Here is a 47,695-nt window from a genome sequence, read left to right as displayed (position 1 = left end):
GGCCGGCCGCCCCGGGCGGGGCGACCGGCCGTCGAAGCGGTGGTGCGGGGCGCCTCAGGCACCGACCTCGAAGCGCGCGAAGCGCTTCACGGTGGTGCCGGCGGCGTCGAGGACGGCCTTGACCGTCTTCTTGCTCTCGGTGACCGACTCCTGCTCGAGCAGCACGATCTCCTTGAAGAAGCCGCCCAGGCGACCCTCGACGATCTTGGCGACGGCAGCCTCGGGCTTGCCCTCCTCGAGCGTCTTCTTGGTCAGGACGTCCTTCTCGGCAGCGACGACGTCGGCGGGGACCTCGTCGCGGGTGAGGTACTGCGGACGCAGCGCGGCGACCTGGCGGGCGGCGCCCTTGGCGGCCTCCTCGTCACCCTCGTACTCGACGAGCACGCCGATGGCGGGGGGCAGGTCGGCGGCACGCTTGTGCAGGTAGACCGCGACCGGGCCGTCGAAGTAGGCGACCTGGCCGAGCTCGATCTTCTCGCCGATGGTGATGGCCAGGCCCTCGACGACCTCGCCGACGGTCTTGCCGTCGAGCGGGAGCGCCTTGGCGGCCTCGGTGTCGGCGGCCTTGCCGGCGTCCACGGCCTCGGCGATCTTCTGCGCCGCGGCGATGAAGTCGTCGTTCTTGGCCACGAAGTCGGTCTCGGACTTGAGCTCGATGAGCGCGCCACCCACGTTGGCCACGAGGCCGGCGGAGGTCTCGCGCTCGGCGCCGCGCGCGGCGGCCTTGGCGGCACCCTTGACGCGGAGCAGCTCGACGGCCTTGTCGAAGTCGCCGTCGGTCTCGTCGAGCGCCTTCTTGCAGTCCATCATCCCGGCGCTGGTGAGCTCACGGAGCTTCTTCACGTCGGCGGCGGTGAAAGCCATGGATCCTCCCTCGGATCTGATCTGGTCGGGTGGGTGGGTGACCGGGCCGGATCAGGCCTCGGCGGCCTCGGTGGACTCGGCCTCGGCGGGGGCCTCAGCCGGCGCCTCGGCAGCGGGAGCCTCGGCGGAGGGGGCCTCAGCGCCCTCGGAGGAGGCACCGGTGGCCTCGGAGGCGGGGGCGTCGCTGGAGGCGTCACCACCGGTCGCGTCGACGGCGACCTTCTCGGCCTCGCCCTCGAGGAGCTCGCGCTCCCAGGCGGCGAGGGGCTCCTCGGCGGCACCCGAGGTGCTGCTGGCGCCCGAGCGGGCCAGGAGGCCCTCGGCGGCGGCGTCGGCGATCACGCGGGTCAGCAGGCCGACGGCGCGGATGGCGTCGTCGTTGCCCGGGATCGGGAAGTCGACGTCGTCGGGGTCGCAGTTGGAGTCGAGGATCGCGATGATCGGGATGCGCAGCTTGCGCGCCTCCTCGACGGCGAGGTGCTCCTTGTTCGTGTCGACGATCCACACGGCCGACGGGGTGCGCGCCATGTCGCGGATGCCGCCGAGGGTCTTGTCGAGCTTGTCGCGCTCCCGCTTCATCTGCAGGAGCTCCTTCTTGGTGCGACCCGAGCCGGCGACGTCGTCGAAGTCGATCTCGTCGAGCTCCTTGAGGCGGTTGATCCGCTGGTGCACGGTCGAGAAGTTGGTGAGCATGCCGCCCAGCCAGCGCTGGTTGACGTAGGGCATGCCCACGCGGGTGGCCTGCTCTGCGATGGCGCCCTGGGCCTGCTTCTTGGTGCCGACGAACATGATCGAGCCGCCCTTGGCCACGGTGTCCTTGACGAAGGCGTAGCTGCGGTCGATGTAGGCCAGCGACTGCTGCAGGTCGATGATGTAGATGCCGTTGCGGTCGGTGAGGATGAACCGCTTCATCTTCGGGTTCCAACGACGGGTCTGGTGTCCGAAGTGGACGCCGCTCTCAAGGAGCTGGCGCATGGTGACGACAGCCATGATGGTGTCTCCTGTGGTGGTTTCCAGTTGGGCCTGTCGTGCTGCGCGCGGCCCGACCCGCCGGCGCACCGGAGGGACTGGGGGCTGCGCCCACGCGCTGAGGACCTGGAGGTCCGGACGTGGCGTGCGGCACGAGCGAATTCCGGACCGAGACGGACCGGTGGGCCCAGCGTACGGCCCGGCGCCCCTCGCGTACCAATCCCGGTCGACCGGCGTCCACAGCCTGGTCGGCCGCACCTCGTCGTCCCCAGGCTCCCGGCACGGCCGGGCCGCCGACGGGCCGGACCGCGCAGGCTGCTGCTGTGCCCAGACCTCCCGCCACCGTTCCCGGCCGACGGGCCACTCGCCGATGCGCTGCGGCGCTGACCGTGCTGGCCGTCGCCGGCGCCACCGTGGTCCCGGGGCGTGCCGCAGCGGACACCGACCCCGTGGGTCGCTGGCCTCTGTCCCCCGCACCACGCGTGCTCCGCGGATTCGAGCCGCCTCCCGCGCCGTGGGCCGCCGGCCACCGCGGAGTCGACCTGGTCGGGCGGCCGGGCCAGGAGGTGACCGCTGCCCTCGCGGGGCGGGTGGTGGTGAGCGCGGTCATCGCCGGGCGCGGCGTCGTGGTCGTGGGCCACGGCGACACGCGCACGACCTACGAGCCGCTCGAGTCGCGCGTCGAGGTGGGCCGGACCGTGGAGGCGGGCGCCCGCCTCGGCCTCCTCTCCCCCGGCGGCTCCCACTGCGCGCCGGCGTCCTGCCTGCACTGGGGGTGGCGCCGCGGCGAGCGCGGCGACGGCGAGTACCTCGACCCGCTGCGGCTCGTCGGCCCGCGCCGGGTGCGGCTCCTCCCACTGGACGACGCCCTGCCAGTCGGCAGCGCGCCGGCTCACAACCGAGGGGCGAGCGCCGTAGGCGACCTCAGGCTCGCGGATGTGCCTGGCGGTAGGCGCGTCGCAGCCGTTCGGTGGTGACGTGGGTGTAGCGCTGGGTCGTGGCGAGCGAGGCGTGCCCGAGGATCTCCTGCACCGACCGGAGGTCCGCGCCGCCTTCGAGCAGGTGCGTGGCGGCGGTGTGGCGGAGTCCGTGCGGGCCGAGGTCGGGAGCGCCGGGCACGGCGGCGAGGCGGCGGTGCACGAGGGTGCGCACCGCGCGCTGGTCGATGCGGGCGCCGCGCGCTCCCAGGAACAGGGCAGGACCGGAGCCGAGGACCGCCAGCGCGGGGCGTCCCTCGCCGAGCCACCGGTCGAGCGCCCGGGCGGCCGGCCGGCCGAAGGGCACCGCGCGCTCCTTGCGCCCCTTGCCGAGCACCCTGATGACCCCACGGTCGTGATCGATGTCGTCGACGTCGAGACCGCACAGCTCACCGACCCGGATCCCGGTGGCGTACAGCAGCTCGAGGACGGCGACGTCGCGGTGCCCGATCGGCCCCTCCTCCTCCGCCGCGCGGGCGGCCTCGCGCACGAGATCGCGGGCGTCCTGCACCCGCAGCACCTCGGGCAGCGTGCGGTGGGGTCGCGGGGAGGCCAGCGACGAGCCGATGTCAGCCGGTATCCGGCCGGTGCGCGCCAACCAGGCGGTGAAGACCCTTGCGGCCGTGGCGCGTCGGGCGAGCGTGGTGCGGGAGAGGCCGAGGCTCTGCTGCGTGGCCAGCCAGCTGCGCAATCCGCGCAGGTCGAGGCCGTCGGCGTCGACGACGCCCCGTCGGCCGGCGTGATCGAGCAGGCTCTCGATGTCGCCGAGGTAGGCGCGCACGCTGTGGGCGCTGAGGTCCCGCTCGCTCACTAGGTGGCGCTCGTAGTCGGCCAGCAGTCGCGCGAACGCCTCCGACAGCGGCTCCTCCTCCACCGCTCGAGTGTCTCAGCCCAGGGCGCTCGGACGAAGGCGCCACCCCGCCGGGGTGCGCTCGGCCAGGTCGACGCCCGCGAGGCCGTCGAGCAGCGTCGCGACCTCCTCGGGCGCCAGGCCGGCCACCCGCGCCACCGACTCCACGGGCGCCGGTGCCGCCACCGGGAGGGCGTCGAGCACCTGGCGGGCGCGCACGCTGAGGCCGTCGCGCGCGTCGAGCGGCGCCCGCGGTTCGGCGACGACGTGGTGCCCCGCCTCGCTCACGAGCTCGAGCACGTCGTCGCCGCCGGTGACGAGCGTCGCCGCTCCACGACGGATCAGCTGGTGCACGCCCTGGGAGGCGGCACTGGTGAGAGCACCGGGCGTGCCCATGACGGGCCGATGCAGCCGTTCGGCCCAGTTGGCGGTGTTGAGGGCGCCGCTGCGCAGCGCCGCCTCCACGACCACCGTTCCACCGGTGAGCGCCGCGATCACCCGGTTGCGAGCCAGGAAGCGGATGCGGAAGGGCGAGGCTCCGGGAGGGGCCTCCGACACGAGGGCGTGGTGCTCGGCAAGGTGCTCGAGCATCGCGCGGTGCGCAGCCGGGTAGGCCCGGTCGACCCCGCACGCGAGGACGGCGAGGGTCGGGCCGTCCGCGCTCAGCGCGCCCCGGTGGGCCGCGTGGTCGATGCCGAAGGCGCCGCCGGAGACGACCGGCCGGCCCGCCCGGGCGAGGTCGGCGGCGATCCCCGCGGCGACGTGCTCGCCGTAAGTGGTCGCCGAGCGGGACCCCACAATCGCCACCGCCTCCGCGAGTCGATCGAGGCGCAGGGGGCCGCGCACCCACAACCCCACGGGCACCTCCCCCCGGTCCTGCAGCACGCCGGTGTCGGCGAGGTCGTCCAGACGGGTGGGCCATTCGGCGTCGCCGGGGATGACGAAGCGGATGCCGCGGCGCCGTGCCGCCTCCAGCACGGGAAGAGGCTCCACCTGGGCGAGCCGACCGGCTGCGGCCCCCAATTCGGGTCGCAGGTCGGGGTGGTGGACCAGCAGGTCGAGGAACTCCTGGGCACCCAACCGGCGCGTCAGGCCGAGGATGCGCGCGTCACCGGGCTCGGCGACGAGGCTGAGCGTGGCCCTGGCCAGTCGTTCGGGATCGACGGTCGCCGAGTCGGCGGTGCTCGGCGCGGCGATCGAGGGAGCCGCAGAGGGATCGGGGCCGCTCACGACGCGACCTCCCCCGCCACGGGTCGACGTCGCACCGTGGCGCTGTCGAGCGGCGTGCCGGAGCGCAGGCGGAGGGCGACCTCGACCGCCTCGACGCCGGGCGGGCGATCGACGGCGACGGCCCGGCCGGCGTCGACGGCGCGGAGGTCGGCGACCGTCCACGCGAGGCGCTGCACCCGCACGACACCGCGCGCGCTGAGGCGCCCGGCGCCGGCCGCGGCGTCGATCAGACGAGCCGCGCCGGGCTCGAGCGGCCAGTCGTGCTTGAGCCTCGGCCCCGGGACGTGGGCGTTCAGGCGCCAGCCGCACCCGTCGAAGCGTGCGGCCTGCCGCGCGCGAGCAGCCGCCACCCGCTCGCGCACCGCGGCGGAATCCTCCGCGGGTGCGAACGGATCGACGTCGGCCGGCGACATCGCGCGCACGTGGCGCACGATGTCGATGCGGTCGACGATCGGCCCCGACATCCGCGCCTCGTAGACCCGGCGCACACGGTCGAGGCAGCGGCACCGGTTCGTGCTGGCCTGCGCCGTCCAGTTGCCGCAGGGGCAGGGGTTGCTCGCGAGCACGACGAGGGCGCGGGCCGGCAGCGTGACCGACTCCTCGCGCCGGGCGATCGTGATCTCGCTGCTCTCCAGCGGCTGGCGCAGCGCCTCGATGAGGTCGGCGCGGAAGAGCGGGAACTCGTCCAGGAAGAGGACGCCGCAGTGCGCGAGACTCAGCTCGCCCGGCCTGACCCGACCGCTGCCCCCGCCGATGACGCTGACCTTGCTGGCGTCGTGGTGCGGCGCTGCGAACGGTGGACGACGCGCCAGCCCGGCCCCCGGCGCGACCGCGCCCGCCAGCGACTGCAGCGCGGTGAGCTCGAGGGCCTCCTCCAGAGCGAGGTCGGGCAGAAGGGTGGGCACCCGCTCGGCGAGGCTGGTCTTGCCGCAGCCCTTCGGCCCGGTCAGGAGGATGGCGTGTCCGCCCGCGGCGGCGACCTCGACCGCGTACTTCTCGTCGGCCATCCCCGCGAGATCGGCGAGGTCGACCTCGTCGAGGCGATCGGCGCCGCGCCACTGCACCAGCTGGGCCCCCGAGAGCTCGGCGACGGGTGGCGCGAGCGGAAGCTCGTCGGCCCCGGAGACGACGGCCGCCACCTGGGCGAGCGAACGCACGCCGATGACCTCGAGGTCGGGCACGAGCTGGGCCTCCTCGCACTGCGGCTCGGGGACGAAGATCCGGCGGATGCCTCGCTGCGCGGCCGCCAGCGCCATCGGGAGGACGCCGGGGGCGGGTCGCAGCCCTCCCGCGAGGGTCAGCTCGCCGATGAAGGCCGAACGCTCGAGCAGCGCTCGATCCACCTTCTTCAGCTGCTCGGTGGCCAGCAGCACGCCGATCGCCATGCTGAGGTCGAAGTGCGGCCCGCTCTTGGGAAGATCGGCGGGCGAGAGCAGGAAGGTGGTGCGCCGCGAGCTCGGCCACTGGAACTCGCTGTTCGTCACGGCCATGCGCACGCGGTCGAGGCCCTCGCGGATGGCGGCGTCGGCCCGGCCGACCACCACCATGCCGGGGGTGCCCTGCGACACGTCGGTCTGGATGTCGATGAGGTGCCCGAGCGCGCCGTCGAGGGCGACGCCGTGGGTGGTCGCGAAGCTCATCAGAGCAGCCCCGCCACGTGCTCGACCACGGCCGGCCCCCGACGCGGCCGGAGCACGGCCACCAGGTCGATCCGCACGCCGCTGGGACGCACACCGGACTGCTCGCACCAGAGCTCACCGAGCAGCTTCAGGCGCTCGAGCTTGGCGGGCGAGACGGCCTCGTGGGGCGACCCGGCGACCAGGCTGGTGCGGGTCTTGACCTCGCACACGACGAGGTCGTCGCCGTCGCGCAGCACGAGGTCGATCTCACCGCTCGCGCACCGCCAGTTGCGATCGAGCAGCACGAAGCCGCGGTCGAGCAGGTGGCGGAGGGCGACGTCCTCGCCGTAGGCGCCGAGCGCCTGGCGGGCATGGGCTGTGGTGACCATGGACCCACCCTCGCCGTCGCGGCGACACCGACCGCCCTGCGTACCCGGTCCCTGTGGAGGGGCGAGCGTCGTCCACAGCCGGACGCCACTGCACCGCGGGCTGGAGGGAGCGGAGGGGCTCGTGGGAGCCCGCCGGTCAGCCGACGAGTTTCGGGATGCCGCAGTCGGCCTTGGGGCGGGCGTAGACCTCGGCACCTGCGATGTTGATGCCGAGCGCCTTCAGCAGCGGTGACAGCACGCCGTAGTCGAGGGCCGTGAGGATCGGGTTGAGCACGACCGACACGAGCGGGGTCACGACGCCGTTGACGATGCCGCCGAGCAGCGTGTTGACCAGGAAACCGATCAGCGGCACGTTGGGCAGCACCGCCAGGTTCGAGTCGGGCGTCAGGTTCGGGATGCCCAGCGAACCGTCGCCGGTGCTGAAGGGTCCCGTGCCGGCGTAGTTCTCGTCGGTGACGGTGATCGAGCCCGCCTTCGTGTCACCGCCCTTGGGCGAGGTGTAGAAGCGCACGTAGCCGTTGATGACGTTGATGCCCGTGACCTTGACGCTGAGGGCGTTGAGATTGGTGGTGCTGCCGACCACGATGTCGAGGCTCAGCAGGCCGTTCGTCACCAGGAAGTCGAGCTTCTTGGTGGCACTCATGCACGTGACCTGGCTGAGGGCCGCCGCGCTCGGCGTGAGCCTCAGCTTGATCGAGATCGGCGCCGAGATGACGCCGACGCCGAGGTTCACGTTCGCGAGGTTGCCCGAGATGTCGAGGTCGACCTGCGAGGAGCGGCCCACCACCACGTTGGGACGACCGCACACCAGCGTGGGGCGCTGCGCGACGGTCAGCCTGGTCGTGAGCGAGCTCAACCCCGCCACGTTGACGTCGAGGTTCGGCACCGAGACGGCGTTCGTCCCGTTCGCCACGAAGGCCGTCGCAGTGACGAGGTCGAAGAGGTTCACCACAGCGTCGAGCCCGGCGGCCCCGGTGGTGTCGAGCCCGACGATGTCGGCGACCCGCACCACGACGTCCTTGGCTCCGACCGTGGCCAGACTGTTGAGCAGCGCGACCTGCGCGGCGTTGCCGCCCTGGGCGCCGATCACCTGGGCCAGCGCGAGGTAGAAGCGTCCGACCGTGACGCTCGAGCTCAGCAGCTGGTCGAAGCCTCCCGCCACGAGGTTCGTGCCGACGAGGTCGATGAGCTTGACGTCGATCCCCGCCAGGCCCTGGGCGTCGAGCACGGTGATCGGGATAGTGGTGCCCAGCGCGCTGAGCAGTGGGCCGAGGATGTAGCCGTCGCCGAGGTTGATCCGGGCGGCGTAGCTGCCCACGGAGTAGCAGGCGCCCATCGAGGCCTGGCTGATCGCCGTGCGAGCCGCGCCACCGCTCGACCTCCCGAGCACGCCGCCGAAGGCGAAGCCGACGTCGGTGCGCGCCACGACCTTCACCGCGGTCGGGACCCCCGAACCGGTCACGGGCGTGAACACGTTGTTCTCCAGGCGACCGAGGTCCCAGGTGAGTCGCGGCGTGGTGCCGACGCTGCCTGCATTGCGGGCCAGGCTCTTGGCCAGCTGGGCGTCCATCACCGAGGCCAGCGCGCTGCGGGTGCGGCCGTCGAGCTGGCGGGAGAGGTCGAGGGCCACCACGTCGGCGATCGCCTGCATGTCACGGCGCGCCGCGCGCTGCACCCCGAGGTCGACGGCGAAGGCCGCGCTGCCCACGAGCACCAGCGTCATCAGCAGGGCCACGATGACCGCGGCCGCGCCCCGCTCCCCCCGTGGACGACGCCCGCTCGCCGCGCCACGCAAGGCCGCGCGCCACCGCCGCCCCCTCGACGCCATCGTCAGCTCACCCGGGCGACGGAGCTGTACCGGAGCTGCTGCGGCAGCACGATGCCGATGCCCGGAACGGGCACCAGCGGGTTCGCGCGGTAGCTGTAGTTGAGCGTCACCGTCACGCAGCGGACGCTCGCAGCCTCGCCCGCACAGGTGGCCACGCCGATCGCGCACGAGCCCACCGTCGTGGCGCCCTTGACCAGGGCGGTGCCGCTGCAGGTGACGCCGTAGGAGTCGAGCGACTCGTTGACGGCCGCGCGCGCCTTGGTGACCCGGTCCGCGTCGGTCTGCGACACCGCGGCCGCGCGGGCGCCCTCGGCGGCGGCCTGGCTGATGCCCTGGCGGAAGCTGAGCATGTAGCCGTAGCCGATGATGCCGAAGACCAGCAGCAGGAGGATCGGGAGCACGAGGGCGAACTCGACCGCGGCCGCGCCGCGCTCCCCCGTGCGGGCGCGCGACAGCGTGCACGCACCCCTCCAGCGCACACGCTCCCGCATCGCCTCGACCTCCCGTTCGCCCTCCGCCGCGCCCGTGGGCGCCGCCGGCCCAAGGTAGCCGCGGATCCGGGTGCCGAGCAGCCGATCCGGGTGGACTCTGACCGCCCGGTCGCGCGGGCATAGCCCGTCGGGACCATCGTCCTCGGGACACCGCCGGGTCCAGGGTCGCGGACCGGCGTGGATCAGCCGACGAGTCGGGGGATTCCGCACACCGCCCCCACTCCGAAGACGTCGGCGCCGGCCAGCCGCAGTCCGATCATGCGCGCCACCGGCCCGATGAACTCCTGATTGATGTTGTCGATCAGCGGCTGGAGGGACTTCTCGAAGAAGCCCTTGCCGCTGGTGACGAGCTGGTTGACCACGAGGCTGGTGAGCGCGGTGACGGCTGAGGGCAGTGCCTCCTTGCCGCCGATCTTCACCGACGTCACCGTGCCGACCACCGTGCTCGGGTCGAGGTGGATCGTCGAGCCGGTCGACACCGGGGTGGTGTCGTTGGGGGGCACCGAGAGCGACGCCGTGCCGGAGCCGCCAGCGACACTCGCCCCGACCGAGAGCCGCACGTTCACCTCGACCGAGAGGTTCGAACCGAGGAGCAGGAGGTTGCCGAGCAAGCTGGTGATCACGTTCGTGAGGCCGAGTCCCAGCAGGTCGGTGAGCTTGAGATCGCCGCCCACGGTGACGTCGGCGTCGAGCCGGAAGCTCGCCGCGTTGGTGGTCACCGCCACGGAGAAGGTCGACGGATCCGCGGCGGTCTGGGCGCCGCACCGCACGGCCGGCGGAGCAACCAGCCGCCCGCGACCCGAGCCGGCGTCGATCACCAGCGAGCCGGTGCCCTTGGGTGTCTGCAGCGTGCCGAGACCGGCGAGGTTGATGCTCGGGAGGTTCGTGAACGCGATCCCCACGGTGCCGGCGAGCTGAGCGGTGTCGGCCTGCGCCACGTTGGGTGCGCCGCAGGCGAGCTCGGCGGCCGAGATCAGGTTGAGCCCTCCGGTGAAGGAGAAGCCCACACCGGGCACGTTGGACTGCAGCTTCGGGATGCCCACGAAGTACTGCCCGTCGGCCAGACGCGCCGAACCGACGATGTCGAGCGCGCTGAGCCCGACCTCGAGCGCCGCGCGGTCGGTCGGGGCCACGTTGAGCACGTTGCCCAGGCGGATCGCGCCGACGGCGAGAGCCGTGGAGGAGTTCGCGATCCGCGTGAGCGCCGTGATCGCCGCCGCGTTGCCTCCCTGCGCGCGCAGCGCCTCGGCCATGGCGAGCACGAGATCGGAGTAGCGGATCGTCCCACCCAGCAGGGCCTGGGGTGAGCCGATCGATGCGAGAGCGGTCAGCTGCGAGAGCCTCAGGTTCGCCGCGGCGAGCGCCTGGTAGGAGACGAGGTCGAGCGAGACGCCCAGCAGGTCGTTGAGCGGCGCGAGCACCGTGCTGTCACCGCTGCGCACCGCCGCGACGAACGTCCCCAGCCGGAAGCAGGCCGTCGAGGAGCTCTCCGCGGACGCCGTGCGCTGCGCCGCGCCGCTCGAGCGTCCGGTGACGCCGGCGAAGGCGAAGCCGACCGAGGCCCGCGCCTGGACGCGCACGGCACTCGGCACCCCGCTGGTCAGCACCTGGAAGCCGGTCGCGGTCGTCGTCCCGAGGTCGACGACGAGGGTGACGCCGCCGGTGCGCAGAACGTCGGCGTTGCGAGCGAGTGTGCGCTGCGAACTCGCGGCCACCACCGGCGTCAGCTGGGCCACCGTGCGGCCGTCGAGGTCGCGCGCCAGATCGAGGGCGACCACGTCGGCGACCGCCTGGAGGTCGGCGCGGGTGACGCGCTGCAGGCCCAGGTCGACCACGAAGGCCGAGGAGAGCATGAGGATCGACACGATGAGCGCGACCAGCAGGGTGACGGCGCCCCGTTCGCCCCGGCGTCGCCGTTGCACGGCACGGCGGAGAGCGCCGAGCGCGACGACGGCGGGCAGCCGTCGACGACACGCTGTCGTCGTGTCCGAGCGATCCACGAACGACCCTCCCCCCGGTGGTCGATGCACGGGCGAACCCGTGCTCCGGCCAGTCGGTCGGGGCGGATGGCTCCTGAGCACTACCGCGAGAGTCGGGACCCGGTCAGGGACCCGGGCGGGACCGTCCTGGGAGCCCGATCGGCCAGCGCGGCGAACCGGGCCCGTGGAGCGACGGGGTCAGGACTTCGGCAGCTCGAGGTCGGAGCCGGCGAGCTCCTCGACGTTGACGTCCTTGAAGGTGAGCACCTTGACGTTCTTGGCGAAGCGGGCCGGGCGGTACATGTCCCACACCCAGGCGTCGGCGATGGTCACCTCGAAGAAGACGTCGCCGTTCTCCGAGCGAGCCTTCACGTCCACGGAGTTGCACAGGTAGAAGCGCCGGTCGGTCTCGACGACGTACTTGAAGATGCCGACGACGTCGCGGTACTCGCGATAGAGGTTCAGCTCCTGCTCGGTCTCGTACTTCTCGAGCTCCTCGGCACTCACGACGCCGACTCTAGTCCCCCGGCGGCCAGCGCCGAGGCGGCGCCGTCGGGGACGACGCCCGGCAGGCGCCACGAGCGCCGGTGCTGCGCGCACGGGCCGAGGCTGCGCAGCGCCTCGAGGTGGTCGGGTGCCGCGTAGCCCTTGTTGACGTTCCACCCGTAGCCGGGGTGCTCGTCGTGCAGGGCGATCATCAGGGCGTCGCGCTCGGTCTTGGCCAGGATGCTGGCGGCGGCGACGCCGGAACAGCGCAGGTCCGCCTTGATCCGCGTGACGACCGGCGGCACCTGCGGCAGGAGGTCCGCGTGCGCCGCACCCTCCCCGGGCGCCTCGCCGTCCGCGCCCTCCGGGCCGACGCGATGGCGCAGGTAGTCGTGGTTGCCGTCAAGCAGCACGAGGTCGGGGCGGACGTCGAGCCCCGCGAGCGCCCGGTGCCCCGCCAGGCGCAGTGCCGCGACGATGCCGACGGCGTCGATCTCCGCAGCGGTGGCGTGCCCCACCGCGTGGGCCACGGCCCAGCGCCGCACCCGCGGAGCGAGCCGCACCCGGGCCTCGGGCGTGAGCAGCTTGGAGTCGCGGACCCCCGCGGGGGCCGTGGGCGTGTCGAGGCGCATGACGACCATGCCGATCGTCACCGGCCCGCTCAGCGCTCCGCGCCCGACCTCGTCGGCGCAGGCGAGGTGGACGACGCCCTCGCGCAGCAGCGACCGCTCGAAGCGCAGGCTCGGACGCGACCCACCCGCGGACGGACGGGCCGGGGCGCCCGGACGACGGGGAGCGGGAGCAGCCACCGACCTCAGCGCTCGGCGAGCTCGGCGGCGCGCTTGCGCAGGTCGGCCGGCGGGTCATCGGGCACGTCGGCGAAGGCGTCGGCGGTGCCGATCCAGCGCCAGCGGCTCTGCGGCCAGATCAGGGTGAACACCTTGCCGACCACCAGCGAGGTGTCGACCCAGGGGCTCTGGGTGCACGGATCCTCACCGGGGGCGCACAGGTGGGCCCGGGAGTCGGCGGAGTTGGCCCGGTTGTCGCCGAGCACGAACAGCTTGCCCTTCGGCACCGGCCCGATCGTCCACCGGCACGGCTTGCCGAGCGGCGACTCGTCGTCGGTGAGGAAGTCCTCCAGCGACGCGTTGCACTGGCCGGGGTCCTTCGCGAGGTACTGCGACTCGTCGATCGGCTTGCCGTTGACCATGATCCGGCCCTGGGAGTCGCAGCACGAGATGATGTCGCCCTCGGTTCCGATCACCCGCTTCACCAGGTGCCCGCCAGTCGGGTAGAGCCCGACCTTCGAGAGCAGGTTGGCCAGGCCGCGCGGGCCGGCGTCCTCGGCGCCGGTGAGCCAGTTGCCCGGGTCGGCGAAGACGATGACGTCGCCGCGGTCGGGGGATCCGCCGAACCAGTACGACGGCTTCTGCACGAGGATCCGGTCGTTCTGGACGAGGCCGGGCTCCATCGATTCGGACGGGATGTAGAAGGCCTGGACGAACAGCGCCTTGATCAGCACCGCCAGGCCGAGCGCCACGGCGACGAGCAGGATGCTCTCCTGCCACACCGGCAGGTGGCGCTTCTCCTCCGCGCCACCAGCGCTCGCGCCGGCGCCGGACTCGGTGGCAGCGCCCGCGGTGTGCTTGCCCCCGCCTCGCTCGCCCTCGCCTCCGACAGGGCCGGCAGGGACGTCGTCGGGCTGGTCGGTGCTCACGAGGGTCGAGTCTAAGCAGCCGCCGACCCGATCCCGTCACCCGCCACTCCCCGCGTCAACGGACGTGCCCAGTTGAACGCCACGGGGGCCCGACCGTGACGGTCGGGCCCCCGTGGAAAGCGCTGGAGCGGGAGCGATCAGAGCTCGCGACGCTCCTTGATCTTGGCGGCCTTGCCGCGCAGGTTGCGCAGGTAGTAGAGCTTCGCGCGGCGGACGTCACCGCGGGTGACGACCTCGATCTTCTCGAAGATGGGCGAGTGGAGCGGGAAGGTGCGCTCGACACCCACACCGAAGGACACCTTGCGCACCGTGAAGGTGCGGCCGATGCCCGAGCCGTGGACGCGGATGACGACGCCCTGGAAGACCTGGACGCGGGCGCGGTTGCCCTCGACGACCTTCACGTGGACCTTGACGGTGTCGCCGGCACGGAAGGCGGGGACGTCGTCACGCTTGGCGGCGTTGCCGAGCTCGGTGACGAGGGCGGGGCTGGGGTTGGTCATGGTTCTCCTCGCGAGTGCCACAGGTCAGCCGCGGACGTGGGTGGATGCGACGCGGTGCGCGGTCGACGGTTCCCCTGTGGCAGAAGCGTCCGCGAACACCGACCCGTGATCATCCCACAGCGGCGTGGCGCGATAGAAATCTGCGACCTCCCCGTCGGAGGAGGCTGATCTGCTCGGTCGGGCAGCCGGGCCGATCCACCCGGACCCACGACGCGCTGCGGTCGTTCCCACCGGGTCACGGTGTCACCTTGGTCACGCGGGTCCGCTGATCGATCATTTGACTCGGCTTTGTTCTGTTCTAACTAGGGCCGCACCGCGCTCCCTCACGACTCCCGCCCCGACGCGCGCGTCGCCCCGGCGACCCGCATCGCCCCGTGCCCGGTCGACCTGGTCGAGGGCGGACCCGAACGCAACGCCGGCGGTCTGCAGTCGCTCATCCCCTTCGCGCCCGCCTTCGGCCCCTTGTCCTCCGAGGCGTTCGCGGCGGCGGCCGCCTACCCGCCGGCGGTGCAGCTCATCGGGCCGATCCTCAGCCAGTACCCCCGCTACGAGCAGCAGCTGGCTCCGCTGGTGACCCCGCTGATCGCCGCCTCCGCCCAGGGCGGTACCACCCTGTGCGACCTGCTGAGCCCGCCCTGCGCGCCCTACCGCACCCAGGTCCTGGAGGCCGAGGCGGCGCTGGCCGCGGGCATCGCCCCGCTGACGCAGCAGCTGGTCAACACCCCGGTGGGCGGTTGCGTGATCGAGCTCCAGAACGCACTGCTCGCCTCCGCCGGCTGATCACCGCGCCGCCCCGGCGTCGGAGTCGTTCTCCGACGCCTGGGCGGTCGCGTCCGGGACAATCGGGCCATGAGCGCGCGCCTCGACCTCGACTGGCAACCGCACCGCTACGAGGTGCGGCCCTGGCAGCAGCGCTCGGCCCGCGGGCCGAGGATCGACCGGACGGTGCGCGAGATCCGGGTGAGCCTGCCGCCGCTGATCCGCGACCTCGACTACCCCATGGACCGGCCGCTCGCCGCGATGACGCAGGCCTGCGCCGGCGACCTGGGCCACCTCGACCTGGTGCACGGGCGCACCCTCAGGGCGCTCAACCACCTGCAGCTGCGCACCGAGTCGGTCGACTCCTCGAAGATCGAGAACGTCGACGCCAGCCTGGCCGACTACGGTCGCGCGCTGCTCGGCGTGGGCGCCAACGCCTCGGCGATCTCGATGGCCTCGGCCACCGCCGCCCTCACCCGGATGATCCGCGACGCCGACGCCACCCGTCGCATCCGCTCCGAGGCGATCCTGGCCGCCCACCACGACCTGTTCCGGCGCAACGCCTCCGAGGCCCACCGGGCCGGCACCTACCGCACCACCCAGAACTGGGTCGGCGGCAGCGACTACTCGCCGCGCGACGCCCTGCACGTGCCTCCCCCGCCCGAGACCGTGCCGGACTACCTCGACGACCTCTTCGCCTTCGCGAACCGCGACGACCTGCCCCCCGTCGTCCAGGCCGCGATCGTGCACGCGCAGTTCGAGTCGATCCACCCCTTCATCGACGGCAACGGCCGCATCGGACGCACACTCATCCACGCGGTGCTGCGGCGCCGCCGCGCCACACGGCACCTCACCGTGCCGATCGCCTCGGCCCTCGTGGCGCATCGCGAGCGCTACTTCGCCGCCCTCAACGACTACCGCGCCGGCAATGCGCGCACGATCGTGGCGATGCTGGCGGTCGCCATCCGCATCGCCACGAGCGAGTCGTGGAAGGCCGCCACCGACGTGGTCGAGATCCGCGAGGCGTGGGGTGAGCGCGCCGGGTCGCCGCGTGCCGGCACCCCGCTCTTCCGGCTGCTGGACCTGCTCACGGAGGAGCCCATCGCCAATCTCGCCCTCGTGCGCGAGCGCCTCCACCTCGGCGAGGACGACGCCCGCGCGGCCCTCGCGCAGGCGCTCGATGCCCGCGTGCTCGTGAAGGCCCCCCGCTCGCGCCGCGCCCCGGTCTGGCTGGCGCGCGACGTGCTCGACGAGGTCGAGGACCTCAGCACCCGCATCGTCGCGGGCAGCCGGGCGCTGCGGTCCGACTGACGTCCGCCGGGGAGGGACCCGGAACGCACCTCAGGCCCGCCCCGCCGAGCGGCGGGACGGGCCTGAGGACCGGGTGTCAGCGGCGGGAGCAGGCCGCGACGGGGGTGTCAGTTGATCGCGTAGCCCTCGCCGTGCAGCGCGAGGTCGATGCCGGCGATCTCGTCCTCCTCCTTGGCGCGGAAGCCGATGGTCTTCTCGATGACCGTGCCGATCACGAAGGCCATCACGAAGGAGTAGGCGGCGATCGCGACGGCCGGGATGGCCTGGACGATCAGCTGGTCGATGTTGCCGCCGGTGAACAGGCCGGTGTCGATCGCGAAGAAGCCCAGGTAGAGGGTGCCGATGAAGCCGGCGACGAGGTGGATGCCCACGACGTCGAGGCTGTCGTCGATGCCGATCTTGTACTTCAGCTCGATCGTGACGGCGCACACGCCACCGGCGACGAAGCCGAGGACGATGGCCCAGATCGGCGAGAGGTTGGCACAGGCCGGGGTGATGGCGACCAGACCGGCCACGATGCCCGAGGCGGCGCCCACCGCGGTGGCCTTGCCCTCCTTGAAGTGCTCCACGACGATCCAGCCGACGAGCGCGGCGGCCGGGGCCACCATGGTGTTGACGAAGATCAGGCCGACCTGGCCGTCGGCGGTCGCAGCGCCGCCGTTGAAGCCGAACCAGCCGAACCACAGGATCGCGGTGCCGATGAGCACGAGCGGCACGTTGTGCGGCTGCGCCTCCTCCTTGGAGAAGCCGACCTTGCGCTTGCCGAGCACGATCGCGAGGGCCAGGGCCGCGGCGCCGGCGTTGATGTGCACCGCGGTGCCACCGGCGAAGTCGATGGTGCTGACGTCGAAGCCGAGGTGTGCACCGAGCTGCCCCACCCAGCCGGTGAACGTGGTGGAGCCGTCCTCGTTGACCACGAAGGCGAAGACCCACGAGGCGACGGGGAAGTAGACGAGCGTGGCGAACACGCCGGCGAACAGCATCCAGGGCCAGAAGCGGGCGCGGTCGGCGATCGAGCCGGAGATCAGCGCGACGGTGATGATCGCGAAGGTCGCACCGAAGATCGCGCTGGCGAGCACGACACCGGCGGCGGCACCGCCGTCACCACCCTCGAACGCCGCCTTCGCGGCGTCCTGCAGACCGAAGTCGGAGAACGGGTTGCCGAGCACCTCGGGGATCCAGTCGTTCGACGTGCCGTCGACGAAGGCCTGGTTGAAGCCGTAGAGGACCCACAGGACCCCCACGAGTCCGATGGATCCGAAGCTCAGCATCATCATCGAGATGACGCTCTTGGACTTGACGAGGCCGCCGTAGAAGAACGCCAGGCCGGGCGTCATGAAGAGGACGAGGGCCGCGGTGAGCAGCAGCCACATCACAGGAAGGGTCATCGAAAGGAACTCCTCGGGAGAGACGGGTCTGACCTCGACCCACCAGCTGAGGCCGCCGCCATTGGCGGCCCGCGTCTGGTCCCGAACTCTGACCGCCCGCCGTTTCGCGCAGCCGAGCCGTTCGTTTCGCGGGCGTTACAGGTTGGGCCAGGGTGTGACGTGGCGGTGAACACCTCGGCCCGCCCGCTCGCCGCCAGGCTCCCCGAACGTCATCGACGGCGGGGTTTGGTGAGCACGATCGCCCCCGGCGGCGCCTCGAGGTCGGCGCGCACCCGGAACCCGGCGCGACGGTAGAGCCGCTGGTTGTCGGAGCTCGCGGCCCCTGTGAACAGCACGTAGGACGACGCCTCGGCGGGCGCCACGGCCTGGATGTGCTCCAGGAGCCGCCGCCCGAGTCCTTCTCCCTGCAGGTCGGGGGCGACCATGAGCCGCCCGATGTCCCAGGCGCCCGCGGTCGGGCCGTCGTCCAGGAGCCGACCCCGCACGGCGCCCACCAGGCGGCCGGAACGGCGCAGCACCCAGGTCTGCCACGTGCCCAGCCAGGCGCGGACGTCGTCCAGGCTCTCATGGAGGGCCGGGATGTCGAGCCGGTCGTTGGCGAGGGCCTCCTGCATCCAGCAGGCCCGCTGGAGCACGAGCAGCTCGGGGGCGTCGGAGGCCGTCGCGGGGCGCAGCACCTCGTCGTCGGCGAGCACGCTCGGCGCCAGCAGGTCGGGTCGGCGGCGGGCCGTGCGCTCCACCGACTGCTCCCGACGCCAGCGGGCGATCCGACCGTGGTCGCCCGAGCGCAGGACGTCGGGCACCGCGCGGCCCCGCCACGTGGCCGGCTTCGTGTAGACAGGGTACTCCAGCAGGCCGCCCGTGCCGGCCGCGTGCGACTCCTCCTCCAGCGACGCGGCGTTGCCCATGAAGCCGGGCAGCAGGCGCACGACCGCCTCGGTGACGGCCAGCGCCGCCACCTCGCCGCCGTTCAGCACGTAGTCGCCGAGGCTGATCTCGACGACGCGGGCGCGCTCGCCCGCCTCGTCGATCACCCGCTGGTCGATGCCCTCGTAGCGCCCGCAGGCGAACACCAGGTGCTGCTCGCCGGCCAGCTCGGCGGCCAGGGCCTGGTCGAAGCGGCGTCCGGCGGGGCTGGTGACGACGACGACCGAGGCGTCGGTGAGGAGCTCGTCGAGCGCCTCCCCCCAGGGCTCGGGCCGCATCACCATGCCGGCGCCTCCCCCGTAGGGCGTGTCGTCGACCGTGCGGTGGCGGTCGTGGGTCCAACCGCGCAGGTCGTGGACGCCGAAGCTCACCAGACCGCTGTCCGCCGCGCGCCCCGGCAGCGAGAGCTGCAGCGGGGCGAAGAAGTCGGGGAAGATCGTGACGTAGTCGAGCCTCACGCCCGGCCCTCGTCGGCGTCGGCGTCGGCGGCGGCGGCGTCGGCGTCGGCGGCCTCGTCGGGGAACGGCGTCACGAGCCCGGGGCGGTCGGCCACCACCACGCGGCCACCCGCCAGGTCCACCTCCGGCACCAGCGCGCTCACGAAGGGCACGAGCGCGTCGCGGCCGTCCGGCGTGCGCACCCGCAGCAGGTCCTGGGCACCGTGGACGACGCCCGCGACCACGCCGAGGGCGCGCCCGTCGACGTCCACGACCGCGAGGCCCTCGAGCTGGTGGTCGTAGAACTCCTCGGGGTCCTCGGGGCGCTCGTCGACCGGCACGTCGAGGGCCAGGACGACGCCGCGCGCGCCCTCGGCCGCGGTGCGGTCGGCGAACTCCTCGAAGGTCACGAGCAGCACGCCCTGGTGCCAGCGGGTGCGCCCGACGGTCAGCTCGTCGAGCGCGAAGGCGGCACCGCGCGGGGGGCGGGCCCGCAGGCGGGCGCCGACGGCGAACCGGCGCTCGGGCTCGTCGGTGCGCACGTCGATGGTGACCTCGCCGCGTACCCCGTGGGGCTTGCCGATCCGGCCCACCACGACCTCCAGGCTCTGCTGCTGCGAAGGTGGCTGCGGAGGTGGCTGCGAGGAGTTGTCCACGGGGCCGAAGCGTACGCCGAACCCGCTCGTGGACGACGAACGGGCGCCCCCCGGTGAGGGGGACGCCCGTTCGCTCACCTCACGCCGTGCGGTCGGCGCGGGTGCCGCCTCAGCGGCGGTCGGTGTCGACGAAGTCGACCCGGGTGGTGCTGTTGCCGGCGATCGCCGCGATCACGGTGCGAAACGCCGTGGCCGTGCGACCGCCGCGCCCGATCACCTTGCCGAGGTCGTCGGGGTGCACCCGGACCTCGAGGATCGAGCCGCGCCGCAGCTGCTTGTCGCGCACCACGACGTCGTCGGGGTGGTCGACCACGCCGCGGACGAGGTGCTCGAGCGCGTCGGCGAGCATCGGCTCAGGCCTCCTCGGCGGCGGGCGCCTCGGCGGTGGGCTCCTCGGCGGGGGCCTCGGCCGGCTTCTCCTCGGCGGCGGGCTCCTCGACCTTCTTCTCGGCCTTCTCCTTCTTGGCGGTCACCGCGGCGCCCTTGGGCTCGTTGGCGGCCTCCTTGAGGGCCTCGTTGAAGATCTCGAGCTTGTCGCGCTTCGGCTCCTTGACCTTGAGGGTGCCCTCGGCGCCCTCGATGCCCTTGAACTTCTGCCAGTCGCCGGTGACCTTGAGGATGGCCTCGACGGCCTCGCTCGGCTGCGCGCCGACGCCCAGCCAGTACTGCGCCCGCTCGGAGACGACGTCGATGTACGACGGGTCCTCCTTGGGGTGGTACTTGCCGATCTCCTCGATCACCTTGCCGTCGCGCTTGGTGCGCGAGTCGGTGACGACGATGCGGTACTGCGGAACCCGGACCTTGCCCAGGCGCTTGAGTCGGATCTTGACGGCCACTTGAGTGGTGTCTCCTTGAGAACTGGTGATGGGTGGGACCGGGATGGCCTGGGTGGGGAACACCGGCCGCCGGCCCCGGTTGGCGCTGCACGGGCGGATGAGAGGGATCTACCCGCGCAGAACTCAGCGCCCAAGCATGCCAGAGGTCGGCGGCACGCCCGAAATCCGCCGAGGGGTGCCGCGCGCCGGCCGGACGGGCCCTGAGAGGTGCGCCCGTCACCGCGACGAGGAGGAGACGAGGAGGAGCGACGTCCCAGGGACGGGGGTCCCGCCGGCGTGGTCGCTACGGACCCGTGCGGACGGTGCGCGCGAGGGTGCCGACAGGTGGCTCCGCGCGGCGAGGATGGACGCGTCGACCAGGAGGTCGACGCTCCCGGCCGCTCCTCCCGGAGCGGCACAACCGTCCACGGAAGGACACCGCCATGCTCCGTCTGCGCCGCAGCACCGTCGCCGCTCTCGCCGCCGCCAGCCTGCTCGCCACCCCCGCCGCCACGGCGCTCGCCGCCGGCACCGCCAGCGCCGCGCCCCACGCCGCTCACGCCGCCCACGCGGCCCACGCCGCCCACGGCAAGGCCGCCCAGCGCGGACCGGGCGCCCGCAGCGTCCTGCGCGAGATCGCCGCCAAGGACCGCTACCTCACCCGCCTGGCCTCCTCCCGTGCCCTCAAGCGGCTCGCCGACGACCAGGAGGCGACGCTGACCGTCTCCATCACCGCCGATCGCTCCATCCTCGACGCCCTCGCCGACGCGGTGAAGGCCGGCACCACCAGCGTGCGGGAGGCCCGCACCCAGCTGCGCGCGCTGCGGGTGGAGAACTACCAGCGCGCGATCGCACTGCTCAACGCCGCCAGCCGCCTGCTCGCCCAGTCGCCGGCCGACGCCAACCTCGAGGCGATGGTCAAGGACCTGGTCACGGCCGCCCTGGGCATCGACGCCAGCAGCACGCGAGCCGATCTCAAGGCGGCGGGCTCGCTGCTGGACGCCGCCGCGGACCTGCTCGACGGCCTGCTCGGCGCCCTGCTGGGCGGCGGCGGCGCCGACGGCTCCACCACCGCCTGAGCCAGCACCACCCTCACCGGCGACCGCCGGGCGCGCCGTCGGCACCGCGCGCCCGGCGGTCCTGTGCCATCAGGTCCAGCCGATCAGATCCAGCCGATCAGGTCCAGCCGATCAGGTCCGCGCCACCACCCGTCCCCTGAGGACGACGCACGCCGGCTCGGCCAGCACGGTGAGGTCGAGGCGCGGATCACGGGGGTACACCACGAAGTCGGCGGGGTCGCCCTCGTCGAGACCGCCGGGGAAGCCCAGCCAGGCCCGTCCGCGCCAGGTGGCGGCGGCGAGCACCTCCTCGGCCGGCAGCCCCATCGCGTGCAGGGCGAGGATCTCCTCGTGCAGAACGCCGTGGCGCGTCGTCCCGCCGCCGTCGCTGCCCACGTAGAGCGCGATCCCGGCCTCGTGCGCCTGCATCAGCACCTCACGGCGCCGCCGGTGCAGCTGCTCCATGGTGGCGGCGTAGGCGGGGAACTTCTCACGGCCGGCCTCGGCGAAGCCCGGGAACTTGTCGGTCTGCAGCACCGTGGGCACGAGCGCGACGCCGCGCGACGCCATCGCCTCGAGGTGCTCGGGGGCCAGCCCGGTGCCGTGCTCGATGCAGTCGATGCCCGCCTCGAGCAGCGGACCGATCGAGGAGGTGCCGAAGCAGTGGGCGGTGACCTTGGCGCCTGCCGCATGCGCGGCGGCGATCGCCGCCGCGACGGCCTCGGCGGGGAAGGACGGCGCCAGGTCGCCGTCCTCGCGTGAGATCCAGTCGCCGACCAGCTTGACCCAGCCGTCCCCGGCAGCGGCCTGGCGGGCGACCTCGTCGGCCAGCTGCTCCGGCTCCACCTCGTGGGCGTAGCCCCGGATGTAGCGGCGGGTGCGCGCGACGTGGCGCCCGCAGCGGATCAGCCGCGGCAGGTCCTCGCGCTCCTGCACCCAGCGGGTGTCGGCAGGCGACCCGCAGTCACGGGTCAGCAGCACCCCGCTGTCGCGATCGGCCAGGGCCTGGCGCTCGATCTCGTCGTCGGGCACGGCTCCGCCGTCCTCGAGGCCGAGGTGGTTGTGGGCGTCGACGAGGCCGGGCACGATCCAGCCGCTCGCGGCCAGCTCGGCGCCCGCGGGGCGTTCGTAGGTGACGGTGCCGTCGACGACGAACAGGTCGCGGCTCTCGCCGCTCGGAAGGACGGGGCCGGAGAACCGCAGCGCGCTCACCCGGCGGACGCTACCAACGACCCGCGCTATTCAGAGCTGCGACAGCAACCAGGTGGGCGACAGCGTGGTGGCCCCGACGCCGTGCACCCGCGCGTCCAGCGCGCGGTCGGCCGTGACGACGACCGTGCGGTGCCCGCGCTCCACCGCCCGCTTGGCCTCCTCGACGATGGTGCGGTCGCCGTCGCGCGCGGCGTGCACGGTGCGCACGTGGGCGTCGCGTCCGGCCCGCACACCGCCCTTGGCCTGCCCTTCCAGCACGAGGACGACGAACTCGAAGCCCACGTCGGCGATCAGGAGCTGCTCGTGCAGGCGCTGGGCGGCCCCGGCGCGGTCCTTCCACCAACCGTCGGGGCGCGCGCCGACGACGTTGGCGGCGTCCACCACCAGTGTCGTGACCATCGGCTCCTCCTCGCGGACGTGCGCCTACTTGAGGAACTTGGAGAAATCCTTGGGCAGCTCGAGGTTCTCCGCGGCCGCCTCGTAGTCGATGTCCTGGCCGATGCCGAACGGGTTCGGGGTCGCCGCCGCCGCGCGCTCCTTGGCCGCTGCGGCCTCCTGCGCCGCCTTCGCCGGGTTGCCCGAGCGGCGCTGACCGCCCTTGCCCTTGGCCTTCGCCTTCTGCTTGGCGTTCGCGCGCTTGCCGCCGCCGGGGCCGCCCATCCCCGGCATTCCGGGCATTCCGGGCATTCCGGGCATGCCTCCGCCGCGGGCCATCTGCATCATCATCTTGCGCGCCTCGAAGAAGCGGTCGACGAGCGTGTTGACGTCGGCGACGGTGCGACCCGAACCCTTCGCGATGCGGGCGCGACGCGATCCGTCGATGATCTTGGGGTTGTCGCGCTCGGCCGGGGTCATCGAGCGGATGATCGCCTCGACGCGGTCGATCTCGCGGTCGTCGAAGTTCTCGAGCTGCTCGCGGATCTGCCCCATGCCGGGCAACATCCCGAGGATCTTCTGCATCGAGCCGAGCTTGCGCAGCTGCTGCATCTGGCTCAGGAAGTCGTCGAGGGTGAAGTCGCCGCCGGTGATCTTCTGCGCGGCCTTGAGCGCCTCCTCCTGGTCGAAGGCCTTCTCGGCCTGCTCGATCAGGGTCAGCACGTCGCCCATGTCGAGGATGCGCGAAGCCATCCGGTCGGGGTGGAAGACGTCGAAGTCGGTCATCTTCTCGCCCGACGAGGCGAACATGACCGGGCGGCCGGTGACCTGGCGGATCGACAGCGCCGCACCACCGCGCGCGTCGCCGTCGAGCTTGGTGAGGACGACGCCGTCGTAGCCGACGCCGTCGAGGAAGGCCTGCGCGGTGCTCAGCGCGTCCTGGCCGATCATCGCGTCGACGACGAACAGCACCTCGTCGGGGGAGATCGCGTCGCGGATCCCGGCGGCCTGCGCCATCATCTCGGCGTCCACGCCGAGGCGGCCCGCGGTGTCGACGATCACGACGTCGTGCAGGCGGCGCTTGGCCTCCTCCACCGAGGCGCGAGCCACCGACACCGGGTCGCCCACGCCGTTGCCCGGCTCGGGGGCGTACACCGGGACGCCGACCTTCTCGCCGTTGACCTGCAGCTGCTGCACGGCGTTGGGGCGCTGGAGGTCGCAGGCGACCAGCAGCGGCGTCTTGCCCTGCTCCTTGAGCCACAGCGCGAGCTTGGCCGCGAGGGTGGTCTTGCCGGCACCCTGCAGGCCCGCGAGCATGATGACCGTCGGACCGGTCTTGGCGTAGCGCAGACGACGCGTCTCGCCGCCGAGGATCGTGACGAGCTCGTCGTTGACGATCTTCACGACCTGCTGGGCCGGGTTGAGGGCGCCGCTCACCTCCTCGCCGCGGGCCCGCTCCTTGACGGCGGCCACGAAGTCCTTGACCACGGGCAGGGCGACGTCGGCCTCCAGCAGCGCGATGCGGATCTCGCGCGCGGTGGCGTCGATGTCGGCCTCGGAGAGCCGACCCTTTCCCCGCAGGTTCTTGAAGGTCGCGCTGAGCCGGTCGGAGAGTGTGGCGAACAAGAGCGTTGCTTCCTCGTGGGAATCGTCGGTGGTGTGCGGTAGAAGTGGTGGTGCTCGACCGCCGATCGTATCCGCTCAGGGTCGTACCCCCAGCGGCAGCGACGCCCCGGCCGAGACTACTGCTCGGGTGCGGGTGCCCGGGCGGCGGTGGGCGGCCATCGGGGGCACCCACCAGGAGCGAGGAGGCTCCCCCATGGCGACCGACACCGCACCCACCCTCATCGGCCCTCCCCCGCCGCCCGCCCCACACGCCTCCTCGGCGCTCTCGATCGCCGCCTGGGTGGCCGTCGCCGTCGTGGGCGCGGTGTGCTGGAGCGTCCTGGCCCTCGCCCGCGGCGAGGAGGTCTCGGCGCTCTGGATCCTCTTCGCGGCACTGTCGTCCTACGCGATCGCCTACCGCTTCTACGCACGCTTCATCGCCCGCCGCGTCCTCCAGGTGGACGACGCCCGCGCCACGCCCGCCGAGCGGCTCGAGAACGGCCGCGACTTCGAGGTCACCGATCGCCGCGTGCTCTTCGGCCACCACTTCGCCGCCATCGCCGGCGCAGGGCCGCTGGTCGGCCCCGTGCTCGCCGCGCAGATGGGCTACCTGCCCGGCACGATCTGGATCATCGTCGGCGTCATCGCCGCGGGTGCGGTGCAGGACATGGTGGTGCTGTTCTTCTCCATGCGCCGCGACGGCCGCAGCCTCGGGCAGATGGTGCGCGACGAGATCGGCGTCGTCGGCGGCACCGCCGCGCTCGTCGCGGTGTTCGCGATCATGATGCTGATCCTCGCCGTGCTGGCGCTCGTGGTGGTCAACTCGCTCGCCGAGTCGCCGTGGGGCGTGTTCTCGATCGGGCTCACCATCCCGATCGCGCTGTTCATGGGCGTCTACCTGCGCTACCTGCGCCCCGGCAGGGTCAGCGAGGCGACCGCGATCGGCGTCGTCGCGCTGCTGCTTGCGATCGCCCTCGGCGGCTTCGTCGACGGCACCGCCCTCGGCGAGGCGCTCACGCTCTCCCACGAGACGCTCGTGGTGGCACTGGTGGTCTACGGCTTCGTCGCCTCGGTGCTTCCGGTGTGGCTGCTGCTCACCCCTCGCGACTACCTCTCCACCTTCATGAAGGTCGGCGTCATCGTGCTGCTCGCCGTGGGCCTGCTGCTCGCCCGCCCGGTGCTGCAGGCCGACGCCGTCACCTCCTTCGCCACCGACGGCGACGGCCCGGTCTTCGCCGGCAAGCTCTTCCCCTTCGTGTTCATCACGATCGCCTGCGGTGCGCTCTCCGGCTTCCACGCCCTCATCTCCTCGGGCACGACGCCGAAGATGATCGCCAAGGAGAGCCAGGTGCGCATGATCGGCTACGGCGGGATGCTCATGGAGTCCTTCGTCGCCATCAGCGCCCTCATCGCGGCCTGCGTGATCGACCAGGGCCTCTACTTCGCGATGAACTCCCCCGCCGGTGCCACCGGCGGCACCGCCGAGTCGGCAGCCCGCTTCGTGGGCACGCTCGGCTTCACGGTCTCCCCCGACGTGCTCACCCAGGCGGCGGCCGCGGTGCAGGAACCCAACCTGGTCTCCCGCACCGGCGGCGCGCCCACGCTCGCGGTCGGCATCTCCCAGGTCTTCACCGACGCCTTCGGCGGCGGGCTCGCCGCCTTCTGGTACCACTTCGCGATCATGTTCGAGGCGCTGTTCATCCTCACCGCCGTCGACGCCGGCACCCGGGTGGGTCGCTTCATGCTCCACGACTCGATCGGCAACGTGTGGCCGCGCTTCGGCGACACCTCGTGGCGACCTGCCGCGTGGGGCGCGAGCGCGGTCGTGGTGGGCGTGTGGGGCTACCTGCTCTACGTGGGCGTCAGCGATCCCCTCGGCGGCATCAACCAGCTCTTCCCGCTCTTCGGCATCGCCAACCAGCTGCTGGCGGCCATCGCCCTGTGCCTTGCCACCACGCTGCTGATCAAGCACGGCCGGGCCCGCTGGGCGTGGGTCACCCTCGTCCCGCTCTCCTGGGCGCTCGTCACCACCATGTCGGCGAGCTACCAGAAGGTCTTCTCCGACAACCCGGCCATCGGCTACTTCGCCCAGGCCGACAGGTACCGCACCGCTCGCGAGGCGGGTGAGGTGCTGGCACCGGCCGCCGACGCCGGCCAGATGGGCACCGTCATCACCAACTCCACCACCAACGGCGTGCTGCAGGCGGTGTTCGCGAGCCTCGTCCTCGTCGTGGTGCTCAACGCGGTCGTCGTCTGGGTCCGCGCGCTGCGCGCTGGCGGCCTCCCCACCACCGAGGTGCCGGCCAGCCCGTCGTCCATCGTGGCGCCCTCGGGCTTCCTGGCCACGGCGGCGGAGAAGGAGGCCGTGCGCGCCTGGGAGGCCGAGCGCGAGGCCGCGGGCTCGGGGGCTCGGCGATGAGCGGGCTCGCTCCCCTGCGGCGGGCGACGGCCGGTCTGCGCTGGTACGTGCGCGAGTTCACCGGAGAGGCGCGCTGGGACGACTACCTCGCCCGGTGCGCCCGCGACGGCGAGCACCCGCTGGATCGGCGCGCCTGGGAGCGGCGCCGTGCCGACGACCGGGAGCACAGCCGTCAGGCGCGCTGCTGCTGATCGGCTTCCAGTCGGCTCGCCACCGGTTCCTCGCTCCGACGCGAGGGGTCAGCCGTCGCCGATGGCCGCGCGCACCGCGTGCGCGGCCTCGGCGGCGCGGATCTCCGACAGGGCTCCCGCTGCGGACTCCTGCACGTAGAAGACGTCCACGGCCTGCGGGCCGAGGGTGGAGATGTGGGCGGAGCGCACGGTCATGTCGAGAGCGGCCAGCGCTGAGCTCACCTGGTAGACGACGCCGACGCGGTCGGCGGCGCGCACCTCCACCACGGTCGCGTGGTCGCTCGCCTCGGGGCGCACCACCACCGTGGGGGCGAGCTCGCCGGCCGGCACGGGCCGCGGCGCCAGGCGCCGGGCCGGATCGACGCGGCGCTCGGTGATCGCGTCGAACTGGTCGCGCAGCGCGCCCGCGTCGAGGTGATCGTCGGCGACGTCCCACACCGACACGCCGTAGTCGCCCTGCGACCACACCCGCGCCGCCCGCACCGGAACGCGGCGCAGCGCGAAGGTCGCCGCGACGTCGGCGAGCAGTCCGATCCGGTCGGCGGCCGCGGTGGTCACGCGCGATCCCCCGGGCACCCGGACGACGTCGACGGCCAGGCGCCCGGCGCGGGCGACGTCGGGGATCTCGATCTCCTCCTCGCGCACCGGGGCCGGCACCACGCCGCGCTCGAGCGAGGCGCGGGCCCGGCGCGAGAGATCGAGGATGAGGCCCGCACGCCACGACGTCCACGCCTTCGGGGAGGCCGCCTTGGCGTCGGCCTCGGTGAGCGCGGTGAGCAGCGCCAAGGCCTCGGGGGTCCGCACATGCTCGGTGAGCGCGTCGATGGTGGCGGGGTCGTCGGGATCGCGGGTGGTGGCGATGTCGGCCAACAGCAGGTGCCAGCGCACCAGCTGCCCGACGAGGTCCACCTCGTCGGCGGCGAACCCGATGCGCTCGGCGATCTCGCGGGCCACCGGCGCACCCGCGACGCTGTGCTCGGTCAGCCCACCCTTGCCGATGTCGTGCAGCAGCGCGGCCACCATCAGCACGTCCGGTCGGCTCACGCCGCGGATGAGCGCGGCCGCCTCGACACAGGTCTCGACCGAGTGCCGGTCGACGGTGAAGCGGTGGATGGGTGAGGCGTGCGGCAGCAGCCGGATGCGGTCCCACTCGGGCAGGATGCGCGGCAGCGCGCCGGTCTCCTCCAGGGTCTCCCAGACCGCGAGCAGGCCCGGCCCCGCAGCGAGCAGGCGCACCAGCTGCTGGCGCGCCTCGGCCGGCCACGGGTCCGGCAGCGGGGCCCCCTCGCGCACCAGCCGCGCCGCGGTCGGCGGCGCGAGGACGACGTCGCGCACCGCCGCCTCCGCAGCAGCACGCAGCAGCAGGACGGGGTCGTCGGCCGGTCGCGCCCGGGCGTCCAGCACGATCTCCCCGTTCGACAGCGCGACCCCCGGCGCCACCGGCTCGAGCTCCGGACGGCGCGGCTTGGCGGCCGGGGAACGGCGGAGTGCGTCGTCCACGCGCCGCCAGGCCAGGCGCGAGAGGTGGGTCATGCGTCGTCCGAGCTCGCGCACGTGACGCTGGGCCGCGCGCTCGTCCGGCAGGCCGAGTCCCTCGGCGAGCGCCTGCCAGTGCTCGGGAGCGATCCGATCGCTGGCGCGCCCGGCGATCTCGTGCAGCAGGTCGCGGGCGTCGAGCAGCTGCTGACGGCACCGTTCGAGGTCGGCCCCCGGCACGTCGATGAGCCAGGTGGTCGTCAGGCTCTTGAGCACGGTCGCGTCCCGCAGACCACCCTCAGCCTCCTTGAGGTCGGGCATGGAGGCGTGGGCGAGCTCGCCCACGATCCGGTGGCGGCTCACCACGATCTCGCGCAGCTCAGGCAGGCGCTGGCGGGCCTGGCGACGCCACTGCGCGAGGATCGTGGTGCGCAGGCGCAGGGTGAGGCTGGGATCGCCTGCCACGTGGCGCACGTCGAGCAGGCCGGAGGCCACGCGCACGTCGCCGTCGGCGGCGGCCAGCATCTCGGGCAGCGATCGCACCGAGTGGTCCAGGCGCGGGCCGGCGTCCCACAGTGGCGCCCAGAGCCGACCCGCCACCTCGGCCCACGCCTCCCCCCTGACGTCGACCAGCGCGTCGTCGGCCACCAGCACCAGGTCGAGGTCGGAGTGCGGTGCGAGCTCGCTGCGTCCGTAGCCGCCCACCGCGACCAGGGCGCTCCCGGTCTCCGGGGCGCCGGAGTCGGCGAACGCGGCAGCGCACAGCGCGTCGGCGCGGGCGGTGCGGGCCGAACGGTCGGCAGCAGTCATCGGCGTCGTTCTCGCATCGGGAACAGGCGACCGGCGGCGGGGGCGACCGGCGGTGCAGTCGGGGCGGAGGGTGGGGGCGTCGCGGTTCGCGCGCCTCAGACGGCGGTGGGCCCGGTGTCGCCGGTGCGCACGCGCACGACCGTCTCCACCGGGGTGACCCAGATCTTGCCGTCGCCGACCTTGCCGGTCTGAGCGGCGCGGGTGATCGTCTCGACGATGACGTCGACGTCCGCGTCGTCCGCGACGATCTCGATGCGCACCTTCGGCACCATCGCGATGTCGTACTCGGCCCCGCGGTAGACCTCGGTGTGGCCCTTCTGGCGCCCGTAGCCGCTGACCTCGCTGACGGTCATGCCGTTGACGCCGACCGTCTCCAGGGCCTGACGGACGTCCTCCCACTTGTGCGGCTTGACGACTGCGCTGACCAGCTTCACGTGGACCGACCTCTTCTCGACTGAACTGCAGGGGGCTCGGGACTTGCAGGGTGTGCGGTGCTCAGGAGTGCAGACTGCCAGGCCCGGCACCGAAATGGGGGCGGGCACCGCCGGTGACGTTGAGGTCGTAGGCGGTCTCGGCGTGGATGGCCAGGTCGACGCCGGCGACCTCGTCATCGGGATCGACGCGGAAGCCCATGGTCTTCTCGAGCACCCACACCAGTGCCGCGGTCATGGTGAAGGAGTACGCCAGGGTCGCACCGGCGGCCACCAGCTGCTTGCCGAGCTGGTCGGCGCCGCCGCCGTAGAGAAGGCCGTCGACGCTGGTGACCGAGCTCGAGGCCAGCAGGCCGATGATGATGGTGCCCACGAGACCGCCGACGAGGTGCACGCCCACGACGTCGAGGGAGTCGTCGTACTTGAAGGTGTACTTCAGCCCGACGGCCAGCGCGCAGATGGCGCCCGCCGCGATACCGACCACCATCGCGCCGAGGGGGGTGACCGCGCCGCACGACGGGGTGATGGCCACCAGACCGGCCACCACGCCCGACGCGGCGCCGAACGAGGTGGCGTGGCCGTCACGGAAGCGCTCCACCGCCAGCCACGACAGCAGTCCGGTGCAGCCGGCGAGCAGCGTGTTGACGAACACGATCGCGGCCAGGTTGTTGGCGGCCAGCGCCGAGCCCGCGTTGAAGCCGAACCAGCCGAACCACAGCAGACCCGCGCCCACCATGACCAGCGTGAGGTTGTGCGGCTTCATGGGGTCGCGACCGAAACCCACCCGTCGTCCGAGCACGAGCGCGGCCGCGAGACCCGCGGCGCCGGAGTTGATCTCCACCGCCGTGCCGCCCGCGAAGTCCAGCGCGCCGAGCTTGTTCGCCATCCAGCCACCCACGTGGTCGCCGGAGGAGAAGTCGAAGATCCAGTGGGCCACCGGCGCGTAGACGAGCACGGTCCACAGACCGGCGAAGACCAGCCAGGTGCCGAAGCGCGTGCGGTCGGCGATCGCGCCGGCGATGAGACCGACCGTGATCACGGCGAAGAGGCCCTGGAAGGTGGCGAAGAGCGTGATCGGGTACGGCGCGTCGGCCACCTCGGTGAGCATCCCGCGGAAGCCGGCGTACTGCGTCGGGTCACCCACGAGACCGCCGCCGAGATCGTCGCCGAAGGCGATCGAGTAGCCCACTAGCACCCACACGACCATGACCACGCCGAGCGCCCCGAAGACCATCATCATCATGTTGAGCACGCTCTTCGAGCGCACCATCCCGCCGTAGAAGAACGCCAGACCGGGCGCCATCAGCAGCACCAGCGCGGCGGCGGCGAGCAGCCAGGCGGTGTCACCGGACGCCGACGGCGCGGCGGCCAGTGCCGTGGGGGTGCTCGGGATCAGGGCGGAGGGGCTCAGGGCGGTCACGGGCATCGCTGTCCTCACGTCGGTTCAGATCGGGCCCCGCCGCGACGGTCCAGCGTCGCAACAGGGCCCGACCACTGTGAACAGCGAATGTTTCGGCGCCGTAACACGGACTCCGTCGCACGTTACGGGACGGTGAAGCCGTCCGCGCCGCCGGCGGCGCCCGCGGCCGTCCGAGGCCGGTTGGCGCTCACGTCCCGGCTCGACCCGCCTCAGAGCGCCGCGGCGTCCTGGTCGCCGGTGCGCACCCGCACGACCGTGTCGATCGGGCTGACCCAGACCTTGCCGTCGCCGATGCGACCGGTGTGCGCGGTCTTGGTGATGATGCCGACGACGTCCTCGGTGTCGGCGTCGTCGACGACGATCTCGATGCGGATCTTGGGCACCAGGGCGATGTCGTACTCCGCGCCGCGGTAGACCTCGGTGTGGCCCTTCTGGCGCCCGTAGCCGCTGACCTCGCTGACCGTCATGCCGGTGACGCCGAAGGTCTCGAGGGCCTCGCGGACGTCCTCCCACTTGTGCGGCTTGATGACCGCGGTGACGAGCTTCATGGCCCCTACCTCTCCGTTGCCGACGTGGTGGACGAGCTGAGGACCGAGGCGCGACGAGCGCCGCCGCCGGTCCCGAAATCGTAGGCCGACTCGCCGTGCTCGACGAAGTCGATGCCCTCGACCTCGTCGTCCTCGGCGATGCGCAGGCCGATGACCGCCTTCACGAACAGCGCCACGATCAGCGTGGCCAGGCCCGACCAGAGCATCGCGAACACCGCGATCGCGATCTGGACGACGAGCTGCTTCGGGCCGCCTCCGGTGAGCAGGCCGCCACCGTTGGAGGCGAGGAAGCCCACGCCCACGGTGCCGATGAGGCCGCCGACGAGGTGCACGCCGACGACGTCGAGGGAGTCGTCGTAGCCGAACTTGTACTTCAGCCCGACCGCGAGCGCGCAGACCGCTCCGGCCACCAGGCCGAGGACCATCGAGCTCCAGGGCACCAGGTTGCCGCAGGCCGGCGTGATGGCCACGAGGCCCGCGACGACACCCGAGGCCGCGCCCAGGGAGGTGGCGTGGCCGTCGCGGAACTTCTCGACCGCCAGCCAGCCGAGCATCGCGGCACACGTGGCGAGGGTGGTGTTGAGCCACACCAGGCCGGTCTCGGTGGTGTAGGCGTCGAGGTTGATGATCGAGCCGACGTTGAACCCGAACCAGCCGAACCACAGCAGGCCCGCGCCGATCATGGTGAGCGTGAGGTTGTGGGGCTTCATGGGGTCCTTGCCGAACCCGATGCGCTTGCCCAGCAGCAGTGCCAGCACGAGGCCCGCCACGCCCGCGTTGATGTGGACGACGGTGCCGCCCGCGTAGTCGATGGGCGCGACCTCGGCGCCGTCCTTGCCGGAGAACAGCAGGTCGGCCAGGCCGCCCTCGGCGCCGCTGAGGAAGCCGCCCCCGAAGACCATGTGGGCCAGCGGGAAGTAGGACAGCGTCACCCAGATCGGCAGGAACAGCAGCCAGGCGGAGAACTTGAGGCGGTCGGCGACAGCGCCGCTGATGAGGGCGGCCGTGATCACGGCGAAGGTGAGCTGGAAGGCGACGAACACGTAGTTGGCCGGATCGGTCTTCTCGAGGCCGAACTGGTTGAACGGGTCGGAGAACAGCATCGCGATCTCCTTGCCGGCCTTCCCGTCGACGTTCGCGAAGCCCGTGCTGTACGACATCGACCAGCCCCAGAGGGCGTAGACGATGCCGACGACGCCGAGCGCACTGAACGACATCATCAGCATGTTGAGCACGGACTTGGTGCGACTCATGCCGCCGTAGAAGAGGGCCAGTCCCGGCGCCGTCATCAACAGGACGAGTGAGGCCGACACCAGCATCCAGGTGTAGTAGCCGTTTTCCATGCCGCTACCGTCGCGGCGCTTGGTTTCGAATCACCCGGCGTCGCGTTGCCGGCGTGTAACGAGATCGCACCGCCCGTTACGCCTCCGTGACGCCGAGCGGGCGTCGTCCACACGGTTCACGCCCCCTCGGCGACCGATTCGCGCCCCCTCGGCGACCGACTCGCGCCCGGATCAGGACAGGAGCGCGTCGACGAAGGCGCCGGGGTCGAAGGGGGCGAGGTCGTCGGGGCCCTCGCCGAGGCCGACGAGCTTGACGGGGACGCCGAGCTGGCGCTGCACCGCCACGACGATGCCGCCCTTGGCGGAGCCGTCGAGCTTGGTGAGCACGATGCCGGTGACGTCGACGGCCTCGGAGAACACCTTGGCCTGGATGAGGCCGTTCTGGCCGGTGGTGGCGTCGAGGACGAGGAGCACCTCGGTGACGGGGGTCTGCTTCTCGATGACGCGCTTGACCTTGCCGAGCTCGTCCATGAGGCCCTGCTTGTTCTGCAGGCGCCCGGCGGTGTCGACGACGACGGTGTCGACGCCGCGCTCGATACCCTCGCGCACCGCGTCGAAGCCGACGCTGGCGGGGTCGCCGCCCTCGGGGCCGCGCACGACCTCCACCCCGACGCGCTCGCCCCAGGTGGAGAGCTGGTCAGCAGCGGCGGCGCGGAAGGTGTCGGCGGCGGCGAGGAGAGTGGTGCGCTCCTCGGCGACGAGGATGCGGGCGAGCTTGCCGACCGTGGTGGTCTTGCCGGTGCCGTTGACCCCCACCACGAGGACGACGCCGGGCGCGCCGTCGCCGCTGACGCGCAGAGCGCGGTCGATGCTCGGGTCGATGAGAGCGATGAGCTCCTCGCGCAGCACGGTGCGCACGTCGGCCGCGGAGCCCTCGACGCGCAGGCGCTCGCGCAGACGCTCGACGAGCTCCTGCGTGGGGGCCACGCCGATGTCGGCGGCGATGAGGAGGTCCTCGATGGCCTCCCAGGTGTCCTCATCGAGCTGGTCGCGGCTCAGCAGGCCGAGCAGACCGCGGCCGAGGGCGTTGGAGCCGGCGAGGCGCTGGCGCAGGCGGACGAGACGCGAGGCCGGCTTCTCGGGCCGCTCGAGCGTGGGCGCCGGCGGCTCCTCGACCTCGACCGGGGGCGGCAGGAGATCGGTGTCGGCGGGCGGTGCGTCGACATCGGTGTCGGCCGGGGGCGCGAGCAGATCGGTGCCGCGGCCGGAGGCGGGCGGCTCGATCGCGTCGTCGCCACGCCGACTGAGACGGGTCGTGACGAGCCCGGCGAGGGTGATCGCTCCGACGACGGCGATGCCGATGACGAGGTAGAGCCACTCCATGGCGCTCATCCAATCAGGTGGTGGGTGAGCCGCCGCGCCCGGTCGGGGGCAGGGTCAGCGACGCTGTTCGTGCAGCACCCGCTGGTCGTGCTCGTCGAGGGTGGGGGCGCGGTCGACCGCCTTCTCCATGGCCTCGCCCAGCCACGGCAGGTAGGGCACCTGCTCGCCGCGGTGGGGGTAGGCGACATAGAGCACGACGAGGCCCGAGACGACGAGGCTGAACAGCACGGCCAGCACGACGAACAGCACGGTGGAAGCAACTCCTGGTTCTGCGTGGGGAGCGGATGGCGACTGCCTCCATGGTGCCCGACGGGCGGTGAACCAGCCCCATCGCCGAGGCCCGCTCCCGGGGTTCGCGGTCTCAGGCGAGGGCGTCGTCCACGAGCGGGGCGACGGCGGCGCGGACGACGTCCGGCACCGGCGTCACCGGACGCTCCGGCTCGGTGTTGTCGACGTAGACGTGGACGAATCGACCCTCGGCGCTCGCCAGCGCCCCCTCGCCCTCCGGGTCGCCCTGGAAGAGTCCGACGCGGTAGATCACCGACGACGTCCCGAGCCGCTCGACCCGCAGCCCGAGGTCGATCGGTCGGGGGTAGCCCATCTCGGCGAAGTAGCGGCACGACACCTCGGCCACGAGCCCGACGGCGGGCAGCCGGCGGATGTCGACGCCGGTGGCCTCGGCGAGGTGGGCGTTGACCGCGGTGTCGATGAGGTCGAAGTAGCGGGCGTTGTTGAGGTGGCCGTAGACGTCGTCGTCGGACCAGCGGGTGGTGGCGGTGCGCCAGGCCCGGTAGGCCGAGCGCGGCGGACGCGCGCGATCGGGCGAGCCGCCCGCTCCCCCGCTCACGCCGGCTCCGTCTCGCGCAGGCGCTGGCTGATCACGGCCGAGACGCCGTCGCCGCGCATGGTGACGCCGTAGAGGGCGTCGCCCACCTCCATCGTGCGCTTCTGGTGGGTGATGACGAGCAGCTGGGAGTTCTCGCGCAACTCCTCGTAGATCTGGAGCAGTCGCCCGAGGTTGGTGTCGTCGAGGGCGGCCTCGACCTCGTCGAGGATGTAGAACGGCGAGGGCCGGGCCTTGAAGAGAGCCACCAGGAACGCGACGGCCACCAGCGAGCGCTCGCCGCCGGAGAGCAGCGAGAGCCGCTTCACCTTCTTGCCGGGCGGTCGGGCCTCGACCTCGACCCCGGTCGTGAGCATGTCGGAGGGGTCGGTGAGCACCAGGCGACCCTCGCCGCCGGGGAAGAGCCGCGCGAAGGTCGCGTCGAAGGCGGCCGAGACGTCGGCGTAGGCCTCGGTGAAGACCTGCTCCACGCGGGCGTCGACGTCCTTGACGATGTCGAGGAGGTCCTTGCGGGTGGCGCGGAGGTCCTCGAGCTGCTCGGAGAGGAACTGGTGGCGCTCCTCCATCGCGCTGAACTCCTCCAGCGCCAGCGGGTTGACGCGCCCCAGCGAGCTCAGCGCCCGCTCGGCGCTGCGCAGGCGCTTGACCTGCTCCTCGCGCACGTACGGCACGGTGCGGACGGCGTCGTCCGCCCCGTCGGAGGCCCCGTCAGATGCCGTGGCGTCGAGCACCGGCACCGGGAGGTCGGGACCGTACTCGGCGACGAGGGCGTCGGGCTCGAGGCCGAGCTCCTCGAGCGCCTTGGTCTCGAGCTGTTCGATACGCATGCGCTGCTGGGCGCGCGCCAGCTCGTCGCGGTGGACGACGCTCACCAGCTCGTCGAGCTCGCGGGCGAGGTCGCGGGCGGTGCGGCGCACGGTCATCAGCTGCTCCTCGCGCCCGCGGCGGGAGTCCTCCACCTCCTGGCGGCGGCGCGCGGCCTCGCTCACCGAGGTCTCGAGCCGGTCGAGCGCGAAGGCGGCCGCCGCGGCGACGGCCCGGCCGGTCCGGGCCTCGGCCTGGAGGCGGGCGCGCCGCTCGGCGGCGCGGGCCCGGGTCTGGCGCTCGGAGGCGGCCGCACGGCGCATCTGGTCCACCCGGCCGTGCAGGGCGCGCGCCCGCTCCTCGGAGGTGCGCAGCGCGAGCCGGGCGTCCATCTCGTCCTGCCGGGCGGCCCGGGTGGCCTCGACGAGCCGCTCCTGCACGGTGGTGTCGGGCTCCTCGTCGGTGTCCTGCTCCGCGGCACCGAGGCGCTGCTCGAGCTCGGCGAGACCGACCAGGGCCTGCTCGCGCGAGGTCGCGGCCTGCGAGATCGCGCTGGCGAGACGCTCCGCCTCGGCGCGCGCGGCCCGTGCGAGGGAGCCGTGCTGGGCGAGCTCCTCGGCGAAGGCGGCCAGCGCGGCGTCCGACTCGTGCAGGCGGGCCAGCGCGACGTCCACGCGCTGCTTGGCCTCGGCGCGCTCGGCCTCCAGCCGGGCGAGGTCGAAGGTGAGGCGCTCGGCGGAGGCGACGGCCTCGACGAGCGCGTCGGCGGCCTCGTCGACCGCCGCCTGGACCTCGAGCAGCGAGGCGCCGGCCTGGGAGCCGCCGGCTGCGAAGTGGTGCCCCAGGAGGTCGCCGTCACGGGTGACAGCGACGAGGTCGGGCGTCGCCGAGGCGACCGGGCCGGCCAGGAGCGTGCGGGCGGCCGCGAGGTCGTCGACGACGACCACGTGCCCCAGCAGGCGGTCGAGGGCGGGGCGGACGTCGGCCGGGCAGTCGACCACCTCCCGCGCCGGCACGGCACCCGGCGGAAGGTCGACACCGGCGAGGGGCGCCACCGCGGGAGCGTTGCCGACCAGCAGGCCGGCACGGCCGAGGTCGTCGTTGCGGAGCCGCTCGAGGGCGCCCACGGCGACGTCGGCATCGCGCACGGCGATGGCGTCGGCGGCGGCGCCGAGCGCGGCCGCGACGGCGGCCTCGAAACCGGTGCGCACCGACACCAGCGCGGCCACCGATCCCAGGAGGCCGGTGATCTCCTCGCCGAGCGCGAGCAACGCGCCGCCGCCGTCCTTGCGGTGGAGCCCCAACTCGAGTGCCTCCTTGCGGGCCGTGAGCCCCGCTCTGTCACGGTCGGCCTGGGCGGCCTCACCGCGCACCTTGACCAGACGCTGCTCGATGTCGTCGAGGGCGGCCACGGCGGCCTCGTGCTCGGTGTCGAGGCCCAGCTCGCCGGCGTCGAGGCCGGCGACCTGGGTCTCGAGGGCGGTGAAGTCGCGCTGGGAGCGTTCGGCGCGCGCCAGCGCGTCGGCGCGGGCGGCCTCCAGCCGGCCGATCTCCTCCTCGGCCGCACCGGCGCGCGAGCGCAGGCTGTTGACCTGCCCGTGCAGGCGCGCGAGCCCTTCGCGGCGGTCGGCGGCGGCGCGCAGCAGGGAGGCGACCCGCTTCTCCTCGGCGGCGGCGGCGTCCTCGGCGCCCTTGCGTGCGGCGATCGCGGCCTCGAGGGTGCGCTGGTGCTCGGCCACCTGCGCGGTGATCGCGGCCTCCTGCTCGGCGAGGCGCTCGGCCTCGGCCTCGAGCTGCTCGGGGTCGCGCCTGGGCGCGGCCTCGGTCTCGGCGCCGGTTGTCGCGTTGCGCACCCGCTCCCCCGCGAGACCCTGCAGACCGCGGAAGCGCTCGCGCAGCGCCCCGAGCGACGACAGCGTCTCCTGCGCCGCCGACAGCGCGGGGAGGTCCTCGCGCAGGGCGGCCTCGAGCTGCTGCTCCTGCTCGCGCGCCCGGGCGAGGTCGGTCTCGACGGCTGTGCGGCGGGCCTGCACCAGGCTCTCGTCGGCGAGCTCCTGCTCCAGCGCCGTCCGCGCGGTGACGAGGTCGTCGGCGAGCAGGCGCGCACGGGCGTCGCGGACCTCGGCCTGCACGGTGGCGGCCCGACGGGCGACCTCGGCCTGTCGTCCGAGGGGCTTGAGCTGGCGGCGGATCTCGGTGAGGAGGTCCTGCAGGCGCGTCAGGTTGCCCTCGGTCGAGTCCAGCTTGCGCAGCGCCTTCTCCTTGCGCTTGCGGTGCTTGAGGACGCCGGCCGCCTCCTCGATGAAGCCGCGGCGGTCCTCCGGCGTCGCGTGCAGGATCGTGTCGAGCTGGCCCTGCCCGACGATGACGTGCATCTCGCGACCGATGCCCGAGTCGCTCAGGAGCTCCTGGACGTCGAGCAGTCGGCAGGGACTGCCGTTGATGGCGTACTCCGAGCCGCCGGTGCGGAACATCGTGCGGCTGATCGTCACCTCGGCGTAGTCGATCGGCAGCGCGCCGTCGGAGTTGTCGATGGTGAGCACGACCTCGGCGCGGCCGAGCGGCGGGCGACCGGACGTGCCGGCGAAGATGACGTCGTCCATCTTGCCGCCGCGCAGGCTCTTGGCGCTGGCCTCGCCCATCACCCAGGCGAGGGCGTCGACGACGTTGGACTTGCCCGAGCCGTTCGGCCCGACGATGCAGGTGATGCCCGGCTCGAGCTGCAACGTGGTGGCCGAGGCGAAGGACTTGAAGCCCTTGAGCGTCAGGCTCTTCAGGTACACGGCGCTTGCCTCGCTTCGACGACGGGATCGCTGCTGCGGTCGGACGTCCTGTCCGGCGACCGACTCGCCGAGGACGATCGGGCGGATCCCCCCGCGAGCGGGAGGACGGCGCGCCGACCGGGGGAAGCACGGCGCGCCAAGGTTAACGCGTCGACGCCCCGGAACGACGACACCACCCGGCGGATGGCCGGGTGGTGCGGTGCGGTGACGCTGGTGTGCGCCGCGGTCGCGGGACCGCGGTGGCGCAGCGGCTCGACGCCCGCTGCGGGGCGTCGGGGCGAGGAGCCTCAGGCAGGCTGCATCTCGGCGTCGCTGCCGAGAAGCTCGGCGGCACGGGCCGCGAGCAGCTTGTCGTTCTCCTGCGAGAGACGCAGGACGAGGGACTCCAGCTCGGCGACCCGGTTGCGGAGGCGCGCGTTCTCGAGCGCCAGACGGGGGTCGCGGAGGTCGCTGTTCAGGTGACCGATCAGCGCCTTGGCCATGTAGGTGAGCCTTCCGAATCGAGGGGCGTTCGGCCCGGAGGGGGCCGTCTCCAAGAGTCCCACTTCACATCGGGACGGTCAAATACCGGACACCCCGCCCGCGACTCCGCCGGCCGGCCTGCTGCGGCGTGCCCGCGGCACCGGCTGGCACCGGGGGCAGAAGTAGGAGGAGCGGTTCATGAAGGCCACCCGCCGGATGGGCGTGCTGCACCGCTCACAGGGGCGACCCTCCTGCCCGTAGGCGTGCAGCGATCGGTCGAAGTAGCCCGACTCGCCGTTGACGTTGACGTACAGCGCGTCGAAGGAGGTGCCCCCCTGCGCGAGGGCCTCGAGCATCACCTCGCGCGCGCGGGCCAGCACGGTGAGTGCCTGGGCGCGGGTGAGGCGCTCGCCGGGTCGTTCGCCGTGAACGCGGGCGCGCCACAGGGCCTCGTCGGCGTAGATGTTGCCGATGCCCGACACGAGCGTCTGGTCGAGCAGCAGTCGCTTCACCGCGGAGCTGCGACGACGCATCGAGGCGGCCACCGCGACCTCGTCGAACGCCGGGTCGAGCGGGTCGCGCGCGATGTGGGCGATCTCCGAGGGGAGCTCGGCTCCGCCCCGCGAGACGCTCAGCCCGCCGAACATGCGCTGGTCCACGAAACGCAGCTCGCGGCCCTCGGCAGCGCCCTCGAGCCGCAGCCGTACCCGCAGGTGACGCTCGGCCGGCGCCTCGGGCGGCTGCACCAGCAGCTGGCCGCTCATGCCGAGGTGGGCCAGCAAGGCGTCGCCGCCCTCGAGGGGCACCCAGAGGTACTTGCCGCGTCGACGGGCAGCGAGCAGGCGTCGTCCGACGAGGTCGGCGGCGAAACCCGACGGACCTGCCGGATGGCGGCGCACCGGCCGCTCGTGCAGAACCTCCACGCTGCGGATGACCGCACCGGTGACGTGGCGCTCCAGGCCGGCCCGGACGACCTCGACCTCGGGCAGCTCGGGCACGGGCGGTGCCTAGCCCTTGCCGGGGGCGCCCGTGCCGGTGCGCCCCTGCGAGCCGACGCCCAGGGCGGTGCTGATCTCGATGTAGGCCGTCTCGGCAGCGCCCTGCTCGGCCTCCTTCTTCGAGCGGCCGGTGCCGTTGCCGTAGAGGCTGTCGCCGACCCGCACCTGCGCGGTGAAGGTCTTCATGTGGTCCGGACCCTCGTCGGCGATCACGTACTCGGGCACACCGAGCGCGTGGTCGGCGGCGAGCTCCTGCAGGGAGGTCTTCCAGTCCAGGCCCGCGCCGAGCGCCGAGGCCTCGGCGATGAGGGGGTCGAAGAGCCGGTGGACGACGATCGACGACGTCTCGATGCCGCCGCTGAGGTGGATCGCGCCGATGACGGCCTCGACGGTGTCGGAGAGGATCGAGGCCTTGTCGCGCCCGCCCGTGGCCTCCTCGCCCCGACCGAGCTTGATGTGGGCACCCAGGCCGATGCCGCGGGCGACGCCCGCCAGCGCGCGGGCGTTCACGACGGCCGCGCGCAGCTTCGCCAGTCGCCCCTCGGACAGGTCCGGGTGGATCGTGTAGAGCGTCTCGGTGACGACGACGCCGAGCACCGAGTCACCCAGGAACTCCAGCCTCTCGTTGGTCGGAAGACCACCGTTCTCGTAGGCGTAGGAGCGATGCGTCAGAGCGCGGTCGAGCAGCTCGGGGTCCAGCGTGGGATCCCCGAGCGCCCGCCGCAGCTCGTCGTAGGCAGCGATGCCGATGTTCCTCGACGTGGAGGGGTCAGAGGACCTGGCGGCGCTCACCGCGGGCGCCGTACTGACCGCAGGTGCCGCAGGCACGGTGGGGCAGGTGCTTGGCACCGCAGGCGGGGTTGGCGCAGGTCACCAGCGCCGGGGCGACGGCCTTCCACTGCGACCGACGGTGCCGCGTGTTGCTGCGCGACATCTTCCGCTTCGGAACAGCCACTGTCTTCTCCTTGGGTCTCACCGGCCGCCGTGGGGGCGTCCGGACGCATGGTCAGTCGTCGGTGGGCTCGTGCGCGAGCCGGGTCAGCGCGGCCCACCGGGGATCGATCGGGGCCTCGTGCGCGTGGTCCGGGTCGTCCAGGAGGCGCACCCCACACTCGGGGCACAGTCCGGGACAGTCCGGCTGGCACACGGGCTGGAACGGCAGTGCGAGCACTACCGCATCCCGCAGCAGCGGCTCGAGGTCGACCAGGTCGTCGTCGAGCATGCTGACCTCGTCGTCCTCCTCGGCCCCGTCGGCGTCGCGGATGTCGTCGTAGACGAACAGTTCCTGGAACGTCACCTCGAGGGACTCGTGGATCGGCTCCAGGCACCGCACGCACTCGCCGTCGAGATCGGCCGTGGCCGTCCCGGTGACGAGCACGCCTTCCATGACCGCCTCCAGGCGCAGGTCGAGCTCGACCGGCGCGCCCTCGGGTACGGAGAGGACTTCGATGCCCAGATCTGCGGGGGCCGGGACCGAGAGGGACACCTGACGCTGGGACCCCGGTCGACGTCCGAGCTCGCGAGTATCGAGCACGAGCGGGGATCTCGGGTCCAGCTTGTTCAGGGGGTCACTTCCAGTTCCGGGCACAACAGATCCCGCTCATCGTAGTGGTGCCCCCAGGGCGGTCAAAATCCGACCTCCCCACCGGGGTTCACCTCCGGTTCAGCCCCGCTCCCCCGCCGCGCGCTCCTCGAGGCGGGCCCGCAGGCGCCGCTCGACCGCCGGCGGGACCAGACCCGTGACGTCGCCACCGAGCGAGGCGACCTCCTTGACCAGGCTGGAGGACACGTAGCCGAGGCTCGCGGTCGTGGGCACGAACACCGTCTCGACACCGGTGAGGTGGGCGTTCATCTGCGCCATCGGCAGCTCGTACTCGTAGTCGTTGCCGCCGCGCAGGCCCTTGACGATCGCCTGGGCGTCGATCTCGCGACAGAAGTCGACGATGAGGCCGGTGAAGCCCATCACGGTGATGTTCGGCAGGTCGGCGCAGGCCTCGCGCAGCATCTCGAGGCGCTCCTCGGGGTCGAAGAGCCGCGACTTGGAGATGTTGGTGCCGGTGGCCACCACGAGCTCGTCGAACAGCGAGGCCGCCCGCCGGAAGATGTCGACGTGGCCGTTGGTCACCGGGTCGAAGGAGCCGGGGCACACCGCACGGGTCATGGGGGCGAGGCTAGTCGCCCCCGGCCTCGGGCCCGTCGGGGCCATCGAGGCTGTCGGCGAAGCACTCCGCCAGCCACAGCGTCGTCTCGCCGTAGCGTCGCTCCCCCCGCTTGCCGGGCAGCGGCTCGAGCCCGGGCGGCAGGACGGGTCGCGGGCTGCGCGAGGACCGCTCAACGACGACGAGGGCGTCGTCGGCGAGCCAGCCGCCGTCGACGAGGAGGGCCAGGTCACCGGCCACGGCGTCGTCCTCGAGGGGGTAGGGCGGATCGGCGAAGACGACGTCGAAGGGGTGCGGGGGTGCCTCCGAGAGCACCCCCATGACGTAGCGGGCGCGGACGTCGGCCACGCCGCACCCGATCTCGCGGGCGTTGGCCTTGATGAGGTCGGCCGTGCGGCGGTCGGACTCGACCAGCAGCACGGCGCTCGCGCCCCGCGACCACGCCTCCAGCCCGACCGCTCCGGAGCCGGCGTACAGGTCGAGGAAGCGGAGGTCCTGCAGCGAGCCCGCCCACGACTCCACGGCCGAGAACAGCGCCTCGCGCACGCGGTCGGAGGTGGGGCGGGTGAGCGAGCCCTTGGGCGTCTGGAGCCGTCGTCCACCGGCCTGCCCCGCGATGATGCGCGTCACGAGCGGTCCACGAAGGCAGCGGCCTGGGTGCGCTCGAGCTCGGCGACCACCTGCGCGAGTGCCGGAGCCTGGGCGAGGGTGGCGTCGACGTCGAGGAGCTCCTCGGCGGCGGCGCGCGCAGCGACGATGGTGTCCTCGTCGCGCAGCACCCGGAGGTTCTGCAGGCTCGAGCGACGCCCCGCCTGGCTGGCTCCGAGGACGTCGCCCTCGCGCCGCGTCTCGAGGTCGTAGCGGCTCAGCAGGAAGCCGTCGGTGGTGGAGGCGACCGCGTCGAGCCGCTCCCGCCCCGGGGTGCCGGCGAGGGCGTGCGTGACGAGCAGGCACAGGCCGGGGAGCCCGCCGCGCCCCACCCGCCCGCGCAGCTGGTGCAGCTGGGAGATGCCGAAGCGGTCGGCGTCCAGCACGACCATGGTGGTGGCGTTGGCGACGTCGACGCCGACCTCGATGACCGTGGTGGAGACGAGCACGTCGATCTCGCCGTCGGCGAAGGCGCGCATCACGGCGTCCTTCTCCTCGGCGGGCAGGCGGCCGTGCAGGCGCGCGATGCGCAGACCCTCCAGCGGCCCCGCGGCGAGCTGGGCCACGACGTCCTCGACGGCCGCGAGCGGCGGGCGCGGCACCTCCCGCTCCTCCTCGGCCCCGTCGAACAGCGGGCCCTCGTCGGCGAAGGGGTCGAGCGGACCGTCGGGCATCAGCGGGTGCGCCGCCTCGACGACCTCGACCTGGCCGGCCTCGGACTCGTCGGCGGTGATGCGCGGGCACACGACGTAGACCTGGTGACCCGCCTCGACCTCCTCGCGCACGCGCTGCCACGCACGGGCGAGCCAGGCGGGCTGCTCGGCCGCGGGCACGACGTTGCTCTGGATGGGTGCGCGACCCGCGGGCAGCTCGGTGAGCACGGAGGTCTCAAGATCGCCGAAGACCGTCATGGCCACGGTGCGCGGGATCGGCGTGGCGGTCATGACCAGCAGGTGCGGCGGTGCCGCCGACTTGGCGGTGAGCGCCGCCCGCTGCTCCACGCCGAAGCGGTGCTGCTCGTCGACGACGACGAGGCCGAGGTCGGCGAACATCACCTGCTGCTGCAGCAGTGCGTGCGTGCCCACGACGATGCCGGCCTCACCCGAGGCGATGCGCGAGAGCGGGCCGGTGCGCTGGGTCTTGGTCATCGACCCGGTGAGCAGCTCGACGCGGGTGCCCACGGAGTCGCCGAACAGCGTGCCGCCGAGCGCGAGGTCGCCGAGCATCGCCTGGATCGAGCGGTGGTGCTGCTGGGCGAGCACCTCGGTGGGCGCGAGCAGGGCGGCCTGGCCGCCGGAGTCGACGACGCGCAGCATCGCCCGCAGGGCCACGAGGGTCTTGCCCGAGCCCACCTCTCCCTGGAGGAGGCGGTTCATCGGGTAGGGCGCGGCGAGGTCGGCGTCGATCTCGTGGCCCACCGAGACCTGCCCGGCGGTGAGCCGGAAGGGCAGGCGCTCGTCGAACTCGGCGAGCAGGGCGCCGTCGCCGCCGTCGCGTGCCGTGGCGCCGAGCGCGCGCCGCTCCCGGCGACGGCGACCCAGCACGAGCTGGGTGATCAGGGCCTCCTCGAACCGGAAGCGGTGGTGGGCGGCGTACACCTGCTCGCGGGTCTCGGGGCGGTGCGCCAGCTCGTAGGCCTCGTGGCGGGTGACGAGGCGGTTCCGCGTGCGGAGGTCGTCGGGCAGGGCGTCCTCGATGCCCTCGACCAGCACCAGCGCGAACCGCGCGGCGCGGGCGACGTCCCAGGTCTGCAGGCCCTTGGTGAGCGGGTAGATCGGGTAGAGCGCGCCGACCTCGAGGATGTCCTCGGTGAGGTCCTCGCCCTCGGCCCCGTCGCCCATGCCGAAGATCGACAGCTGCGGGTTGGTGAGCTGCCACTCGTCGCGGAAGCGGTCGGCCTTGCCGATGAAGATGCCGCGGTTGCCCACGGCCAGGCGCCGGGCGTGCCACTGCGCGGTGCGCTCGTTGCGGGCGAAGAAGGTGAGCCGCAGGCGCGCGCCCTCGGTGCGCACCGAGGCCTCCACCCGCGCCGCGGGCCGGCCGGTGCGCTTGTCGGAGTAGGTCTTGACCTGGCAGGTGGCGATCTCACCCACCACGCACAGCATCTGGCCCGGCTGCAGCTCACCGAGGTTGCTCAGCGAACCCGTCTCGAGGTAGCGCCGCGGGAAGTGGTGCAGCAGGTCACCCACCGTGGCCAGGCCGAGGCCGTCGATGAACTTCTTGCGCCGCGCGGGCGTGGTGGCGCCCAGCACGGCGGTGATCGGGGAGTCGAAGGTGATGGCCATCGCGGGAGCGAGTCTGCCTCACTCCACCGACATGAGCAGGGGGTAGCGCTCCTGGCCGCCGTCGTAGACGACGACGTCGACGTGCGGGTAGCGCTGCTCGACCTCGGCCCGGGCGCGCTCGGCCAGCGCGGCGCTGTCGAGGCCCTCGACGGCCCCGCTGACGATCGTGACCAGCTCGCCGCCCGCGGCGAGCAGTCGCTCGAGAACGGTCGCAGCCACCGAGGCGAGGTCGTCGCCGACCACCGCGAAGTCGCCCGCGACCACACCGAGCGCGTCACCCGGCTCGCAGGGACCGGCCATCGTCATGGCCTGGCGCGCGGCGATCGTGACGGCGCCGTGGCGCACGTGGCGGGCCGTGGCGGTCATCTCGGTGACGTCGTGGTCGAAGCCCCGGCCGGGCTCGTGCACGGCGACCGCGGCGAGACCCTGCACCTGCGCGTGGGTCTGGATCACCGCCACCCGCAGGCCGCTGGCCCCGTGGTCGGCCTCCGCCGTGCCGGCGGCGGCCTGCGCGGCGCGCACCGTGGGCTCGTCGTTCGGCAGGACGACGACCTCCCGGGCGCCGCAGCCGGTGATCGCCTCGAGCAGCTCACCGGTCGAGGGCCGCCGACCGGGACCGCCCCGGACGACGATCGCTCCGGCCTCCTCGAAGAGCGCCGCGAGGCCGGGGCCCGCCGCGACGGCGACCACGCGTCGTCCGGAGAGCGAGGGGGCGGGTGCGGCGGCGCCGCCGGAGCGGGCCGCCTGATCGGCGAAGTGGGTGACCCGGATGCGGTGCGGGCGACCCATGACGAGGCCGGCCTCGATCGCGGCGCCGACGTCGTCGGTGTGCACGTGGACGTTCCAGAGGCCGTCGCCGCCGACCACGACGACCGAGTCGCCGAGGGTGCCGAGGCGCCGACGCAGGGCCGCGGCGGCGTCGGCGTCGGCGCGCGCGGCGGCGTCGGCGGCGTCGGCGGGGTGCTCGATGTGCAGCAGATACATGACCTCGTAGGCGGGGCCGTCGGGGCTGAGGTCGATGCCCGGCTCCCGGTGCGGCACCGGGATGGCGCGGGCCCCGAGGGGCGAGGTGACCGGGACGGGCCGTCGTCCGGTGAGCACGGTCTCGGCCGCGTCGAGGATGACCGACAACCCGCGCCCTCCGGCGTCGACCACCCCGGCCCGCGCGAGGGCCTCGAGCTGCTCGGGGGTGCGCGCGAGCGCCTCGCGGGCGGCGGCCGCGGCCGCCGTGAGCACCTCGCTGCTGCGGGCGCCCTGCGCGGCGCGTGCCTCGGCCGCGCGGGCCGCGGCGGCCAGCACGGTCAGCATCGTGCCCTCGACGGGTTCGCCCACCGCGGCGTGGCTGGCGGCCGCGGCCTGCGTCAGCGCCTCGGCGAGCACGAGGCCGTTGCGCTCGTCGGGGGCGGCGGCCGCGATGCGCCGGGCCGTGGCACCCAGCATCTCGCTCAAGATCACCCCGGAGTTTCCGCGCGCCCCGAGCAGGGCGCCGCGGGCGAAGGCTCCGAGCACGGCTTCGCGGGTGCAGTCCGGACCCTCCTGGACCTCGCGCACGGCGTCGCGGGCCGCGACGACGGTGAGGTACATGTTGGTGCCGGTGTCACCGTCGGGCACCGGGAAGACGTTGAGGGCGTCGACCTCCTCGCGGGCGGCGGCGAGTGCGTCGACGGCGATGTCGACGAAGCGCACGACGGTGGCCAGCGAGATGCCCTCGCCCTCCCCGCCGTCGACCACGCGCTCCACCGCTGCGTCCTCCTGCTCGAACCCGGACCGCCCTCCCGGCCGCGCGGGCGCCTCCCCCGAGGCGGCGGACCGCGCGACGGTGGTCACACTAGTGGGCGACTCCCCGGCCGCGGCCGGGCGGGCTCGCCTCGGGGAGCTCCCCGACCTCGCTCGGCGTCCGTCGCGATTTCAGCGCCTGTCGACGCCTCGGCTATCCTTCTCCGGTTGCCCGATGCGCCATGCGCAGGGCACATCGGAACCGGCTGGCCCTGGAGCGGGCGGGCCGTTCACACCGAGCTCAGCACGTCCGAGCTCAGAACATCGAGCTACGAACCCGAACCCAGGAGTCTTCCCATGGCCGCCGTGTGCGACATCTGCGACAAGAAGCCGACCTTCGGCAACAACCGGCCGTGGTCGCGCAAGATCACCAAGCGCCGCTTCGACCCCAACATCCAGCGCGTGCGCGCCGTCGTCAACGGCACCCCGAAGCGCATCAACGCCTGCACCGGCTGCATCAAGGCCGGCAAGGTCACCCGCTGACCAACTGAGACTGCCGGACCGCTCCGGTCCACCGCCGCTCGCGGCGACAC

Annotated in this window: 46 protein-coding genes; 7 read left to right on the top strand and 39 right to left on the bottom strand. The window is 73.1% G+C overall.

The window, feature by feature from the left end:
• Positions 1 to 54: 54 nt before the first annotated feature.
• Both tsf and rpsB read right to left on the bottom strand, forming a co-directional pair.
• Entirely contained in the window at positions 55 to 864 is an 810-nt protein-coding gene (tsf, locus tag ACERUN_RS18035) for a translation elongation factor Ts (RefSeq protein ID WP_370291482.1), read from the bottom strand.
• A gap of 51 nt (positions 865 to 915) precedes the next feature.
• Positions 916 to 1,854, bottom strand: a complete 939-nt coding sequence (gene rpsB, locus ACERUN_RS18030; RefSeq protein WP_370291481.1) for a 30S ribosomal protein S2 — start codon at positions 1,852 to 1,854, stop codon at positions 916 to 918.
• Positions 1,855 to 1,973: 119 nt separating this feature from the next.
• Here rpsB and ACERUN_RS18025 point away from each other — a divergent pair, with 119 nt between their 5' ends.
• Positions 1,974 to 2,810 (top strand): M23 family metallopeptidase, encoded by an 837-nt coding sequence (locus ACERUN_RS18025; RefSeq protein WP_370291480.1) that lies wholly within the window; start codon positions 1,974 to 1,976, stop codon positions 2,808 to 2,810.
• Here ACERUN_RS18025 and ACERUN_RS18020 read toward each other — a convergent pair.
• The 11 genes from ACERUN_RS18020 to rplS form a co-directional block, all read right to left on the bottom strand.
• Positions 2,758 to 3,684 (bottom strand): tyrosine recombinase XerC, encoded by a 927-nt coding sequence (locus ACERUN_RS18020; RefSeq protein ID WP_370291479.1) that lies wholly within the window; start codon positions 3,682 to 3,684, stop codon positions 2,758 to 2,760. The genes ACERUN_RS18025 and ACERUN_RS18020 overlap by 53 nt on opposite strands.
• Positions 3,685 to 3,696: 12 nt before the next feature.
• On the bottom strand, positions 3,697 to 4,890 hold the full coding sequence (gene dprA / locus ACERUN_RS18015; RefSeq protein ID WP_370291477.1) for a DNA-processing protein DprA: 1,194 nt from the start codon (positions 4,888 to 4,890) through the stop codon (positions 3,697 to 3,699).
• Positions 4,887 to 6,530, bottom strand: coding sequence for a YifB family Mg chelatase-like AAA ATPase (locus tag ACERUN_RS18010; protein WP_370291476.1), 1,644 nt, complete (start codon positions 6,528 to 6,530; stop codon positions 4,887 to 4,889). Before ACERUN_RS18010 ends, dprA begins: the two co-directional genes overlap by 4 nt.
• Positions 6,530 to 6,898 carry a YraN family protein gene (locus tag ACERUN_RS18005; RefSeq protein ID WP_370291475.1) on the bottom strand — a complete coding sequence of 123 codons (369 nt, stop codon included), beginning with the start codon at positions 6,896 to 6,898 and terminating at the stop codon, positions 6,530 to 6,532. The genes ACERUN_RS18010 and ACERUN_RS18005 overlap by 1 nt, the downstream gene beginning before the upstream one ends.
• A 136-nt stretch (positions 6,899 to 7,034) precedes the next feature.
• Positions 7,035 to 8,621, bottom strand: coding sequence for a hypothetical protein (locus ACERUN_RS18000; protein ID WP_372740700.1), 1,587 nt, complete (start codon positions 8,619 to 8,621; stop codon positions 7,035 to 7,037).
• 107 nt (positions 8,622 to 8,728) lie between these two features.
• The gene (locus ACERUN_RS17995) at positions 8,729 to 9,217 is read right to left on the bottom strand and encodes a TadE/TadG family type IV pilus assembly protein (protein WP_370291473.1); all 489 of its coding nucleotides are present in this window, start codon (positions 9,215 to 9,217) and stop codon (positions 8,729 to 8,731) included.
• 182 nt (positions 9,218 to 9,399) lie between these two features.
• On the bottom strand, positions 9,400 to 11,217 hold the full coding sequence (locus ACERUN_RS17990; protein ID WP_370291472.1) for a hypothetical protein: 1,818 nt from the start codon (positions 11,215 to 11,217) through the stop codon (positions 9,400 to 9,402).
• A gap of 177 nt (positions 11,218 to 11,394) precedes the next feature.
• Positions 11,395 to 11,703 (bottom strand): DUF2469 domain-containing protein, encoded by a 309-nt coding sequence (locus tag ACERUN_RS17985; RefSeq protein WP_370291471.1) that lies wholly within the window; start codon positions 11,701 to 11,703, stop codon positions 11,395 to 11,397.
• The gene (locus ACERUN_RS17980) at positions 11,700 to 12,491 is read right to left on the bottom strand and encodes a ribonuclease HII (RefSeq protein ID WP_370291470.1); all 792 of its coding nucleotides are present in this window, start codon (positions 12,489 to 12,491) and stop codon (positions 11,700 to 11,702) included. The genes ACERUN_RS17985 and ACERUN_RS17980 overlap by 4 nt, the downstream gene beginning before the upstream one ends.
• Before the next feature lie 5 nt (positions 12,492 to 12,496).
• Entirely contained in the window at positions 12,497 to 13,399 is a 903-nt protein-coding gene (gene lepB, locus ACERUN_RS17975; protein WP_370291469.1) for a signal peptidase I, read from the bottom strand.
• A gap of 137 nt (positions 13,400 to 13,536) precedes the next feature.
• The gene (gene rplS / locus ACERUN_RS17970) at positions 13,537 to 13,899 is read right to left on the bottom strand and encodes a 50S ribosomal protein L19 (protein ID WP_370291468.1); all 363 of its coding nucleotides are present in this window, start codon (positions 13,897 to 13,899) and stop codon (positions 13,537 to 13,539) included.
• Positions 13,900 to 14,361: 462 nt separating this feature from the next.
• Between rplS and ACERUN_RS17965 the strand changes: the two genes are divergently transcribed.
• Positions 14,362 to 14,679, top strand: coding sequence for a hypothetical protein (locus ACERUN_RS17965; protein WP_370291466.1), 318 nt, complete (start codon positions 14,362 to 14,364; stop codon positions 14,677 to 14,679).
• A 69-nt stretch (positions 14,680 to 14,748) separates the two neighbouring features.
• The gene (locus tag ACERUN_RS17960) at positions 14,749 to 15,969 is read left to right on the top strand and encodes a Fic family protein (RefSeq protein WP_370291465.1); all 1,221 of its coding nucleotides are present in this window, start codon (positions 14,749 to 14,751) and stop codon (positions 15,967 to 15,969) included.
• Between the two features lie 107 nt (positions 15,970 to 16,076).
• On the opposite strand, the gene ACERUN_RS17955 is transcribed toward ACERUN_RS17960, so the two are convergent.
• The 5 genes from ACERUN_RS17955 to rpsP form a co-directional block, all read right to left on the bottom strand.
• Positions 16,077 to 17,357: an ammonium transporter gene (locus tag ACERUN_RS17955; RefSeq protein WP_370291463.1), complete on the bottom strand. Its 1,281-nt coding sequence runs from the start codon at positions 17,355 to 17,357 to the stop codon at positions 16,077 to 16,079.
• Between the two features lie 209 nt (positions 17,358 to 17,566).
• On the bottom strand, positions 17,567 to 18,742 hold the full coding sequence (gene trmD, locus ACERUN_RS17950) for a tRNA (guanosine(37)-N1)-methyltransferase TrmD (RefSeq protein ID WP_370291462.1): 1,176 nt from the start codon (positions 18,740 to 18,742) through the stop codon (positions 17,567 to 17,569).
• Positions 18,739 to 19,377: a ribosome maturation factor RimM gene (rimM, locus tag ACERUN_RS17945; RefSeq protein WP_370291460.1), complete on the bottom strand. Its 639-nt coding sequence runs from the start codon at positions 19,375 to 19,377 to the stop codon at positions 18,739 to 18,741. The genes trmD and rimM overlap by 4 nt, the downstream gene beginning before the upstream one ends.
• Positions 19,378 to 19,486: 109 nt before the next feature.
• Positions 19,487 to 19,726: an RNA-binding protein gene (locus ACERUN_RS17940; RefSeq protein WP_370291458.1), complete on the bottom strand. Its 240-nt coding sequence runs from the start codon at positions 19,724 to 19,726 to the stop codon at positions 19,487 to 19,489.
• A 4-nt stretch (positions 19,727 to 19,730) separates the two neighbouring features.
• The gene (gene rpsP / locus ACERUN_RS17935; RefSeq protein ID WP_370291457.1) at positions 19,731 to 20,213 is read right to left on the bottom strand and encodes a 30S ribosomal protein S16; all 483 of its coding nucleotides are present in this window, start codon (positions 20,211 to 20,213) and stop codon (positions 19,731 to 19,733) included.
• A 422-nt stretch (positions 20,214 to 20,635) separates the two neighbouring features.
• Between rpsP and ACERUN_RS17930 the strand changes: the two genes are divergently transcribed.
• Entirely contained in the window at positions 20,636 to 21,271 is a 636-nt protein-coding gene (locus ACERUN_RS17930) for a hypothetical protein (protein WP_370291455.1), read from the top strand.
• Positions 21,272 to 21,382: 111 nt separating this feature from the next.
• Here the strand turns inward: ACERUN_RS17930 and ACERUN_RS17925 are convergent, their stop codons facing one another.
• From ACERUN_RS17925 to ffh, 3 genes are read right to left on the bottom strand one after another with little or no spacing between them, the layout of a single operon-like run.
• Positions 21,383 to 22,462 carry an amidohydrolase family protein gene (locus tag ACERUN_RS17925; RefSeq protein WP_370291454.1) on the bottom strand — a complete coding sequence of 360 codons (1,080 nt, stop codon included), beginning with the start codon at positions 22,460 to 22,462 and terminating at the stop codon, positions 21,383 to 21,385.
• A gap of 30 nt (positions 22,463 to 22,492) precedes the next feature.
• Complete coding sequence (locus ACERUN_RS17920; protein ID WP_370291453.1) at positions 22,493 to 22,861, bottom strand: hypothetical protein; 369 nt, start codon at positions 22,859 to 22,861, stop codon at positions 22,493 to 22,495.
• A gap of 24 nt (positions 22,862 to 22,885) precedes the next feature.
• Complete coding sequence (gene ffh / locus ACERUN_RS17915) at positions 22,886 to 24,463, bottom strand: signal recognition particle protein (protein WP_370291452.1); 1,578 nt, start codon at positions 24,461 to 24,463, stop codon at positions 22,886 to 22,888.
• A gap of 193 nt (positions 24,464 to 24,656) precedes the next feature.
• On the opposite strand from ffh, the gene ACERUN_RS17910 reads away from it, so the two are divergent.
• Both ACERUN_RS17910 and ACERUN_RS17905 read left to right on the top strand, forming a co-directional pair.
• Positions 24,657 to 26,861, top strand: coding sequence for a carbon starvation CstA family protein (locus ACERUN_RS17910; RefSeq protein ID WP_370291450.1), 2,205 nt, complete (start codon positions 24,657 to 24,659; stop codon positions 26,859 to 26,861).
• Positions 26,858 to 27,052: a CstA-like transporter-associated (seleno)protein gene (locus tag ACERUN_RS17905; RefSeq protein WP_370291449.1), complete on the top strand. Its 195-nt coding sequence runs from the start codon at positions 26,858 to 26,860 to the stop codon at positions 27,050 to 27,052. The genes ACERUN_RS17910 and ACERUN_RS17905 overlap by 4 nt, the downstream gene beginning before the upstream one ends.
• A gap of 48 nt (positions 27,053 to 27,100) precedes the next feature.
• Here ACERUN_RS17905 and ACERUN_RS17900 read toward each other — a convergent pair whose 3' ends face one another.
• From ACERUN_RS17900 to ACERUN_RS17815, 18 genes are all read right to left on the bottom strand, one after another.
• On the bottom strand, positions 27,101 to 29,338 hold the full coding sequence (locus ACERUN_RS17900; RefSeq protein WP_370291448.1) for a [protein-PII] uridylyltransferase: 2,238 nt from the start codon (positions 29,336 to 29,338) through the stop codon (positions 27,101 to 27,103).
• A gap of 95 nt (positions 29,339 to 29,433) precedes the next feature.
• Entirely contained in the window at positions 29,434 to 29,772 is a 339-nt protein-coding gene (locus ACERUN_RS17895; protein ID WP_370291447.1) for a P-II family nitrogen regulator, read from the bottom strand.
• Between the two features lie 61 nt (positions 29,773 to 29,833).
• Complete coding sequence (locus tag ACERUN_RS17890; protein ID WP_370291446.1) at positions 29,834 to 31,189, bottom strand: ammonium transporter; 1,356 nt, start codon at positions 31,187 to 31,189, stop codon at positions 29,834 to 29,836.
• 209 nt (positions 31,190 to 31,398) lie between these two features.
• Positions 31,399 to 31,737 (bottom strand): P-II family nitrogen regulator, encoded by a 339-nt coding sequence (locus ACERUN_RS17885; RefSeq protein WP_370291445.1) that lies wholly within the window; start codon positions 31,735 to 31,737, stop codon positions 31,399 to 31,401.
• Between the two features lie 5 nt (positions 31,738 to 31,742).
• Positions 31,743 to 33,080 (bottom strand): ammonium transporter, encoded by a 1,338-nt coding sequence (locus ACERUN_RS17880; protein ID WP_370291444.1) that lies wholly within the window; start codon positions 33,078 to 33,080, stop codon positions 31,743 to 31,745.
• Positions 33,081 to 33,251: 171 nt separating this feature from the next.
• Positions 33,252 to 34,412 carry a signal recognition particle-docking protein FtsY gene (gene ftsY, locus ACERUN_RS17875; protein ID WP_370291442.1) on the bottom strand — a complete coding sequence of 387 codons (1,161 nt, stop codon included), beginning with the start codon at positions 34,410 to 34,412 and terminating at the stop codon, positions 33,252 to 33,254.
• 45 nt (positions 34,413 to 34,457) lie between these two features.
• Positions 34,458 to 34,652 carry a hypothetical protein gene (locus ACERUN_RS17870; RefSeq protein WP_370291441.1) on the bottom strand — a complete coding sequence of 65 codons (195 nt, stop codon included), beginning with the start codon at positions 34,650 to 34,652 and terminating at the stop codon, positions 34,458 to 34,460.
• A 112-nt stretch (positions 34,653 to 34,764) separates the two neighbouring features.
• Positions 34,765 to 35,250 carry an acyl-CoA thioesterase gene (locus ACERUN_RS17865; protein WP_370291440.1) on the bottom strand — a complete coding sequence of 162 codons (486 nt, stop codon included), beginning with the start codon at positions 35,248 to 35,250 and terminating at the stop codon, positions 34,765 to 34,767.
• Positions 35,247 to 38,834, bottom strand: a complete 3,588-nt coding sequence (gene smc, locus ACERUN_RS17860; RefSeq protein WP_370291439.1) for a chromosome segregation protein SMC — start codon at positions 38,832 to 38,834, stop codon at positions 35,247 to 35,249. Before smc ends, ACERUN_RS17865 begins: the two co-directional genes overlap by 4 nt.
• A gap of 287 nt (positions 38,835 to 39,121) precedes the next feature.
• Positions 39,122 to 39,316 carry a hypothetical protein gene (locus tag ACERUN_RS17855; protein WP_370291438.1) on the bottom strand — a complete coding sequence of 65 codons (195 nt, stop codon included), beginning with the start codon at positions 39,314 to 39,316 and terminating at the stop codon, positions 39,122 to 39,124.
• 78 nt (positions 39,317 to 39,394) lie between these two features.
• Positions 39,395 to 40,294 (bottom strand): bifunctional DNA-formamidopyrimidine glycosylase/DNA-(apurinic or apyrimidinic site) lyase, encoded by a 900-nt coding sequence (gene mutM, locus ACERUN_RS17850; protein WP_370291437.1) that lies wholly within the window; start codon positions 40,292 to 40,294, stop codon positions 39,395 to 39,397.
• A gap of 9 nt (positions 40,295 to 40,303) precedes the next feature.
• A complete protein-coding gene (gene rnc, locus ACERUN_RS17845; protein ID WP_370291484.1) occupies positions 40,304 to 41,044 on the bottom strand; it encodes a ribonuclease III in 741 nt (246 codons plus the stop codon).
• Positions 41,045 to 41,063: 19 nt separating this feature from the next.
• Positions 41,064 to 41,249, bottom strand: coding sequence for a 50S ribosomal protein L32 (gene rpmF, locus ACERUN_RS17840; RefSeq protein ID WP_370291436.1), 186 nt, complete (start codon positions 41,247 to 41,249; stop codon positions 41,064 to 41,066).
• Positions 41,250 to 41,300: 51 nt separating this feature from the next.
• Positions 41,301 to 41,858 carry a DUF177 domain-containing protein gene (locus ACERUN_RS17835; RefSeq protein WP_370291483.1) on the bottom strand — a complete coding sequence of 186 codons (558 nt, stop codon included), beginning with the start codon at positions 41,856 to 41,858 and terminating at the stop codon, positions 41,301 to 41,303.
• A 99-nt stretch (positions 41,859 to 41,957) separates the two neighbouring features.
• Positions 41,958 to 42,455: a pantetheine-phosphate adenylyltransferase gene (coaD, locus tag ACERUN_RS17830; RefSeq protein ID WP_370291434.1), complete on the bottom strand. Its 498-nt coding sequence runs from the start codon at positions 42,453 to 42,455 to the stop codon at positions 41,958 to 41,960.
• 10 nt (positions 42,456 to 42,465) lie between these two features.
• Entirely contained in the window at positions 42,466 to 43,083 is a 618-nt protein-coding gene (rsmD, locus tag ACERUN_RS17825; protein WP_370291433.1) for a 16S rRNA (guanine(966)-N(2))-methyltransferase RsmD, read from the bottom strand.
• A complete protein-coding gene (locus tag ACERUN_RS17820) occupies positions 43,080 to 45,386 on the bottom strand; it encodes an ATP-dependent DNA helicase RecG (RefSeq protein WP_370291432.1) in 2,307 nt (768 codons plus the stop codon). The genes rsmD and ACERUN_RS17820 overlap by 4 nt, the downstream gene beginning before the upstream one ends.
• Positions 45,387 to 45,404: 18 nt before the next feature.
• Positions 45,405 to 47,126, bottom strand: coding sequence for a DAK2 domain-containing protein (locus ACERUN_RS17815; protein WP_370291431.1), 1,722 nt, complete (start codon positions 47,124 to 47,126; stop codon positions 45,405 to 45,407).
• 333 nt (positions 47,127 to 47,459) lie between these two features.
• Between ACERUN_RS17815 and rpmB the strand changes: the two genes are divergently transcribed.
• The gene (gene rpmB, locus ACERUN_RS17810; protein WP_370291429.1) at positions 47,460 to 47,645 is read left to right on the top strand and encodes a 50S ribosomal protein L28; all 186 of its coding nucleotides are present in this window, start codon (positions 47,460 to 47,462) and stop codon (positions 47,643 to 47,645) included.
• Positions 47,646 to 47,695 lie beyond the last annotated feature (50 nt).

Origin of the sequence: Nocardioides sp. (assembly GCF_964229035.1) — a bacterium.
Taxonomy (GTDB): Bacteria; Actinomycetota; Actinomycetes; order Propionibacteriales; family Nocardioidaceae; genus Nocardioides.
The sequence above is the reverse complement of the archived record's forward strand: the minus strand, read 5'-3'. Positions and strand labels throughout refer to the sequence as shown.

Coding starts and splice junctions, on each gene's coding strand:
- tsf (WP_370291482.1), bottom strand. CDS start 864: ATGGCTTTCACCGCCGCCGACGTGAAGAAGCTCCGTGAGCTCACCAGC.
- rpsB (WP_370291481.1), bottom strand. CDS start 1,854: ATGGCTGTCGTCACCATGCGCCAGCTCCTTGAGAGCGGCGTCCACTTC.
- ACERUN_RS18010 (WP_370291476.1), bottom strand. CDS start 6,530: ATGAGCTTCGCGACCACCCACGGCGTCGCCCTCGACGGCGCGCTCGGG.
- ACERUN_RS18005 (WP_370291475.1), bottom strand. CDS start 6,898: ATGGTCACCACAGCCCATGCCCGCCAGGCGCTCGGCGCCTACGGCGAG.
- ACERUN_RS18000 (WP_372740700.1), bottom strand. CDS start 8,621: ATGACGCTGGTGCTCGTGGGCAGCGCGGCCTTCGCCGTCGACCTCGGG.
- ACERUN_RS17995 (WP_370291473.1), bottom strand. CDS start 9,217: ATGCGGGAGCGTGTGCGCTGGAGGGGTGCGTGCACGCTGTCGCGCGCC.
- rplS (WP_370291468.1), bottom strand. CDS start 13,899: ATGACCAACCCCAGCCCCGCCCTCGTCACCGAGCTCGGCAACGCCGCC.
- ACERUN_RS17960 (WP_370291465.1), top strand. CDS start 14,749: ATGAGCGCGCGCCTCGACCTCGACTGGCAACCGCACCGCTACGAGGTG.
- ACERUN_RS17955 (WP_370291463.1), bottom strand. CDS start 17,357: ATGACCCTTCCTGTGATGTGGCTGCTGCTCACCGCGGCCCTCGTCCTC.
- ACERUN_RS17940 (WP_370291458.1), bottom strand. CDS start 19,726: ATGCTCGCCGACGCGCTCGAGCACCTCGTCCGCGGCGTGGTCGACCAC.
- ACERUN_RS17930 (WP_370291455.1), top strand. CDS start 20,636: ATGCTCCGTCTGCGCCGCAGCACCGTCGCCGCTCTCGCCGCCGCCAGC.
- ACERUN_RS17920 (WP_370291453.1), bottom strand. CDS start 22,861: ATGGTCACGACACTGGTGGTGGACGCCGCCAACGTCGTCGGCGCGCGC.
- ACERUN_RS17910 (WP_370291450.1), top strand. CDS start 24,657: ATGGCGACCGACACCGCACCCACCCTCATCGGCCCTCCCCCGCCGCCC.
- ACERUN_RS17905 (WP_370291449.1), top strand. CDS start 26,858: ATGAGCGGGCTCGCTCCCCTGCGGCGGGCGACGGCCGGTCTGCGCTGG.
- ACERUN_RS17900 (WP_370291448.1), bottom strand. CDS start 29,338: ATGACTGCTGCCGACCGTTCGGCCCGCACCGCCCGCGCCGACGCGCTG.
- ACERUN_RS17885 (WP_370291445.1), bottom strand. CDS start 31,737: ATGAAGCTCGTCACCGCGGTCATCAAGCCGCACAAGTGGGAGGACGTC.
- ACERUN_RS17880 (WP_370291444.1), bottom strand. CDS start 33,080: ATGGAAAACGGCTACTACACCTGGATGCTGGTGTCGGCCTCACTCGTC.
- ftsY (WP_370291442.1), bottom strand. CDS start 34,412: ATGAGCGCCATGGAGTGGCTCTACCTCGTCATCGGCATCGCCGTCGTC.
- ACERUN_RS17855 (WP_370291438.1), bottom strand. CDS start 39,316: ATGGCCAAGGCGCTGATCGGTCACCTGAACAGCGACCTCCGCGACCCC.
- coaD (WP_370291434.1), bottom strand. CDS start 42,455: ATGACCCGTGCGGTGTGCCCCGGCTCCTTCGACCCGGTGACCAACGGC.
- ACERUN_RS17820 (WP_370291432.1), bottom strand. CDS start 45,386: ATGGCCATCACCTTCGACTCCCCGATCACCGCCGTGCTGGGCGCCACC.
- rpmB (WP_370291429.1), top strand. CDS start 47,460: ATGGCCGCCGTGTGCGACATCTGCGACAAGAAGCCGACCTTCGGCAAC.